The sequence below is a fragment of the Pseudomonas sp. H1_A03 genome (genome assembly GCF_054685145.1).
In genome coordinates this window covers 3,609,821-3,667,491 of the sequence record NZ_CP162829.1, presented here as the reverse complement: position 1 = coordinate 3,667,491, position 57,671 = coordinate 3,609,821, and the positions used below count along the sequence as shown (strand labels likewise).

Sequence of the window (57,671 nt, the reverse complement as noted above, 5' to 3'; positions counted from 1 at the left end):
CGCCACTGGCGATGATTAATTCCTGGCTGCGCCTGACCAGATACGCACTGACCGCGAAGTTGCCACGCCGGCCACGCACTTCATCGCCGGCGTGGGTGAACAGATCAAGGAACGCACCGAGCAATTCATCCTCGAGCATCTTCTCCGCCGCCGGGCTGATCGTGTCGGCGTGTTCCAAAAAGTGACGAAACAGTGGATGGATACGCTGGCGAATGCGCAACAGTAACGCTTCATCCACGCTGAGCGCCGAGACGCTGGTCAAACGCTTGAGCTGCTCGCCGGACAACTCGACCGCCGCCAGTCTGGCAAAGCGCAACGCGTCCACATTCAAGGCGAAGAAATGTGTGCCCTGCGGTGCATGCAGCACAAATTCCTCGCCGTCCCGCAACAGCACCACGCTCTCGGCCCCCACCTGCTGGCCCTGCACCACCGGCGGGCTGCCCAGTGACATGGCCGCGCACAAGCGGCCCTTGGGCGAGCGGCCATGCTGCACCACACGCTTGTCCAGCACTTCCTGGAAGATCTGGAAGCGATCGCCGGACAGCTGGCGCAGCTCACTGGTCAGGCAGCCGCGACCGAGCTGGTCATAGACCTGCTGCCAGCCCTGGATCGAGCCGGCGTGCTGTTGAGAGTCATTGAAGGTGCGGACTTCGGCGAGCATGTTGGTCATTCCTCGGCGGCCTGATGCTTGTTTTTTGGCCTGAAGGGGGCTCAGTCATCCATAACGGTAGCGGGCGTTTGCGCAGGCGCGGGGCCGGCGTGGAAATCCAAAGCCAGTTCCGTGCCAAGCATCTGCAGACGATAAGCGCCCGTTTGTATCTCCAGCGGTGCCAGTAACGCGCCGGACAGCACAACCTGCCCGGCCGCCACGGGATGACCGTCCGCCAACAGGCGCCGCACCAGCCAGCAGAGATTGAACAGCGGGCTGTCCTCGCGTGCCTGGGTATTGCCGCTGCCCAGCAGCGCGCCCGCATGCTCCAGGCGATATTCCACGCAGGCATGCCGCGCCGCATCGAATGGCACCCGCGGCCCGACACAGTAAAGCCCGGCGGCAGCGTTATCGGCCAGGAACGCGCCCAGCCCGAATGTCCAACCCTGCCAGCGGCAATCGGCGATTTCAAAGGCCAGGGCCACCTCGGCAATCGCTGCCAGAATCTGCGCATCACTGTAGTCGCCCGGCACCAGCGTGCGCCCGAACACCAGCGCCAGTTCAACCTCGAGCTTGGGCTGGATCAGCCGCGCCAACGACACCGTGCTGCCCGGCGCGACCACCATGGCCGACGTAAGCGCGCCATATACCGGTTCGTCGAGGCCAAAACGCGCCTGCGCCGCGCGCCCGGCGAAGGCCACCTTCCAGCCGCTCAGGTGCTCGCCGCCTGCCAGGCGCTGCGCCAAACCCTGGCGCAGCAGCGCATAGCCTTGCTGTTTGTCCAGCGCCTCGGGCGACAACGGCGCGATGGCCCGGGCGCTGCGCCCGGCCTCGTGCAGTTGGCCGGTTAACTCGTCAGCGCTGCTCATGACAGTTGCGCCGCCAGCTTGCGCAGCACGCCGTCAAGCCGCTCAGGGGTGGTGATCGCCGCGACGAAACGGTCCGGACGCACTACAACGATGCAGTCGCGCACCTTGGAGAACCATTGGCCGAGGCGGTTATCCACGTCCTCCACACTCAAGGCCGCGTTGGCTGTCAACGGCTGGTTGCGCCCCACGCCGCTGCGCGAGCGATTGACCTGGATGAAACGTGTCTCCCACCGCGCCCAATACTCGGCCATCGGCTCACTGAGGTGGTCGCGCGGGTTCACCCGATAACCCAGTACGGCGTAGCCATTGCCGAGCACCTCATCGAGGCGCCGACGCTGGCCCTGGGCGTCTTCGATATTCGGCTGGATGAACAACTGCCCGACCAGATCATCCTCACCCAACTCGGCCCGTTCATGGTGGACCAGGCCCTTGGTGATGGTGGCCTTGGGTTTGAACTTGAATTCCAGCAAGTGCGAGCGCAGGTTATCCACAGTGTTGACGGCCTGGAACAGCCAGTCGCGCACACCGGCCATCAACGGGTTGGTCAGGCCGAGTACCGCGCCCATGTTGTCGGCCAGGGACACCAGCTCGGTTGCGTGACCACGCCGCTCCTGGTCGTAACTGGCGAGGATCGACGGCGCCGCGCGACCCTGGATGATCGCCGCCAGTTTCCAGGCCACGTTGGCCACGTCGCGCAGGCCGGAGTTGAGGCCCTGCCCGGCCCACGGCGGGGAAATATGCGCGGCGTCGCCCACCAGCGCCACACGCCCTTCGACAAACCGCGCCGCGACCCGCGAGTGGTGGGTATAGGCACGGATACGGATGATATTGAGGTCGTTCACGGCATCGCCGATATGCCCGTGGATCAACTGGCGAATCGTCGCTTCTTCGCACATTTTCGCTTCGTCCTCGCCTTCCATCAGCATGAATTCCCAGCGGCGCTGCTGGTATGGCAGGTAGATGCACACGAAGGGCCGCTGCGGGTCGGCATGCAGCGCGGTAAAGGGCGCATCGAGGGTGTCGTTGGCGGTGTCGACCACCACCCATTTACGCGGATGGGTCAGCCCGAGCAGCTCGACGCCGAGTTGCTTGCGCACCGTGGAGCGCCCGCCATCGGCACCGATCACGTAGTCCGCCCGGAGCTGGTAAAGCTCACCGTGGGCATCGCGCACCTGCAGGGTCACGCCCTCTGCGTCCTGCTCGAGTTCGAACAATTCGTGGCCCTGGCGCAACTCGACGCAGGGGTGCTGGCCGAGGTGTTCGCGCAGGGTGCCTTCAAGCAGCTGCTGCATGAAGATATTGCGCATCGGCCAGCCATAATGCGCGGTGCTCGGCTTGACCTCGGCGAAGCACACGCCGCGCGCATTGTAATAACGCAGCGGTACATCGCAGATCATGTCGCGCACCGCCAGGTCGGCGATGCCGATGCCCTGCAGCACGCGCAGCGCCTCATCGTCCATGCCCACGGCACGGGGATACGGCAGGATGCCGTCGGCCAGTTCGAGGACGACGCAGTCGATGCCGTATATCCCCATAGAGTGCGCGGCGGTGATCCCGTTGGGGCCACCGCCCACGATGACAACCTGGGTCTTCTCCTGCTTCATCGCTATTCACCGCTTTTCTTGTTGTGAGTTGAGTCCGGGCATGCGCATTTCTGTTGGAGCGAGCTTGCTCGCGAAGAACGCATAGGCACTGCATTTATCCAGAACGAACGCGTGATCGTTAACGTTCTTCGCGAGCAAGCTCGCTCCTACATGGGTGTTTTCAGTGCAGGCCGTCCAGGCCCTTGACCTCTTCGGCTTTCAGGCCGCCCAACCGCGCATGCAAACGCCCGCGCGTGGCGAAGGCCCAGATCACGACGATTTCATCCGGCGAAGGGCCGTCGCCGAAGGTCAGGGAGAAACTGTCATAGTGCGAACGCACATACAACGCGTCCTTGTGCGCCAGCGGCACGTCGATGGTCGAACCTGGGCCGCCACGCTTGCCGGTGGACGGCACCCACGACTTGCCACCGCCCAGGGCCACGCGGATGGGATCGGCGGCCGGGTTGGTCAGCAGCGCGTTACCGTGCTCGTACTCGCCTGCGCTGCCCACCAGGATAGCCTTGCCGTAGCTGATGATTTCACGGCTGCCGGCGAGTGCCTGGATGCGCCGGCCGAATTCTTCGCCCAACAGCGGCGACGGCTCGACCAATTGCGCCAGGTCCTGGCTGAAGCGCCCGGCATACGGGTTGTCGATCACCGCGGCCACGGCATACTTGAACAACGGCTCGCCATCGGCCAGTTGACCGGTCTCGTTGGCCAGGGTTTCTTCAACGAAGCTGTACCATTTGCGGATGTGATAGCTGGCGAAATTTGCAGTTTTCATCAGGTAAACCTCGGTTCAAAGCGGGTCAAGAGGGTCAAGCGTGATGTTGCGACTCGGCGCGCCGGCGGCCTTGAAGCGGGCCTTGCCGCACGCATCGTCATGCTCGGTCTCGAGAAAGAATTCCATGCGATTGCAATCGGGGTCGTTGAAATACAGGCCGTTGCCGATTTCGTGATCGGTGATTTTCACCACCTCGACGCCCTTCTCCAGCAACATGCCGTAGAGCTGGCGCAAGGTGGTCATATCACCGTCGATTTCCAATCCGTAGTGCTGCAGGCCCAGGCCGCCCTGGTGGGCGCCGGGTTCTGCACGAATCAAGGCGATATCGTGGTGCTTGGTGCCAAACGCCATCATGACCCAGCTTTCGCCCCGGGCACTTTCGTGCATGCCCAGGATGTCGGCATACCAGCGCGCCGACACATCAGGATCACTCACAAACAGCGATATGTGGGTCCGAAGGATTTTGACTTTCATCACCGGTTACCTCAGTTCTTCTTGACGATGGATTGATGCCCGGCCTTGATCTGCGCCACGGCGGGCGTCCACAGCACATCGGCGATCTCACTGAATTCACGCCAGTGCTTCTGCCAGCCATCACCGCCGTTGTCGGACGTGAACAAGTGCCCGTACTTGGTGCCCGCCACGATCTGGCGCGGGTTGGCCGGGTTGAAGGCAAGCGCCCAGACGCAGGAGTTGGGCTGCTGTGGCAGGGGCAAGACGTTCCAGCTGAGCGCGGCATCGCGGGAAACGAGGATCTTGCTGGTGGTGCCTGGCGTACCGTCGGAAATGCTCAGGTACAGCTCGTTTTGCGTGCCCAGCGGCGCGTTCATGGCGCGCAGGTAGTACAAACCGAAGGCTTCGCGGCCGATGATACCGGTCCAGGTCAGGCCTTCATCCAGGCTGCGGTAGACCGCGTTCACGCACACCACCACGATGACTTTCTCGCCGTGATTGGGCAGGACCACGATGTTGTGGATGTCCGAGTTGTAGTCCCACAACAGGCGGTCATCGACACGGGTCCAGGTGTCACCGCCGTCACGGGAATGGAACAACCCGCCCTCCTCCAGGCCGAACCACAACTGGTTGCGGTCGCTGGGGTCATAGGCGAAGGCCAGCAGGCGTGGGCGACTGACGCCGTCGCAGAACTCGGGGATTTCCACCGGCGCGCGATCCCAGCTCAGGCCGCCGTCCAGGGTACGCCACAACACGGCGCGCGAAGGCGCGCCGGTGCCGACGAAAATCCGTTGCGCGTCCTGCGGGTCGACGGCGACTTTCCACACCGTCTGCCCGTTGAACGGCGAATCGACACGCTGCCAATGGCCACCGGTGTCGTGGCTGACACACAAGCCCACGTCGGTGCCGGCATAGATGCGCTCGGGCGTGTCGGGGTGCACGCTGAGGGAGCGGGTGATCGCATCGAACTCGAGGTCCTGCCCCAGGCCCAGGCGATGCCAGGTCTTGCCGTCGTCGGCGCTGCGGATCACCGCCTGCCCGACGGTGGCCACCAAAAGGGTTCCGTTACTCATCTGTGATCCTCCTCAGATATAGATGCCACGGGTCAAACCGCCGTCGATGCCGATGGACTCACCGGTCACCGCGCCGGCCTTCGGCGAGGCCAGGAAACCGATCAGCCAGCCCATTTCAATCGGTGCCAGGGTGCGGCGAATCGGCGTGGCGTCGATATAGGCTTGCTCGACCTGTTCGGCGGTCTTGCCTTGCTTGACCGCTTCGCGCTCGTACAACTCCTGGATATGCGGGGTATCGACGACGCCGGGGTGAATCAGGTTGACCGTGATGCCCAATGGGCCCAACTGGTCGGACAGGGTCTTGGTCATGTGCGCGATTGCCAGGTTGCGCATGCCCGAAAGCACTTTGCTGCTGCGCCCGGTAAGCCCGCCGATGTTGATGATGCGACCGAAGCCGGCGGCCTTCATGTGCGGCGTCACGGCCTTGGCACAACGGAAATAGCCGATCACCTTGGTGTTGAGGTCCGACAGCAGTTCACCGTCGCCGGCGTGTTCGATGTCATTACGCACCACGCCGGACGGGGCCGCGGCACCGTTGACGAGGATGTCGATACGGCCGAAATGCTTGTACGCAGCATCGACCATCTCCGACACGGCCTTCATGTCATTGGTGTCACAGAACAGCGGCAGCACTTCGTTGCCGGTCTGTGCCGTGATTTCTTCGGCAGCCAGCTGCAGGAACGCCATGCGGCGCGCGCAGATCACAACCTTGCAGCCTTCCTCGGACAGAAAACGCGCGACTTCCTTGCCGATGCCCATGCCGCCGCCGGTGACGATCGCCACGCGGCCTTTCAATTCCAGATCCATTGCCATTTCCTCTTATGATTATTCAGTTCAGGCGAGATCGACAAACACGCTTTTGGTCTCGGTGTAGGCGTCGATCACGTTCTTGCCCATTTCCCGACCCCAGCCGGATTGTTTGTAGCCACCGAACGGTGAAGAGGGATCGACCACGTTCCAGCAGTTGATCCATACCGAGCCGGCCTTGAGCTGTGCAGCCACGCGGTGCGCCGAACGCAAGTCGCGGGTCCACAGGCCAGCGGCGAGGCCATACGGCGAATCGTTGGCGCGCAACACCAGTTCATCGATTTCGGTCCAGCTCATGACGGTCAGTACCGGGCCGAAGATTTCTTCGCGGGCCACGCAGGCGCGTTCGGCACGGTCGAGGAACACGCTCGGTTGAATGAAATGCCCATGCTCCAGGTGCGCGGGACGGCCGCCACCGCAGATCAGTTCGGCGCCCTCTTCCTGGCCCCGCTGCAGGTAGCCCTTGACGGTGTTCAACTGCCGCGCGGACACCAGCGGGCCCATGCTGCTCGCCGGGTCCAGGCCATTGCCGAGCACATGCGCGGCGGCATGACGCTGCAGCTCTTCGAGCACCTGGTCGAGCACACTGGCGTGCACATACAGGCGCGAGCCGGCGGTACACACCTGGCCCTGGTTGTAGAAGATCCCATCGGCGGCGCCCTTGGCGGCACGCACGATGTCGGCGTCGGGCAAGATGATGTTGGGGGACTTGCCGCCCAGTTCCAACGAGACCTTTTTCATGTTGCTGGTGGCCGCCTGGGCGATCAGCCGCCCGACCTGGGTCGAGCCGGTAAAGGCGATCTTGTCCACGTCCGGGTGCTGTGCCAGCGGTGCGCCAGTGTCGGCGCCCAGGCCGGTAATCAGGTTGACCACCCCGGCCGGGAAGCCGGCGGCCTCGATCAGTTGCACCAGGCGGATCGCGATCAGCGGTGTCTGCTCGGCGGGCTTGAGCACCGCCACGCAACCGGTGGCCAGCGCCGGGCCGAGCTTCCACACGCACATGGTCAACGGGAAATTCCACGGCACGATCAGCGCGCAGATACCCACCGGTTCACGCAAGGTGTAGTTGAGCATCGGCGCGCCGCTGGCCGGCGAGACGGGCAGCGTGCTGCCCTCGATCTTGGTTGGCCAGCCGGCGAAGTAGCGAATGATGTTCGCCGCGCTGGCCGCTTCACCGCGCGCGTTGGCAATCGGCTTGCCGTTCTCCAGGGTGATTAACTGCGCCAGTTCCTCGCGGTGCTGGTCCAGCAGATCGGCTAGGCGAAACAGCAACAGGCCGCGCTGTGCCGGCGACTGCAAGGCCCAGGCACCGCTAAAGGCTGCGCGGGCAGCCGCGACGGCTGCATCCACATCGCGCGCATCGCCTTGGGCGACTTCGGTGAGGGTCTGCTCGGTGGCCGGGTTTTGCACGGCAAAGCGCCGACCGCTGGCGGCGTCCTGCCAGGTGCCGCCGATGAACAGGCGACCGGGCTGATCCAGGAACGCCTGGACGGCAGGCAATAATGGGGGCAGGTTCATGGTCGACTCCTTCACAGCGCCATTTCGATCAGGCAAGGACCACGGTCGGCCTTGGCATTGGCCAGCGCCCGTTGCAGTTCGGCATTGGTCTGTACCGTGCAGGCCGGTACCCCGTAGCCTTTGGCCAGGGCCTTCCAGTCAATACGCGGGCTGTCGAGCACGGTCAGGCGCAGGGCTTGTGGGTCCATTTCGGTCATGCCGAAACGACGCAGCTCGTTCTGCAAAATCGCGTAGCGATGGTTGGCGGCAATCAGGATCACCACCGGCAACTGCTCGCGGGCGATGCTCCACAGGGTTTGAATGGTGTACTGGGCGCTGCCGTCCGATTGCAGGCAGAACACGCTATTGCCGCGTTCCGCCAAGGCGGCACCGAACCCCACCGGAATCCCCTGGCCAATCGCGCCACCGGTATTAGTCAATACCCGATGCCGCGCGGCGCGGGCGGAGGCGGTAAAAAAGGGATAGCCGCAGGTGCCGCCCTCAACCGAGACGATGCTGTCGTCGGGCAGTGACGCGGCCAGCACTTGGCCGATGGATTGTGGCGTCAGCTCGGCGTGGCCGGGTGGCAGTTCGATACCCTCCGGGGTCGGCACATAGGCCGGTGCATTCAGGGCATCGGCCAACGCCGTCAGCGCGGCGGAAACATCGTCACCGACTTCGGCCAGCGTCAGCAGACGTTCACGTTCGGCGAGGCGCGACGGGATGCCTTCGTAGCCAAAGTAGCTAATGGGCTCGGGCACGCCAGCACAAATGACCAGGTCGTACTGCTCAAGAATTTCAATCGCCACTTCCGGGAAATACGGCAGGCGATCCAGGTCCGGCAAGCCACCGCCACGGTAACTCAGGCGCGGAAAGGTCTCGGCAAACAGGCGCACGCCGGGCTGTTGCGCCAGGCGCCCCGCTGCTTCCAGTCCCGCGACTGATAAGCCCTCATCGCCGACGATGAACACCAGCCGCTTGCCGTCACGCAATGCCTGCGCCACGGTTTCGATCCGGTCACCGGCAAACCGGCGAACCGGTGCGCGCAACGGGGCGAATACACCGTTGTGCGTCACCGCGTGGGCTTGCAGGTCCATAGGCAGGATCAAACTGGCGATCTGGCCTTTGGCCTGCCATGCCGCACGCACGGCTTCCTGCAAGTCTTCACCGATACCCGCCGCCGTGCGCGAGGTACGCACCCAACCAGAAACGGTGCCGGCTAAGGCCTGGATGTCACTCGCCAAGGGCGGATCGTAGTTGACATGCCAGGAGGCGTGATCGCCGATGACGTTAACGATGGGTGTATTGGCCCGACGCGCGTTATGCAGGTTGGCGATGCCATTGGCAAAGCCCGGGCCCAGGTGCGTCAGGGTCATCGCCGGTTTGCCGGCGATGCGGCCATAGCCGTCCGCGGCGCCGGTACATACCCCTTCGAACAATGACAACACCGGCTTGAGGGCAAGTGCGCTGGCCATGGCCGCCACCAGCGGAATCTCGGTGGTGCCCGGGTTGGCAAAGCAGTACTCGATACCGCTTGCCGCTGCCGCATTCACTATCAGTTGCGCGCCATTCATTGTCAGCCCTCTCGCTTGAGCGTTTTCTTTGTTGAGATTTATCACACAATATATAGTAACAAACAAGTATTTTATGAAGGCAATCTCTTTATTTGAGATTTAAGTGAATTTATAATCTGAAAAGCTTAGTCTGTCGACCTGCAGGGTCGGGCTTGCTCGAGAATGCGGTTTGTCAGTAACTTCCATCACTGGCCCACCGCTTTCACGCGCAAGACCGCTCCCACATTGGATCTGCGCTGTTTTCGCCTATAGTGCTTACCCGCATGCCATCCCTTCTCTAGGAACGAAATGAGCAGCCTGAGTAAATTGCTGAATGTCCTGGACCTGTTCGGTCCGGCGACGTTGAAGATCGACCCGGACACCATCGCCGAGCGCATGGGCCTGTCGCGCGCCACCGCGTATCGCTATGTCAAGGAATTGTGCGACGCCGGCCTGCTGACCCGCGTGGACGCCGGCCACTACGGCCTGGGGCCGCGCGTGATCGAGCTGGACTGGATGATGCGCCAGTACGACCCCATACTTCTGGCGGGGCGCGAGCTGATGCACGAGCTGTCGGCGCAGACCGGCCTGGCGGTGTTCGCCAGCGTCTTCTACGACGGACGCATCATCAACACCTACATTGCCGAACCCACCGACACGTATCACTTCTCCTTCGGGCGCGGGCATCCGCTGCCCTTTTTCGCGGCGCGCAGTCCAAGGTATTGATCGCTTTCCAGAAAGGTCGACGCCTGCAGCGTCTGTTCGAAGAGCATATGGCCAGCGACCCGGAAAGCCCGTACGACTGGGCCAGCTTTGCCAAGGCCACAAAGAAGATTCGCAAGGATGGGTACTGCATGACCCATGATGAACTCAACCTCGGCCTGACCGGCATCGCCGCGCCCATCATCCAGCCGGATATCGACGAGGTGATCGGCAGCCTGTCCGCCGTCGGCAGCACCCAGAACTTCAAGCTGCTGCGCCAGGAAACCGTGATTGAAATGGTCATGGACACCACCCGCCGGATTGCCGAGAACCTGCGCAATCCGCCGGGCGCCGCCGCATCCTGAGGTTCAGGCGCGGCGGCTGCGGTGGGCTAGAACGGCACGGCGATGGTCAACTGGCTGTAAACATTGGTGCCGTTGCCGGCGACCTGGTTGCCGCCCGTGGTGGCGTCCTGCTTGGGCTTGTAGAGGCCGATCAGCGGCGTGACGATCAGGTGCGGGTTGACGGCCCACTCGGCGTATACATCCAGCTCCCGAGCATTGAGGTTCAGCGCATTGCTCTTGCGCACGGTGTCGAAGTCGAAGTACAGCGCACCCAGAGTCAGGTTTTCCAGAGGCGTGGCCTTGAGGGCCACGTGCTGGATGCTGGTGTTGCTGTTGAACGGCCCGGCATAGTTGCCCGCGACTTCGCCCTGCAGCCAGGTACCATAGCCAGTGCTCAAGCCGGTGAACAGCGAATCCCACTGCTGTGAGTAGCGGGTGTAGCGGTAGCTTACCTTTGGCGCCCAGGCGACATCGGCAAAGGTGTAGCCGGCTTCGCCGTACCAGGCTTTTTCGGGGCCGGTATCCTTGTCCTGCCAGGCATATTCGAACGCGAGGCTGACATTCGGCAGGCCTGCGTCGCCTTCGCCGCGTACGCTGTAGACATTCATGCCCTTGCGCTGGCGTTGAAAATCACTGGCCCAGCGTTCGTTCACATCGATGCCGTGCACCCAGGTCAAGCCCAGAGTGCCCGGCTTGGTGGTGTAATCAAGGGTACCGGCGGCCACTTCGGTTTCAGCCTGGGCGCGGTTATCGGACTTGAGCCACAACAGGCTGCCGTGCAGACCATCCTTGCCGCCCAGCCGCAGGAACGCGGTTTGATCGAAGGCGTGCCGCGCGGCCAGGTAATACGCACCGCCACGGTTCATCGTGCCATTGGCCGGCCCCTTGCCCAGGTTCGGACCGTCGTCGTTGATCAGGAAGCCACTGCCGAGCTTGACCACCTGGCGACCGCCGGAAATGTCCACGCCGTCCTTGCCCAGGGCCGGAAACAGGTCGCCGGAGCGCCAGCCCAGGTACGCATCTTCGATTTTGGTGGTGCGTTCGCTGCCCAGGGTATTGCCGGCCGGGTCACCGTCACCCCAGGTCGCGGAACTGACCAGCGCGAAGGCGCCATAGGCGGTGCCATTTCCGGCCAGGGACTGGTCGCCGCTCAAGCCATACTTGATGAAACCTTCGCGCCAGGTCGAACCGCCCGGCGTGCCGTCATAGTTGTTGCGGCTGTTGAACATGCCGAACACGGCGGTCATGTCGGCATTCAGATGCCGACTCTCATCGCTGTACAACTCATAGGCCTGAGCCTGACTGATGGCGCAAAGCGTCAACGTACAGGCCAACGTACCGCTGAGAAATGACGTGGAGGGATACCGCATGATCGAAGCTCCTTGGGTGCGCCTTTTGAGAGGCTGTCTTAGTTGTTGAGGCGTTATTCGGCTGCGCGGTTGTTGACGAACAGCAACTGCTGGCCGGTAAATTCCAGCAACCCTTCCAGGCCAAACTCGACGCCGAAGCCGGACATCTTGCTGCCGCCGAACGGCGTGTTCGGCTGAATGCGCGCGTGGCAGTTGACCCAGGCCACGCCACTCTCCAGACGGCTGGCCAATGCCTGCGCTTGCTCAACGTCCGGGCCCCAGACCGAACCGCCCAGGCCCATGTCGCCGGCATTGGCGCGGCGCAACACATCCTCGACATCCTGATAAGCGATCAGCGGCAATACCGGCCCGAACTGTTCCTCGTCGACCAGACGCTGGCCATCGGTCACATCCGCCACCAGTGTGGGCGGGTAGAAGAAACCAGGACGATCCAGGCGTGCGCCGCCACACAGCACCCGCGCACCGTGTGCCCGCGCATCGGCAATCAGGGCGTCCACCAGGCGCAGTTGATCGAGGTTCTGCACCGGGCCGAAGTTGACGCCGGGCTCCAGGCCATCACCGACCACCTGCCGCTCGGCAATTTTTGTCAGTGCCTCGGCAAACGCCTTGTACTGGGATTCGTGAATGTACAACCGCTTGAGGGCGGCGCAGGTCTGGCCCATGTTGAGGAAGGCGGCCTGGAAGATCTCTTCGACCACCTCCTCCACCGGCGTGCCAGGCAAGACAATCGCCGCGTCGTTGCCACCCAGTTCGAGCGTCAGGCGCTTGAGGTTGGTGGCGGCCCCGCGCATCACGCTCTGGCCGGTGGCGGTGGAGCCCGTGAACACAATCTTCTGGATCCCCGGGTGCGAGGTGATCGCGCTGCCGAAACCCTGCTCGCCGGTCACGGAGTTGATGACGCCGTGGGGCACATGCCGCCCGATGATTTCAACCAGGCGCAACGTACTCAGCGGCGTCAGGCTCGACGGCTTGCTGATCACGCAGTTACCCGCGCGCAGCGCCGGCATGATGTGCCACACGGCAATCATGAACGGCCAGTTCCACGGCGTGATGGAAGCCACCACGCCCAGGGGCTTGCGATGCAGCTCGACGCGCTGGGTCGGGGTCTCTTCCACCAATTCCACGGCAATCTCTTGCCCGGCCGCGTAGCGGGTCCAGGCGGCGGCGCCCATGACTTCGGAAAACGCCAGTTCAAGGGGCTTGCCTTGTTCCTGCACGATCAGCCGAGCCAGGGCGTCGGCGTCCTGCTCGATGTCATCGGCGATCGCATTGAGGCGCTCGCAGCGCAGAGCGTGGGCGCTGTGGCGCCAGGTCTTGAAAGCCGCCTGGGCGGCGGCTACCGCCTCGTCCAGCTGCGACAGCGAACCGGCCGGGCATTGCGCGAATACGGCGCCGGTCGCCGGGTTTATCACGTCGAACTGGCCGCTTTCACCGCCAACCGCAACGCCATTGATGAACATCTTGTAAGGGTGCATATGCAATTTCCTTTAACGCAGACGAGCCTTGCCGGACAGTGGCAAGCGAACAATTCACAGTAGAGAGGTATCGATCCAGACCTTAGAGCTTGTGGCTGCCCAGGGCCATAAACCGCTGCGGCGACACCTTGCGCAGGCGCATGGCGAGGTACAGGCCGCTCAGCAGGGCTGCGGGAATCACTGCGCACAAGCTGTAGGACAAGAGCTGGCTGGCTCCCGTGAGCACATCGAAATGCGCCACCGCCAGCACCAGCACGCCCAGCAACGCCAGGCACGAGAGCACTGGCAGAATGCGCCCGCGCAGCAAGCCGACCTTGTGCTCGGGATGCCGATGGAAATACACGCAGATCGCCACTGAGGTCATCGCCATCAGCAGGATCACGCACAGGGTTGCCAGGTTGGAGAACCAGGCGAACAGTTGCAGAATCGGGTCGGCGTCCATCGCGGCGAAGATCAACACCACCACCGCCGCGATCAGGCTCTGTAAGGCCGACCCCATGTGCGGGCTCTGGTGCACGCGGTGGGTGGTGCCGAGCACGCTGTGCAGCAGGCCGTCACGGCCGATGGCGTAGAAATAGCGCGCCGCGGCGTTGTGGAACGCCAGCAGTCCGGCGTAGATGCTGACCATGAACAGCACGCGGATGACCTGGGTCAGCTGCGGGCCGACAAAGTGATCGGACATGCCGTAGATAAAGGTGGTGGGGTCTTGCAAGGCCAGCAGCATCGGCACGATTTTGTCCGCGCCCACGCCCACCACCATCGACCATACCGACAGCGCGTAGAACCCGCCGATCAGCAGCACCGAGCTGTAGGTGGCAATCGGGATGGTGCGCTGCGGGTCTTTCGCCTCTTCGCCGTAGATGGTCGTGGCCTCGAAGCCGATGAAGGCGGCAAAGCAGAACAGCAGGCCGATGGACGGAGTGCCGCTGAACACATGCTGGCTGGTGAACGAGTCGAGATTGACGCCGCTGTCGCCGCCGGTCTTCAGGATGGCGAAGTCGAGAATCAGGATCGCCAGGTATTCGGCGATCACCACCAACGACAGGACCCGCGCCGAGAGGTCGATCTTGCGATAGCCGAGAAACGCAATGCTGGCCATCGCCATCAGCGAATAGGCCCACCAGGGCAAGACCACGCCCGCCACGCTCTCCATGGTGCCGGCGACCACGCCACCGAACATGCCATACAAGGCGATCTGCAGGATGTTGTAGGCGAACATCGCCAGCACCGCCGCCGAACCGCCGGCCAGGCCACCCAGGCCCCGGGAGGTAAAGGCGTAGAAACCGCCGGCGTTGGTAACGTGACGCGACATGGTGGTGTAACCCACCGAGAACGCCATCAGCACCAGCAAGGCCAGGATCAGCAATGCCGGGGTGCCCGCGCCGTTGCCCAGCATGATGCCGATCGGGAAGCCGCCGGCGATCACACTGAGCGGACTCGCCGCGGAAATAACGAAGAAGATGATGAAGCCGACACCCAGGGCGCCACGCTTGAGCTCCGTGGAGCTGTTGACCGGGAGAGTTACGCTCATGTTCTTGACCTTATTGTATGAGGCAGTCGCTGTGGGGTAGCCCCGATCCAGGCGCTATCGGTGCCGGGTAGCGCTTTTATTGTTGAGGTTGGGCGCTGTATTCGATGCTATGCCCGCCCACGAACACCTCGCTATCCCAAATCGGTAACATCGCGGGCGGCGCCCCAAAACAGGTCAGGGCCCGATTCACTCCCCGCCGATTTGGGATAACGCTACGGGCCTGCAGTCGTGCAAGCTAGCATCACCCACCCTACGCCTGCCTGAGCCTGAAGTTGCCGGCGTCGGCCATTCAATTATCGAGTGCACCCTATGTCCGCCAAGCGCCGCTGGCTGATCCTCGGCATTATTTCCAGCGCATTGCTACTCATCGTCATTGACATGACCGTGTTGTACACCGCCTTACCCACCCTGACCCGCGAGCTTGGCGCGACAGCCTCGCAAAAGCTCTGGATCCTGAATATCTACGCGTTGATTGCCGCCGGCCTGTTGCTGGGCATGGGCACACTCGGGGATCGCCTGGGGCACAAGCGTCTGTTCCTCGGCGGGCTGGTTGTGTTCGGCCTGTTCTCGCTCATCGCGGCCTTCTCGCCCTCGGCCAATGTCTTGATCGGCGCCCGAGGTGGCCTGGCCGTCGGCGCGGCGATGATGATGCCCGCCACCCTGGCGCTGATCCGGCTGACGTTCAGCGACGCACGCGAACAGGCCATGGCCTTTGGTGTGTGGGCGTCGGTGGCCTCCGGCGGCGCGGCGCTCGGTCCGGTCGTGGGCGGCTTGCTGCTGGAGCATTTCTGGTGGGGCTCGGTGTTTCTGATAAACGTGCCGATTGTGCTGGCGGCGCTGCTGCTCGGAACGCTGTTGATCCACGACCATCCGGGCAATGCGCAGCGGCACTGGGACTGGCTGGGGTCGCTGCAGGTGATGATCGGTTTGATAAGCCTGGCCTATGCCGTCAAGGAACTCGGCAAGCGGTCGCCCTCCTTCGCGGCCATGCTGGTGGCGCTGCTGCTGGGTGCGTTGTTCCTGACGCTGTTCATTCGACGTCAGCGCCGGGTCGCACAGCCGATGCTGGAACTGTCACTGTTCGCCATGCCGCTGTTCAGGAATGCGGTGATTGCGGCCGTCGCTTCAGCCGTCGCGTTTATCGGCATGGAACTGGTGTTCAGCCAGCGTCTGCAATTGGTACTGGGGATGTCACCGTTGCAAGCGGCACTGTTTATCCTGCCGCTGCCCCTGGGTTCCTTCGTGGCCGGGCCACTGGCCGGCTACTACCTGTCGCGCCTGGGCAACCGGCGCATGCTGTTCTGGACCTTGCTGTTCTCGGCGGCCGCCATGCTGGCGTACCTGTTGCTGCACAACGCGGCGGTACCGCTGCAAATTGTCAGCCTCGCCCTGCTGGGCATGGCCATGGGCGCGGCGCTGACGGCGGCGTCCAGCACCATCATGCTCAGCGTGTCCACGGACAAGGCCGGCATGGCCGCGTCCATCGAGGAAGTCTCCTTCGAACTGGGCGGTGCCGCCGGCGTGACACTGGCAGGCAGCCTGTTGTCGGCGATATATGCCTGGTCCGCCAGTTTGAGCATGCCAGCCCGGTTGAGCCTCAATCCCCTGACGTTCGAGAGCCTGGACGACGCGCTGCTGGTGTCGGCAACGTTATCGAGCGATGACGCGGCGCTCCTGACAGGGCTGGCCCGTTCGGCGTTCGATACGGGCTTCGTGGCCGTACTCGCGGTACTGGCAGCCCTGCTGTTGATCGCGGCGCTGCGGGTCCGGCCCGGCCGGCAAGCAGCGGTCATGCCGCGAGCGTAGAAAAATGACCGAACCGGGCTCGTTAAAACCCCAAGGCCGGCCGATATATGACATACCCAATAAAAAGCCAGTGGCCCAGGCCAATGACTGGTCAACCGGCACGCTGTTCACTAGCGAGATACTCCGATGCTCGACACGCTCTCCATCCGCTTGAAAATCATCTTGCTGTCCGGCTTGTGCCTTCTGGGCGTGATCGGCCTGATCGTCAGCATGAACCTCTACCAGGGCAACCAGAACAGCCGGTTGATCGGTACGTCCAGCAGCAAGATGCTGACCGACAGCGGCGAGAACCTGCTGCTGGCCAAGGCCGCGGAACAGGCGGGCAATTTGCAGCGCGCCTTTGGCAACAACCTGTTGCTGATAACCGCCCTCTCCGACCAGACGATCCAATTACGGAACATGGCCGCCCAACGCGGCTTGCCGGCCGCGACGTTGCGCGAGGAAGTGAACCAGAGCCTGAAGACAACCTTCGAGCACAACCCGCAGATATTGGGGCTGTGGCTGGTTTTCGAACCGAACGCGCTGGAAGGCCAGGACAGCGAGTTCGTCAATGACGCGGCGCGCGCCTCCAATGAAAAGGGCCGCTTTTCCAGCGCCTGGAACCGCGGTGGCGGCGAATCGTTGAACATCCTTATTCCCGAAGCCGATTTGCACAAGACCGAGCTGAGCATCAGCGGCACCCCCTATAACAGTTGGTACACCTGCCCGCGAGACACAGGACGCACCTGCCTGTTGTCGCCTTACGCCGATACCCAGGCCGGGCAAGTGCAACTGATGACCACGCTGTCGACACCGCTGATTGCCGATGGCAAGGTCATCGGCACCCTCGGTGTGGACCTCGCACTCGGCGCCCTGCAAGCGGCGGCGAGCGATGCCCAGCGGACGCTGTTCAACGGCTCGGGCAGCATGCTGATTGTGTCCGACAGCGGCGTGCTCGCGGCCTACAGCAAGGACGCAGGCCAGGTCGCCAAACCGGTCAACGTCACGTTGGGCGAGCAAGGCAAGACGATACTCGCGGCTGTGGCGCAAAAAAAACCGGCGGTGCTGGCCGAGAATGACTTGATCCGTGCCGTCTACCCCGTCGCGCCCATCCCCGACGCGGCGGCGTGGGGCGTGGTCATCGATTTGCCCAAACAAGTCTTGCTGGCCGACTCGATCGCGCTTCAGGCCTTGCTTGACCAGACCCAAACCCGCGACACGCTGGAGTCGCTGCTGGTGGCCATCGGCGCCGGGTTGCTGGGCCTGCTGCTTATCTGGCTCACCGCCTCCGGCGTGACGCGCCCGATCAACAGTGTCGCGCAGATGCTTAAGGCAATTGCCAGCGGCGACGGCGACCTGACCCAACGCCTGCACTACAGCAAGAAAGATGAACTGGGCGAACTGGTGAACTGGTTCAACCGTTTCCTCGACAAACTGCAACCGACCATCGCGCAGATCAAGCAGAGCATCACCGATGCGCGCGGCACCGCCGACCAATCCTCGGAAATCTCGCGGCAGACCAGTGAAGGCATGCAGGTGCAATTTCGCGAGATCGACCAGTTGGCAACCGCGTCCAACGAAATGAGCGCCACCGCCCATGAAGTCGCCCACAGCGCCTCGAATGCGGCCCAGGCGGCACACGGTGCCGACCAGGCGTCGAGGGACGGCATCAGCCTTATCGAGCGCAGCACCCGCGACATCACCGCCCTGGCCAGCGAGGTCAGTAAGGCGGTGAATGAAGTCGAGGCCCTGGCGGTCAACAGCGAGCAGATCGGTTCGGTGCTGGAAGTGATCCGCAGCATTGCCGAGCAAACCAACCTGTTGGCACTCAACGCGGCGATTGAAGCGGCGCGCGCCGGGGAAAGCGGCCGGGGGTTTGCGGTGGTAGCCGATGAAGTGCGCAACCTGGCCAAGCGCACCCAGGATTCAGTGGAAGAAATCCGCCTGGTGATCGAGCGCATCCAGACCAGTACGCGCGGCGTGGTCGCCACCATGTATTCCAGCCAGACACTGGCCCAGGACAACGCCGGGCAGATCCACCAGGCCGTGCAGGCCCTGAGCAAAATCAGCGAGGCGGTCACGGTAATCAGCGACATGAACATGCAGATCGCCAGCGCGGCGGAAGAACAAAGCGCGGTGGCCGAAGAGGTCAACCGAAACGTCTCGACCATCCGCGGGGTGACCGAGACCCTTACCGAGCAGGCCGCCGAGTCGGCGCAGATCAGCAGTCAGCTCAACGCACGGGCCAATCAACAGATGACACTGATGGACCAGTTCCGCGTATAGCGCACGGCGCCAGGGTGGCGCGTGACGTCTGGGACGGCAACTCGGCGAACAGCGCATGGTACTCGGCCGCGAAATGGCTGAGGTGGTAAAACCCCCATTGGGCCGCTGCGTCGCCAATCGAGAGGCCCGCGGTCTGGGTGGACATCAAGCTGCGGCGCACGCCATTGAGCCGCACGCAACGCAGGTAGTTCAGGGGCGTGGTCTCGGCCACGGCGCGAAAACTGTTCTGCACGGTGCGCCGGCTCACCTGTAGGCGTTCGCACAGTTCGAACACACTGGGCACGTCGAACTGCCCGGCAGCCGCCATACGGTGGCATTTCTCGACGATAAAACTGCGTGTGGAACTGGGCGTGCGCTGCTGCTTGTCGCAGGCCGGGTCGGCCATCAGTTGCACCAGCTCATCGAGCATGGCCTGTTCCAGCGCCTGTTCATGTTGCCGCTCCTGCACGCTGTCGTGAGTCCCATCGGCCATGGCCTGGGCGAACAGCGCGAGCAAGCGCCGACGGGCCTCGGAGAAACGCTGGCTGGACACCCTGATAACCGGCTGGCGCAGCAACAGGCTGACGTCCTTCGCCGATGCCGTTTGCGCCAGTGCCTGCTCGAACAATTCTCGCTCGAAGGTAATCGACAGCAGCTGCATGCCCATCGGCATATGGAACATGAACTCCTCGCCGCCGTGCAGAAAGAACAGGCTGCTGTCGTCCACCTCACGCCCCTGCATGCGCATCGAACCCGGCACGTTGATCGGCACCGCGAAGCACATCTTGCCGCGCGGCGCGACGCCGTGTTGCACGACACGCTGGTTGATCTGTTCGAGGAAAACGTGGCAACCGCCCGTGGTCAGCTGCATCAGCGTACTCTCGGTCGAGCCGGCGGTTAACTGGTTGTAGTCCTGGTTCCACTGCTGCACGTTGGCGGCATGAACGTGCACGTCCTTAAAATGACCGATGCTATTATTTCTCATAATGAGCGACACCTACTAATTATTTATTCTTTTAAGGCGTTTTTATTTCTTTATATTCTCACATAAAGCAATTTATGCAAATTCCAGCGCCATTTAAAGGGCACGCCGAATGACCTGCGCCAGCACGCCCATGTGCCGATTCGGGCTACCTGCCTGGCGCCCGCTACGGAGATGATCAACCCCACATAAAACACCCTTGCAGAGAATCCGTCATGAGTGAAGCCCAGCTTGCAGCCCTCCATTTTGCCGATGCACCGCGAATCACCTCCAGCGCGCTTCCCGGGCCCAAGACGTGCGAGGCCCTGGCACTGTCGGCGCGCACCGAGTCCATGGCACGCGGCGGCGGGCGCATGCCGATCGCCATGGACCGCGCCTTCGGCGCCACCTTCAAGGATCCCGACGGCAACACTTACATCGACCTGTCCGCCGGGGTCGGCGTGAGCAGCGTGGGCCGTTGCCACCCCAAAGTGGTGCAGGCCATTCGCGAACAGTCCGAAGTGCTGATGCATGCCCTGGAAATCAACAGCACCCGCCGCACCGAGCTGGCCGCCAAACTGTCCGAAATCGCCCCTGACGGCCTGCGTGGCGATTGCATTACCTTCTTCACGCAAAGCGGCAGCGACGCATTGGAAGCCGCCATCAAGTTCGCCAAGCGCATCACCGGGCGGCACCAGATCATCGCCTTCCATGGCGGCTACCACGGTGTCTGGAACGCCTCGGGCTCGCTGACAACCGGCACGGCCTACCGCAAGGGCTTTGGCGCACAGATGGGCGGCGTGATTCACGCGCCCTACCCTTACGCCTACCGCTTTCCCTTCGACACCACCCACAAAAGCGCCGAACAGATCGCCGGCGACTACATCGACTATCTGCTCAATACCCCGTACACCGCCGCCGATGACGTGGCGGCCGTGATCGTGGAACCGGTACAGGGCGAAGGCGGCTACGTGCCGCCCTCGCCGGAGTTCCTGCAACGGTTGCGCCAGGCCTGCGACCGCAGCGGCACCTTGCTGATTGTCGATGAAGTGCAATCCGGCGCGGGTCGCACCGGCAAGATGTGGGCGGTCGAACATTCCGGCGTGAAGCCCGACATGCTCACCTTCGGCAAAGGCATCGGCAGCGACCTGCCGATGGCCGGCCTGATTATGCGCTCGGACCTGGCGGCGAAGATTCCCGACGGCTCTATGCCCAATACCTTCGCCGCCAACTCGCTGTCCGCGGCCGTGGCGCTGACCAACATCAGCATCCTCCAGGACCCCGATCTCGACCTGCTCAACCGTGCCCACGCGCTGGGGCTGGAAGCCCAGGAACGTATCCGTGGCTTCAACAGCCCGCTCGTGGGGGAAGTGCGCGGGCGCGGCCTGATGATCGGTATCGAACTGGTCGAAGACTCCGTCAGCAAAGCGCCCCTGGCGGGCGAGAAGATCGGTCAGTTGATGGGCTACCTGCTCAACCACGGCGTCCTGATGATCCCCTGTGGCCGCTACAGCAACGTGATGCGCGTGATGCCTTCGCTGACCATTTCCCGCGAGCTGTTCTTCAAGGCCCTGGATATCTTCGGCGACGCCCTGGCGTCCCTCAAGGCCTGATCCTGCCCTCTTATGGAACACAAAAAATGACTGAGCACTTGAAGCATTTCATCGCTGGCTTGGCCGTCGACAGTTCCGACGGCCGTCGCCTCGACCTGATAAACCCGGTGACCGAACAGGTGTACGCCAGCTCCGCGCGCGGCACGGCCGAGGACGTGGACCGCGCCGTGGCAGCCGCGTACAGCCAGCTCGAGGGCGGCGCCTGGAGCCAGCTCGACGGCGCACAGCGTGGCCGGCTGCTGTCGAAGCTGGCCGACCTGGTAGAGCGCGACAGCGAATTACTCGCCGACCTGGACGCCAACGCCATCGGCCGCTCGCCCATCGAACCACGCCGGATGGACCTGCCCAACGCGATCGCCAATCTGCGCGCCGCGGCCGGCTGGGCCAACCAGCTTGAAGGCCGGACCATTCCCAGCGGCGGCTACTTCGGCACCCGGACCCTGTCGTACACGGTACGCGAGCCGGTGGGCGTGGTGGGTGCCATCGTGCCCTGGAATTCGCCGCTGATGATAACGGTGTGGAAGCTCGCCGCCTTGCTGGCGGCAGGCTGTACGGTGGTCATCAAGCCTTCGGAAGAAACCCCGCAATCGGCGCTGCACCTGGCGGCGCTGGCGCAGGAGGCGGGTTTCCCGGACGGCGTAATCAACGTGGTCACCGGCTACGGCAACGAAGTAGGCCGGGCCCTGTGCGAACACCCGCGCATCGCCAAGATCAGCTTCACCGGCAGCCCCGAGGCCGGACGCGAGATCCAGCGCACCGCCGGCGTGCTGTTCAAGCGCGTGGCCCTGGAGCTGGGTGGCAAGAGCCCGCAGATCGTGTTCGACGACGCGTCCTTCGACGACGCCTTGCGCGGCTGTGCACTCGGCCTGTTCGCCAACCAGGGCCAGGTCTGCGCCGCCGGTTCGCGCATTCTGGTGCAGCGCAGCATCGCCGAGCGTTTCGGTGCGGCGCTGGCCGAGGCTGCTCAGGCGGTGAACGTGGGCGACCCGCGCCAGCCCGGCGTCCAGATGGGCCCGGTGGCCAAGAAAGCCCAGTTCGAGCGCGTCAACCGCTACATCCAGCTCGGCATCGACGAGGGCGCCGTGCTACTCGCCGGCGGGGTATCGAGTCCTGAACGGGGCTGGTTTGTGCGGCCGACGATCTTCGCCCATGCGCGCAATGACATGGCGATTGCCCAGGACGAAATCTTCGGCCCCGTGGGCACGCTGATCGCCTTCGACAGCGAAGAGGAAGCGATCGCCCTGGCCAACGACTCCAGCTACGGCCTGGCGGCCACGGTATGGACGACCGACCTGTCGCGCGCGCACCGCGTCGCGGCGGCGGTGAAGGCCGGCGCCGTGGGCATCAACTGCTGGAGCCCGCTGGACGCCAACCTGCCCTGGGGCGGCCTCAAGACCAGCGGTATCGGCCGTGAAGGCGGGTTCAGCGGCGCGCTGGCCTACACCGAGGAAAAAGTGATTACCGTGCTGCTGCCTGCCTGAGCGTACTTTCCGCACTGACCGCGCCACCCTCGACAAGGGTGGCCCTTCAAACGTGCATAGAACCGTGGAGAGCCTTATATGACCCCATTAGATCAACCGACAATAGATCGGTACCCAACCGCCCTGCGCGTATTGCACTGGGTACGTGCCGTACTGGTCCTGGGCCTGCTCTGGGCAGGGTGGCACATGACCGGCCTGAACGATGAAGTGCCGAGCAAATACGAGCTGTATTACCCCTGGCACAAATCCTTCGGGTTACTGACGTTTCTGCTGGTGCTGACCCAGATCACCCTGCGCTGGCGGGCACCGAGCATTCCGCAACCGCTGGAGACACTGGCACCGTACGAGCGGATCCTTTCCAGACTGACGCAACGTGCAATGTATGCGCTGGTAGTGATCGTGCCCTTGATGGGGTACTCCATGTCGAGCACCTACACGATGAGCGACGGCGTGTTCTTTTTCGGGGTTAATTTGCCGGAGCTGCTGCCCAAGAATGACGATTGGTTCGCCGTGTTCCAATGGCTGCACAAAGTCCTCGCCTACACCCTGCTGGCGCTGATCGTGCTGCATGTGGTGGGTGCGCTCAAGCACCGGTTTTTCGACAAGGACCCGCGCAAAGACGTGCTGCGTCGCATGCTATGAACCAGGAAGGCGTTGGCGCAGGATGCCAACGCCTCGTTAGATATCGCTTGAAACGGAGCCCACCAAGGGTCTGGTGCTTGCGAAAGCAGCTCTGGAACATGAATGAGCTTTAGCACAGCCGGCGTCGATCTGGTGCGTCAGCAGGCCTGCGTCCATGGCTCTGCGCACCACCACACGTACCATGTGATAGGCCTCGCGAAACGACAGATCCGCTTCCTGCACTATCAAGTGTGCCAGCTCGATGTTCGGCGCCGCGCTGCGCAACACCAGGTAGAGGAGTTTCAGGCAGCGCAGGCTTTCTTCCACCACCTACCAGAACCCACGGGCGCCCTCCCGGTCGCCGTCGCCGGTATGGGAGAAATTGCTTCCCTTGATGCTGATGCTCGCCCCCCATCAGCAGACCGACGATATGCCCGCTGCGCCCCTTGAGATACTCCAGCACCGTCGGATTTTTATTCTGGGGCATGATGCGATGTCGCGGCGACGCTGTCAGGAAAGTCGATTGGGCTAAAATCGTGGGTGCTCCAGACGAAATAATCTTGGGCCACGCGACCCCAGAATAAAGCGGCCAAGAACCGCTCAAAAAGAGTGGCTGTCTAAAAAGGGTGCCCTCGGGAACGAGGGCACCTCCACCAAGGAGCAAAAGTGGAAACTATTCCAGGCGCACGGATGAAACGCTCTGCCGGTTTCTAGTGCTAACTGCGTTATTTACGTCATGCTTTTCTTTGATCAAGCTAGATCTCGCAAGAAGTACAGAACGTTTGCCAGGCAAAACTCGGCGATCCGACGGTGAGCTATGGCGTGTGCAGGGATACAACTTTATCTAAACGGCGAGGAACAAAAACAGGTGACATCAGTCACCTGCCAGGTATCAAAATGTCGTAGCAAACACCAACTGGGTGTACACATTTGTATCGTTGTTACCCAACTGCGTCCCCCCCTTCTCTGCACTCTTGTCTGGCTGGTAGATGCCTAACAACGGCAAAACGGTCAGGTGCTGATTAACGCGCCATTCGGCATACAAGTCGATTTCATGACCATCGGTGTTACTCACGTTACGATCGATGGTGTCGTAATTAAAGTACATGGCTCCGAGGGTCAGGCTTTCCAAAGGATTGACCTTGAACGTAACATTCTGGATACGAGCGTTATTGTTGAAGGGGCCGGCATAGTTACTGGCCACTTCACCCTGGAACCATGTGCCGTAGCCACGACCCGTCCCATAAAACAAGGTGTCATAACCCTCTGAAAAGCGGCTGTAGCGATAGCTGGCGCTCGGCTTCCACGGAGCATCAGCAAAGGTCCACCCTGCTTCCAGATACCAAGCGTCCTCATTCGCCGCATTCGGTTTGTTTTGCCTGGCGTATTCACCCGACAAAAACAGGTTTTCCACGCCCGCATTACCCACTGCGCGCACGCTGTAGGTCTTCATGCCTTCACGCTCAAGCTGCAGGGGCGAAGCGTACTGTTCAGCGATTTTCGTGGTATTGATGTACGTCAGGCCAACCGTACCGGCTGCAGCCACGTGTTCCAGCGTACCGACGTACATCTCGGTATTGGCCTGAGAGGGGTTATCGGATTTAAGCCACATCAGATCGCCACGCCAGCCCTCTTTACCGCCAATGCGCAACACGGCTGTCTTATCGAACGCTTTGCGGGCAGCCACGTAGAAAGCACCTCCACGATTGTACTGTCCGTCGCCGAGGCCGCGACCTGCACTGAAGGCATCGCCCTGAATAAGGAAGCCGTCGCCCACTGCAATATTCTGTCGACCGAATGAAAAGTCGATGCCGTCTTTGCCAAGGACTTCAACTAGGTTGCCCGAGCGCCATCCCAAATAAGCATCTTCAATCTTGGTGGTGCGCTCAGATCCATCTGTGTAGCCAGCAGCGTCCCCGTCCCCCCAAGTGGCCGAACTGACCAGTGAGAAGGCACCATAGGCCGTCCCTGCGCCTCGCAATCCCTGATCGCCGCTCACGCCGTACTTGATGTAGCCCTCTCGCCATGAGGACGCCCCCTGTGTTAACCGGCCAGAGGCTGGATAACTTTCACGACTGTGGAAAACGCCAAAAACCGCATCCAGGTTAGCATTGAGATGGGTGTCATCTCGGGAAAAAAGCTCATAAGCGCCCGCGGGAGTTGTTGCATTGAACAGTGCAGCGAGGGTACAAAAGTGAAGCAGGGAATATCGACGCATGGTTGCATTTCCATTTTTTTTATTGGGTTAAGCGATACATTAAATGGGCTATTCCTCACCTGCATTTAAATGCCGCCAGGATTCTGCAGTCGTTGGGGTAGTCAATGGGAGCTACCGATTAATAGTTGCGTAGTTTAAGTTTTAAACATCTGTTGCGTTTTTTTAAATCTTCACCTCCTCGCGATAGCTTGCTTGAATACCTCTCTAGCAGGCCTAACATGAGCATTATTATCTTTACAACAATCGAGTCTGACGTGCTTTGTCTGTAGAGCCTGTGCCACGTATAAGAAGGGCTAAAGATTTAAGTATGCTGACCCAACAGAAAACACCCGCTTCTATAGAGACTGATATTTAAATCTATAACCGACACCCTCAGTAGACCCTGTTCAACCCCGACAAAGTGCCTTCCGATCAAAACGCTTGGCGAGTGTCAGAAGGCACCGCTCTTATAGCCGGCAGAAACAGTGCGGGCACTCCTCGTCTCCGGCACCCGAACTGTTAACTTAAAGTATATAACCTATCCCGGCGAGTGCGTCGTCAGCGTTGATCAAACGAATCAACTTACGCTGAATTTTGAAAGTGTCACTAACGCGCTCAAGCTCGTAGACGATGTCCGCGCTGTAATGTTTGAGCGAGTCCTTACGGAACTCGCGCACGTTTTGCGCGCAACGGACCGTCACTTTTTCATCGCTTTCGAACAGCACACGAAAACGTGACAGGGTGCGCACGGTACGCGGCTGCGGGCTGGTGGAAATCGAATCACCTCCGGTCAGACGCTGGATTCGTAACTGACGCATGTGATGATCGTCATAGGCGTAGTTGAGGGTGTTTTCGAAGTCTTCTTCCTTGGGATTGATCGGGATAATGTAAGTACCCTTTTCGTTCCACAGGCTCAACCAGGTGCCGAATTCGCCATGGTCGAGCATGTCGCCTTCAGCCCAGATAAAAGCGGTGACTTGGTTCAGTAATTGCAGGTTCATTTACTTAGTCTCTGCCGTCATCATCTTTTTCCACTGCTGGTAAGCAGCTCGCATGCCGGTCTCGGCGCTTACGTCGCTGACCAGCCCGTCTTCGGTCGGTATCTCACCCGGCAGGCCACGGTTCAACATGATCCACAGGTCTTCGCCAGCACTGGCGCCTTTCTGCACACGCTCCCAGGCTTCGGAATCGTCCGGAGTACCAAAGCCCATCGGACCCTGGAAGTGCTCATGCAAACGCAGGCGGTAGCGGTTGGCTATAGCAGGGCCGCCGTCCATGGTGATTACCGAGTGATGAATTTCTGTCTCTGTCACCGATATCGGTTGCAGCGCGCGGAAAAACGCCATGGAACAGGCAACGTTGGGGAACAGGTTAAGATTGAAACCCGAGCCACCGACAGCACGAACAATACGGCGCACTTGCTGCTCTTCGATACCGTCTTCGCGCAATTGCGCAGCAAGCTCCTCGAAGCGCTCCGGAATCGGTTTGTCGAGATCGGCTTCAAGATCCACCAGGTCGGGGATCATCACCATTACGCTGTGCCCGTTACCAAGGTCTTCGACGTAACCCGGCCCTTCAACGAAGTCGAACAGTTTGAGGGTTTGCTCATCAACCGATGCCAGGAACGACTTGTGCACCAGCGGGAAGTGGTAAGCGTCTGTGGTATTTTCCAACTGGATTTTCCAGTTGCCCGGAAAGCGGAAACGGTGCTCGCCTGGGACCTTGATCGGGTAACCGGCGCCCTGTTTCATGAACAGGTCGATCCATTTCTTGGCAGGCCCGAGGAAGTCGACCAGTGGTTCGATGTCATCCTTGAGAGTGGCAAACAGCATGCCCGCATATTCTTCAACACGCAGGCTGACCAGAGGCAGCTCGCCCTTATCCAGGCAATCACCGTAGCTTTCAGGGCTCGGCACACCACGCAGTGAACCATCCAGCGCGTAACTCCAGCCGTGATATGGGCAGACAAAGCTGTTGGTCTTGCCCTTCTTGTGTTCGCATACCGTAGCGCCGCGATGGCGGCAGCGGTTGAGGTGCACATGGACCTGTTTCTTGCGGTCGCGCACCACGATCACCGGCTGCTTACCGATGTAGGTGCTTTTGTAGCTGCCCGCCTCCGGGATCTCGCTGACGTGCGCGACCCAGACCCAGGTACTGTAGAAAATCTTTTCCAGTTCCATGTCAAACAGCTTGGCGTCGGTGTACAACGAGGTGTGCACGCGGTCGTGCTTGATCAAGCTTGCGGGTTCCATATCAAGCCCGACAACGTTAATTAAATCACTCACAATTAATTACCTTTCTATCGCAATGTGACGAGAGTTATTTTGAAATAACCTTAAGCCCGCACCCACAACTCATCAACCGCCGACCGCGAGAGATTTATTGTTTTAAAGACAACAAGCGTCAGGCCACCTGGATCAAGCTTAACGGTGGTGTAGGCATGGCCTATATCATTTGATCCCGGACGAGTCGGCTTTCCTGAAGCGTCCCTTGATTATCCCGTAGAGAAACAAGACAACCAGAAGTAATGGAGTGCCATTGACCCAGGCAGATTCACTGCCCGTCAGCATGCCGTAATTGTCGTAGATGAGATAAACGGCAGTACTAAGCCCAGCCAGTGCGATGAGTGGGCTGAGTAACGTTTTAAAATACCGTTTATCGTTGGCTTTTTTGAAGTGAACGACGACCCCCAATGTGACAAATGTCTGAAGCCCTATCAATCCAAGCGTCGACAATGCCACCGTTACGGGAAACAAAAATACAAAGGCGTCATAGCCCAGGGAGGAAGAGACGATAATGGTCAGTGCAACGAGCACGGTCACAAGCAAACTTGCATTGGCTGGAGATTTTTTCGTTTCATGAACATGTGAAAGAACATTCGGCAAGTGCCTGTCTTTGGCCAAAACTTGAACATACCGCGTCGCAGCATTATGCAGTGACAACAAACAGCAAAAGTTGCTGGTGCACAGCATGAGAGAAACAATTGTCGCCATCGTGCTACCCAAACGAGTCGTGAACAAATTAATGACCAACCCGCCCTTCGCTATTGCTGCCTCGTCCTTGATGGAGTCAAACCCAACCTCACCGATGATCAGCCAGATAATGATCAAATAGGCGACGCCTACCAAAACGACCGCCAAACGAGTGGCATGCGGAATGGTTTTTGCTGGCTTCCTGGCTTCCATCGCATAAAGCGCGGCGGACTCAACACCGAGGAATGATGCCAGCGCCACCATGAGCCCAACCCCCAGCCCCGGCAGCATTATTGCGTCTACCGAGATGGCTTGAACCGGGAAGGCGTTAAGACCTTTATCCAAGAATATGGAAATACCCAGTAGAAAAAGCACAAAGAACTCTGCAAGCACCAAAGGCACGAGGATCTTTGCGGCAAAATCAATATTCGCCCGACCCAGGTAACAGATCGCCCCCACGTATAAGACGGTCCATGCTGCCCAGCCGATATCAATACCAAACCCTTGCATGGTCATATTCGTGTAATACCCGGACGCCACGGCAATCGCCGTGGTAATCGCCAGATAAGAGGCTAAGGCAACCCATGCCGCCCCCGCTCCTACGCCCCGTCCAAAGATCACCGTGAGGTACTTGTAAAATGCGCCGGCCCCCGGGATCGCCCGGATTAACTCGCCATACCCTATCGAGAAAAAAATCATCAGAATTCCTGCCAGCAGGAATGCTCCGGCAAGGCCAGCGCCATTACCGTGCTCAAAAGCAATGGGGGCTGCGGTAAGAACGGCCCCTAACGGTCCTGCGGCTGCAATCACCAATAACGCGATTTTATAAGCACTTAGATTACCTTCTAATTGCTGGCCGCCTGCAGGCACATCTGCAGATAGGGGCTCGGATAGCTCTGTCATCCCAATTCTCCACTCTAATTATTTTATGAATAACGGAAATAAATCGATGCAGCAGCGTCCTTGCGGACCAACGCGAGCGCTCCTCAAGCGCAAGCGATACCTGCCCGCTGCCCCTGAAAACCGCAGCCTGGCCATTCTTTATATCGCTCTTCACTCGTTGCCGAGTTCATCAAACTCTTATCTTGCCAAAAGGCGGGCACTCAGAAACTCAAACCAATCACTTGTCTTCGATGACACGATTCATGACGCCTATTCAACGAGGCATCAATGTGCAATGTATATTCCTGGCCTTGGCAAGCGGATTGAATCTGGTTCAAGCGTATCCTTCTAATTGTCGGCGCGATGTAGATTGCGCATCACATGTAGCCGGCTTCATAGGGGTATACGGCCTACCGGTATCCTTGCAGTACTTCGCCGCGAAAACGATGACACCGTAAGCGACATTCGTTGTAAAAATTGCAACGCTGCAACCTTTTGAGTGACATCCCTGATCAGGTCCTTGGTCGCCCGAGAAGGAACTGAGTCACTTTTTGCTTGCACCGCCTGCTGATTGCACCGCCTGACCCGCGTGCTTGCTGCGCTCGATGACGAACGCTGATTTATTCAAAGGAACGCGCCAGCAATGGCACATAGACGTGCGTCGTCACCCTTTGCTCCGATGAGTTGCAGGCTGGTTTTAATGGAGGAACCCGGATAGGGAATTGGCACACTCAATGCCGGGTGCCCGCTCAAGTTGAACGGCCTGAGGAAGCGCGTCAGATCGATCACCGATTCACCCTTGCATACATCAACCAATAGCGGTGGCAGACGAGGCAAACTCGGAAGGACGAGTGTATCGAAGCGTTCCAGCAAATGGTCTACTTGTTCGCTGAATGCCATGCGCACCGCATGCGCAGCTTGTACGGCTACGGCATCAGTGTTGGCCGCACGCAGTAACCTCGCCTCAATATCGGCACCCAGTAAAGCCTGGCCGGTGTAATGACCATAGGCAGCCCACGTTTCAGCATTAATGACGGTCAATGCAGCTTCGAATGCCTGATCAAGAAGCGGCAGCGTGACGACTTCCCAGGCCCAGCCGCGACGATTCATCTCGTCCCGTATGGCTTGCTCAATCGCAGGATCGCAAGAGACATTGACTAAACCTACCCGGAATTTCCCGAGAGGCTTATGCGCCGAGAAAGTTGAGTCCATTGAAGTCATCGCAGCCACGAGCGTCTCGAGATCACGAGCCATGGGTCCTACAACATCAAGAGAACTGGAAGCCGGATACACACCGTGACGACTCAAACGACCGAACGATGGCTTGAGACCCAAGACCCCACAGCAGGCAGCCGGCATGCGCACAGAACCTCCTGTATCAGTACCCAATGCCACATCCACATTTCCCTGAGCAACGATGACCGCTGAGCCACTGGAAGAGCCACCAGGTATCCGATCCGGTGCCTGTGGATTAATTGGCGTTCCAGCCCACTCGTTGATACCGGTCACACCGAAAGCCAGCTCATGCAGCACAGTCTTGCCAATGATTTGCCAACCATCGTCGAGAAGCGCCTTCACAACAGTTGCATGGTTTTGGGCTGGCGGGGCGTGTTCGAAAGCACGACTCCCACACCGTGTTGGCCAACCTGCCACATCCAAAGAATCCTTGATGGCGACCGTCCGACCTGGCCCCCCGATGCAACCTTCAATGACCAGCGGGATCACAGTGACGCCCCCTGGACATTCTCGAGACGAAAGGCATCAACGCGTTCAGTTGAAAAAGAGGAGATGCGCCAGGCGTCTGCCTCCCAGAGAAATTCCACGCTGAGGGCGGCGACAATTGATCCTGATTGGCCAGACTCGTAGCGACTGAGTTGCTGCATTACCCATCGGCCTTTGGCTTGAAAACCATCGACAGATATCTGCTCACCGGAAAGAAAGTGCATATTTGACAGAAAGTGCGGAGCCGGTGGCAGGTAACTCATGAGCATCTCCACTATCGCTTTGCGTCCGCGTACACGACCAAACTTAAGGGCATACCGAGATCCGACCCCCTGCCAAACTGCGTCCTGGCAGAACAATTGGCCCAGCTCGCTTTCACGTGTTTCAGGCCCGGGAACGTCGCACAAAAACATATACCGATTCAGTAAATGGCGAACCGCAGATTCGGCCTCAAGTACCCGAATACGCTCTTCCAGCAGGGAAATGTCAGAAATGGGGGAAATCATGAAAAGGCTCCTGTCGAATCTGCAAAAACAAGACAAGGAAATTACTGACATAGAAATCGGGCCACAATCACAGCAACCAGGGATCATGTTGCTTTTTAGGCAATGATGTTGATCGGAGCTTGACCGGAATAGCCGCTATACCCTGCTAGCGCAAGCGTTGTCATTACCACAACAAGTGTCGCCTCGAATGTCATCGAGTTCAAAAAAACGAACTGTAGGATAAGCGTGGTCTGTTACCTAGTTTAGCTTGAGCGCCAGAACTCATGCCGAATGCTCCAAGGCGGATTTGGAGCAGTTAAGCGCCGAAAAAAGCGCATAACCGTCATGGCTCACCCGATTATTCGAAGGCCCTGCGATTTGGACCGTTCGATTCAGAATGACAACGGCGTTGAAGGTTAGAGCCCAACCGGTCAGATCACGTCCCCGCTGAGAAAGGTTCGTATCAGCGGCAAGAGCAGTATTTCAAAATGAGCATCAACGACTATGCACAACTTACCAAATATTGATTTCATTTACCTCTCCGAACCGGACATGATTCAGGCGGGCGTCACCAATATGGCAGCCTGCGTTGACACGATGGAAGAAATGTTTTCCCTGATGTACCACGGCGACTACCGGATGGCAGGTCCCAATAACAATTCCCACGGATCTGTGGTGGTATTTCCCGAAGACTCACCTTTTCCGGACATGCCCAAACCCACCCCCGATCGACGCTTCATGGCGATGCCTGCGTACCTTGGCGGTCAATTTCGAACAGCCGGGATGAAATGGTACGGATCCAACATCGCGAATAGAGAGAAGGGCCTCCCCCGCTCCATCCTTCTGTTCGTACTCAACGATGCCGATACGGGCGCTCCTCTGGCAATCATGTCAGCGAATCTTCTTTCTGCTTATCGAACAGGCGCCGTGCCTGGCGTAGGCGCCCGCCATCTGGCCAAAAAGAATTCGAAGGTGGTTGGCATCCTGGGTCCAGGTGTGATGGCGAAGACCTCACTTTCGGCATTCGTTGCCGAATGTCCTGAGATTGACACAGTTAAAGTCAAGGGACGCGGCCAAAAAAATATCGATGCGTTTACATCGTGGGTTCGTGAGACTTTTCCGCAGATTGTCAACATTCATGTGGTTGACACCAACGAAGCTGTGGTACGCGACTGTGACATCGTCACATTCTGCAATTCCGGAGCAATTGGTGATGCCTCTGCCTACCCTGTGGTGAAGCGTGAATGGGTAAGCCCTGGTACGTTTCTGTCCATGCCCGCCTTGACGAGTATCGATGAAGGCATGCAGTCACCCGACATCCGCAAGGTTCTGGACAATCCTTCTCTCTACCAGGCATGGCATGAAGAAAATCCCAAGCCAGTGCACAACATCGTGCCAGTAGTGGGCATCCAATTCCTGGATCTGATAGACGAAGGAAAAATGTCACCTGACCAGCTCGAGGATCTGGGCAAGATTGTTGTCGGTGAAGCACCTGGACGCAAAAACGACGATGAAATCATCATCATGTCGGTCGGCGGTATGCCGGTAGAAGACGTTGCGTGGGGCACCGTGATTTATCGCAACGCCTGCGAAAAAGGCATAGGCGTCAAACTTAATCTCTGGGAAACCCCAACGCTAAGTTGATCCCGCACGGCCACCGCGCCTTCTGAGTTTTCATTGAATATCGGACACTCCACATGAAAGAAGTTATCGACGTTATTAAAGTTAAAACCGGATCCAAATTTGAGGAGCTGGGTAGCTATTCGCGCCTCATCGCCGTCGGCGATCTGATTTTCGTATCCAATACCGCCGGCCGCAATCCCGCCACGAAGGAAATGCCCGAAGACCCGGCTGAGCAGACCCTTCAAGTCTTGGCCAATATAGAACATGCCCTTTCGGCCGTTGACGCTTCGCTTGGCGATATCGTTGCCGCGCGCGTGTTCATACCGTTTGCGAAGGACATAGATATCGTAATGGCTACATACGCAGAAAAAATGCGCGGTATTAATCCAACGCTGACGCTGACCAGCCCTCCTCTGGGATCTGAGATATACAAAGTTGAAATTGAAGTCACCGCCTATCGCGGGGTCTCAAAGGCCAATGTCAAAGAAATCACGATTACTCATAACAATACGTGACACTTAGCAGCCTCAGGGCGTAGCGATTCAGTGCACTTTCGATAACGTATACAGTATCAAGGACAAGAAACTTGGCCCCCTCTATCTCTCCCGTTCAGACCTCTGTCGTTCTTCCTGCCGCCACGACAGTGGTGGTGATCGGAGGGGGCATTATCGGACTCACTGCGGCATTGTCGCTGGCAGAACGTGGCATCCCCGTCACAGTACTTGAAAAGGGCCGAATTGCTGGCGAACAATCCTCCCGAAATCTGGGGTGGATCAGGAAAATGGGGCGGGCCAAACTGGACCTCCCTCTTTCAATCGCCGCAGAAAAACTATGGAGCACCATGGCACAACGGCTCAATGCCGATGTTGGCTACAGACAGACCGGTATTTTGTATACCGCCAGCTCAGCCGGGGAAATGGCTTCACATCAAGAATGGTTGAACTCAGTCGCTGATGCCTCGCTCGACTCACGCCTGGTCACGGCGAGAGAAATCGCTGATATTTCTCCAGGGGGCACCGTCGATTGGGCAGGCGGAATTTATACAGCCTCTGATGGCCGAGCAGAACCTACTCTTGCCAGCAGTGCCATCGCACGGGCGGCTATCGCTAAAGGCGTTATCATCGTGGAGAACTGCGCGGTGCGAACGCTATCCATGTCGGCAGGCAGAGTAAGCGGTGTTGTAACCGAGCGGGGGGAAGTGCGTTGCGATAACGTAATCCTTTCCGGCGGCATGTGGTCGAGACGCTTTCTGGCTACCTGCGGTGTTCCCCTCTTGACGTTACCGGTAGTCGCCTCAGTCCTTCGAACGGCTCCTCTGACGATAGAGGGAATGACTGAAGTCGCAGTAGGCACTCCAGATATCTCTTTTCGCAAACACCAGGACGGCGGATACATCATTACGAACCGGGGAGCTTTCATGGTGCCGATCGTACCTGACAGCTTGCTGATCGGGCATCACTACTTTTCCACACTGCGTTCTCAATGGAAAAACATGAATCTTTCCCTGGGACGAGAGTTCATGACAGAACTGGCCCTGTCGCGACGCAGTTCTGACCAAGGTACCTCTGCTTTCGAGCAGAGACGGACAATAGACCCAAACGTCAATCACGGACTGAATCGGGCTGCATTACGCAATCTCACTGAAGCTTGGCCCGCTTTTAAAAAAGCCACCATAGAACTCGAATGGGCTGGCATGATCGATGTAACGCCGGACGGCCTCCCAGTGATATCCCCCGTAGATAAAATTCCGGGTTTGACGCTTGCTTCCGGATTCTCAGGGCATGGTTTTGGCACCTCTCCAGCAGCCGGACAACTGGTCGCTGATCTCGTCACTGGCGACACCCCCATAGTTAATCCCGCACCGTATCACCTCAAGCGCCAGCACAGCTGATCAAGCCAGAAAATCAGGGGTACCTCAGCAATCAAGAGTCCTATAGAAAGCTAACTATGCAACCTAGAACCGCAAATTTCGGCGCAGACAGAAAAACCTTCTTAGATCAAAAAGCTATAAAAATATTGTAGGTCACTGACCAAAAAAACTAGCCCACAGTATTGCTTCCCGGCATTCACTAGCATAGATTCATCAACATAATAAAAAACTTGATGATGCGAACCGTGCGAGGCACCCATGATGAATTCCCAAACTGAGCTTCAAGATCAACGCTTCAAGTATCTGTATTTGAGCTCCAGACTGGGAACCATGCGCGCGGCGGCCGAAGAGCTGGAGCTCGCCGTCTCCTCCATCAGTCGCCAGATTGCGAAACTGGAGTCCGATCTAGGTATTCAGCTCATACAAGAAGGTACTCACAGGATCTGCCTGACCGCCGCAGGTCAGGCTGCAGTTGATTATTATGTTGAGCGTATGGGTCATCACAATCAACTTTTGAAAAAACTCGGCCAACTCAAAGAAGGATATTTAAATAGAACCAGCATTGCGGTGGGCGAAGGACTACTTAGTACTCAGGCCATAGGTGAGCTTTATCAATTTTTCAAAGCTAACCGACAATCGCACACTGAGCTGTTGATTGCGCCCTCTCACGAAGTTGAGCGAATGGTCGCTGAAGACGAAGCAGACATAGGATTGGTGTTTTCCCCTACCAAGACCACCAACATCAATAGGCTCCATTCTTTCGATCAACCCATGAGAGCTATTGTCCACCCCGACCATTCGCTGGCGGGCAGATCGATACTCAGTCTTCAAGACCTGGCTGACGAAGATATTGTTCTACCCCCGCCTGAGTACCGGATCAGAGGAATTATTGATCAGTTGCAAAGTGAAAGCAGCGCTCACTTCCAGCCTTACATTACTTCAAACTCACTGAAGATAATGTTGGACCTCACGCGCAATGGCATAGCCTCGACAATACTCAGTGACTTTCCCGTCATTGATGAGTTATGCAACGGCACATTAAAAGCTATTCCTATCGATTATCACGCATTGAATGTAACACAAGTACAAATTATTTCGCGCCAATCCAGGAAGCTGTCCCCTCTTTCGCGTGATTTGGTGCATTACTTGGCAATGGCGATAAACGCACAGATTCGGCGCATTCGTGACTGCACCAGCAGAAATCCCAATAAGATTTTCTTGGTTCGGAAAAATGCCATAGCTACGGCAGTTGACTAGCCTCTTTTTTCTGAGCGATGTTTTCCATGATTCTCCATATGATGGATTTAGCGTCTTGAACTATTCGCTCATAATTCTGCGCATCCGGCCAATCCACCATGTAAAGCACCATAATGCCATCGATGTGTAACAGCACCTGGGTTGCGACCCGCTTGATGGTCTCACGCGATGCATCAGGGTAAACCCTGGTAAGGATTGTCGAAAATTTTCGCCTATTGACTCTGTACAGTTTACGCTGAAAAAGGCGCGCCTCTACATCCCGGAGTGCCATCCCCCAGAGCTCGACGAAGATAGCTGTAACATCCAGTCGCATGAGATCGCTAAACAAATAATCCAACACAGCACACATCTGTTGTTCGGGACTATTATAGGACTCCATCATGATGAGTTTATAATTTTTCAGATAGTCATTTACGGTATACCTGACCATCTCCAAAAATAGTTGATCTTTGGTCGGAAAAAAATATTGAAGATGACTCAGCGACATATCGACTTTTTTAGCCACGCTTCTCATACTGAATCCAGCATTTCCCGAGTCGAGAAATACCATCCTTGCCTCGACCAAAATAGCCGTACGTTTCTCTTCAGTCTTTTGATTGTTTTTAGCAACCCTCATTGAGAATTTCCTTTTTACCTAAAAATTTTGCAGAAATTATACAACACTCTTAATTCGCCTTAAAGACCATACTTGCTTGTATTCCATACAGGCCAGATATACCTGCCCGGTCAGATGAACTACTGTTTTACCCGATATCGTCATCGTCTCAGCTTAGTGCAGTCATGGTCCACGACCTAGGGCACGATCAGCAAAAACCAATCCGCCCTACACGCAAGTGAGACATTGGACGCACCACCTGGATGATTCGCCTTTGTTGCAGCAAGGGCAACAATAGGTACCTCTGCTGTCATTGTCCAACTCGTGACGGTGCGGGATATTAATTTCCTTTATATTCCGCTAGTACGATAGCGGCCCCTGAAACAATAACAATGGGCATTCGATCATGACATTGGCAAATAACTACGAACACCTCACCTCTGGGGCTAAATCCAGGATCGGCAAACGTACCCAAATCTTCATTAATGGTGAGTTCAGGGACCCGCATTCAGAAAAATACTTTTCTATCGCCGATCCTAGTAACGGTCTTGAATTAGGTCAAATCGCACAGGCAGACCAATTTGACGTCGACCTGGCAGTGGCCGCTGCACGCAAGGCATTTGAAGACAGCGCCTGGTCCAGAATGAGACCCTATCAACGTGAAGCTTTGATGCTGCGGCTCGCTGATTTGATTGCGGAAAATGCTCAGGAGCTTTCTGAACTCGAGACGCTCAGCAGTGGCCGCCTTATTCGAAACACTCGCGCATTCGATGCGGACCTGTCGGTTTATACGCTGCGTTATATGGCCGGGTGGTCCACCAAAATCTCTGGAAAAACCCTGGATCTGTCCGTTCCTTACCTGCCGGATCAAAAATTCTTTGGTTTCACAAAACGATCGCCACTGGGTGTCGTCGCAGCAATTACCCCGTGGAACGTTCCGCTTTGCCAAGCGGTCTGGAAATTGGCACCTGTTCTTGCAACAGGGTGCACTGTTGTTCTCAAGCCCGCTGAGCAAACCCCGTTCACTACTTTGCGCCTGGCGGAGCTGTGTAATGAAGCTGGCATTCCACCTGGAGTTGTCAATGTCATTACCGGCCTAGGTCATGAAGTAGGTGCGGCGCTTGTTGAGCACCCTGGCGTGGACAAGATAAGTTTTACAGGCTCGACTGAGACAGGGAAACGAATCGCCGCAATAGCAGCGCCCCTGATGAAAAAATACACGCTTGAACTCGGCGGTAAGTCACCGGTCGTCATCGCCGAAGATGCCGATCTGAACATCGCTATTCCCGGCGCTGCCTGGGCTATTTTCGGCAATCATGGTCAAAACTGCTGCGCAGGTTCTCGGCTGTACGTCCACGAACGCCACTACGCCGAAGTCACTGCTGGAGTCGCTGAAATCGCACGGACCATCAAAATTGGCCCGGGTCTGGATTTAAGTTCGCAGATGGGTCCACTCGTTCATCACGCCCACCGCGACAAGGTGATGAGCATGATCCACCAGGGCCTTGAGTCCGGTGCAGAATTACTGTGTGGGGGCGAAACGATCAACAGCCCTGGCGCTTATATTCAGCCTACCATTTTGACCGACCTTACAAACAACAGCATCACATCCCAAAAGGAGATTTTTGGGCCGGTGCTAACAGCCTTTTCCTTCAAGGACGACCGTGAGGTTATCCAGCGCGCCAATGCGACCTCATTTGGTTTGGGGGCCAGTATCTGGACCAAAAACGTTGATCGGATCACGAGCTTCTTCGGCGGCGTGAAAGCAGGCACTATCTGGATCAATAACCACAATGTGCTGGATCTCAGTCTCCCCTTCGGCGGCATGAAGGATTCAGGCGCAGGTCATGAATTGGGTGAAGAAGGCTTACTCGCCCATACGTCACTCAAGGCCGGTGTTATGCGTGTTTTTGATCAGGCTGAATGAAGATTGGCGACCTTTTTTAAACCATCAATATGAATTGTCTTCCCGCGTGCGTACAGGTATTACCCGATGAATGAACTCCTAAACGTAGTCGTGCTTAAACGAGTGCTGCAAGGTGATGATGTGGTCGTCATCGAGCTGGCGCGGGCAGACCGCGGCAATTTACCGACCTTTGAGGCCGGTGCCCATATTGATGTGCACCTACCCTCAAATGTGATCCGCCAATATTCGTTGTGCGGCGATCCCGCTGACGCAGGCATTTATCGCCTTGGGGTATTGAGAGATCCTCAATCCAGGGGCGGGTCCATTGCAGTCCATCAGGAATTACTTGAAGGCGTAAAGGTAAACATAAGCCTGCCTCGTAACCATTTCCCGCTGGACTTGAATGCCGAACGTTCAATCCTGCTCGGAGGGGGTATTGGCATCACACCGATGCTGGCCATGGCCTATGCGCTTGAAGCCAGGGGCAAGGCGTTTGAAATGCATTATTGCGCACGCTCACGTAGCCGAAGTGCGTTTCTTGAAGAGTTGGAGCTCTCCGGATTTTCCCAAGCTGTCCAGCTGCACTTCGACGATGAACCTGAAAGCCAACTGGACCTCAAACGCGTATTAGGAGGCAGCCAGGACACGGCTCACATCTATACATGTGGACCGGGAGGTTTTATGAAGTGGGTTATCAATAATGCTCTCGAACTCGGCTACCCTGATGCACACATTCACCGCGAATACTTTCAGGCCGACATTGATACCAATGGGTCTGGTTTTGAGGTTGTGGCGGCGCGCAGCGGTAAAACCGTCAATGTCATGACCGGGCAGACCATTTATCAAGCACTGGCTGAAGTAGGTATTGATATCGAAATATCCTGCGAGCAGGGTGTTTGTGGCACATGCCTCTGTGATGTTTTAGAGGGTGAACCAGACCATCGCGATGTGTATCTCACTGCTGATGAAAAAGCGGCGAACGATACGATATTGGTATGCTGTTCACGATCAAAATCTCCACGATTGGTGCTGGACATATAACGTCAAAAGCGGTGCATCGCCGGCGTCATTTGCCTTGGCCGTCCTCAGCAATGTAATGACACACAGGCTATGGTGCAGGGATTGTCATGCGTTGCCGCTCAAGCAAACCCATTGAGCCCACCGGGATTTTTTTTGCCGTATCGGCGGTTCAAATCCCCCTGTCTTACACATGACTACTGCTCTGCGCCGGTTAGTGTTGGCGCTAGCCATTCGGCAGTTTCAATCCAGCGCTGCCTGACAACGTGCAGCTGAGAATTTTATGCTTAAGAATAACCTTCAGGGTTTATGGAAATATCGAGTGCCGTTGTTGGGCATATTCAGTATCGCGACTGCTCTTGTGCTGGCTTTTGCCTGGGCAGGAGGATTCTTAGGCACCGGCGTTACCACAAAAGAGTTTCTGGGTGACTCCCTAGATAATTTTCCACCAGGCTATCGACGGGCCCACGGTAAGGGTATGTGTTTCAGTGGGACTTTTCATGCGAGCGGCGAGGCCGTCCCTCTGTCGACCTCACGTATTTTTCTACCGGCCAACATCCCCGCCGTCGGGCGTTTTTCAATCGGCACCGTGGACCCGCATGCGGCGGACAATTCGACGGCGACCGTCAGCATGGCACTCATGCTGGTAGGCGACGACAAGTCACAGTGGCGAATGAAGCTCAACAACGAACCCTACTTCGCGACTCGGGATGCCGAGGGTTTCCTGGCGCAGGTCGAGGCCTTTGAACCGGTGGCTGCCACTGGACAACCAGCCCCGGACAAGGTGGCCGCGTTTTTTCAAAAATATCCAGAGGCTCGCAAGTCTGTAGAGCGAGAGGCGAACGCGACTTGGCCGGCCAGTTTTGCAGGAACCGAATATAATTCCATCAACGCCTTCGTACTCATTGCAGCGGATGGAAAACGTCAACCTGTGCGCTGGTCCATGCGCCCTCATGCGGCGGTAGAGATGTTGAGCAAAGAGGCTCATGCGCAAGCCAGTCATGACTTCCTGTTTAATGAAATAACTCAGCGTGTGGGTGTAGCACCCTTGTACTGGGATCTGGTATTCCAACTGGCCGAGGCGGGAGATCCGGTGAACGACCCTTCTCAACCATGGCCGAGCAACCGCAAGGAGGTAATCGCTGGGACGTTAGAGGTCAACCAGGTGGTAGAGCAAACTCATGGGGCATGTCGTGACATTAACTTTGACCCGACGCTTGTACCTTCAGGAATAGCGCTTTCAGACGATCCGGTGCTTGCAGCCCGTGCGGGTATTTACTCCCAGTCCTATAACGCCCGATTACGAGAAGTCGGTTTTGGTAAAGCCACTGACGCGGTTGGCAAAAAGGAAATCAAATAATGCATACCCAGCAGAAGCACACCGGTGTGCAAAGTTTCAACTTCGCGGCACGGCTTCTCCATTGGCTCATGGCTGTCCTTATCCTGGCTATGCTATTTATAGGTGTAGGCATGATGGCTTCTCTGAGCCTGCGTCCCTGGCTCATTGATCTTCATAGGCCTCTGGGAATCGCCATTCTTCTTTTGGCTACCCTGCGTCTAGGCAATCGGTTTTTAAGCACCACGCCGCCATTGCCTGCCAGCGTACCGTACTGGCAGGCAATGGCGGCGCATGTTTCGCATCTATTGCTCTACTTGCTGATGCTCTGCCTGCCACTGCTCGGTTGGGCGACGCTCTCTGCCGGAAATTGGCCTGTCACCATGTTCGCGGGCTGGAACCTTCCACCCATTGCTCCTGTCAGCTCCGCGCTTTACGCTTGGTTTCGGGCCGCACATGGGTTATTCGCCTGGGCTCTGTTTCTGCTTGTGTTAGGACATCTTTGCGCAGCGCTGATACATGCTTGGATATACCGCGACGGCGTCTTTTCCAGCATCACGCGTAAGGCTCGTGGTAAATAAATGACGCACATCAACATGGCCACGATCGATCTGAATCTTCTCAGGACTTTTGTGGCTATTTGGGAACACCGCAGCCTGACAATCGCGGCCGAACGCCTACACCTCAGCCAGCCCGCCGTCAGTCACGCACTGCGTCGACTACGCGATGTGTTTGACGATCCGCTGTTCGTACGAACAGCAACGTCGATGGAGCCGACTGACGCAGCTATTCGCCTGCACGGACCCATTGAACATGCGCTGATTATTATTCAAAGCGCATTAATGATGTTTTCGAACTTTGAACCGAAAACAGCGGATCGTACTTTTCGCATCTCCATGTCGGATATGTCGCAACTTTATGTGCTACCGACGGTGATGGAAGTGCTAGCGCGCGAGGCGCCGAAAGTACGCCTGGATGTGCGTCAAATGCCTATAGAGCAACTGGCTATGGCATTGCGCAAAGGTGATGTAGATATCGCGATAGGCTATCTGGTAGAACTTGGTGAAGAGTGCATCCACGAAAACTTGCTAGACGACGAATTCATTTGTCTGTTGCGCGACGGCCATCCTTTTCAGGAAGATGAATTGAGCGTTCAGGACATACTCGCCCTGCGCTATGTTGACGTTTCGAGCAATATTACCGGCCATGGCGTAACCGCCGATGCAGCATTCGGAAAGGCCGGCATTGCGCGCGAAATCGCTCTGAAAGTGCCTAACTTCACGATTGCCCCGAAAATCGTTGCCAACACTGATCTGGCATTGATTCTGCCGCGTGCCATTGCCATGCAGCTAAACCACGACCAGCGCTATCGGCTGCTGAGTCTGCCCATCGAATTGCCAGCCATCTCGGTGGGACTTTATTGCCATAGCCGTTTCCTATCGGATGCCGGGATAACCTGGCTGCGCGGGTTAATCATTAGTCTGTTTGCCTCCGGCAGCCATACTGGAGTTCATATCAAATGAGGCGTGCGAGCATTCTTTATAAACCCTGTAACCCACGAATGGGGAACTGCAACTATTCAGGATGCCGACGTCTGTACGTTGACGGCTGCAGCCCGCCCCAGACGGTGAAAGTTTCTCCCAAAGTAAATCAGACTCTCCCCCTCTTCACGGACCTGAATTTGGTTAATTTCGACAAATAATACCGAATGCGATCCGACTTCCTTGATATCTACTATGTTTCCTTCGAGGCTTGCTAGGGCGTCGTTCAACACCGGTAAGCCCGAGGAGCCTGTCCGCCAATCCTGGCCGGCAAAACGTTCAGCAGGCGGCAGGTCGGTCATGCCAGCAAACTGTCGCGCAACACCCTCCAGATCACCGGTCAGTATATTTACGCACAACGCCCTGTTGCCCAGCAACGCTTCATGAATTGAACTGTTACGGTTGATGCAAACCAATAATGTTGGGGGCGTATCAGTGACCGAACAGACCGCACTCGCAGTTAATCCGAAGCGACCATGGGGGCCATCGGTAGTAATGATATTCACCGCCGCAGACAACAATGACAGCGCTTGCCGAAAATGTTGTTTTGATTGATCGCTAACCATAACCTTCACCTTTTAATTATTGACTTGGTGAATCCATGTTGAGAGGGATTGTTCATTCGGTCAAATTCGCTTTACTCATACGTACTATTGACAGCAGGAATAGCCATCGCCCTTAAACGCCCTCCCCTTTAGAGGCGCATGGCACGACAGTTAATTCCCACGGATTATTTAGCTTATTCATATTCCGAATTTGATTTTTTCTTATCATCCCACGCATTCTGAACGTGTATGCAATCACCCTAGCCAGAGAACAATAAACATGAACAGCAAAAACAATTTCGATGATCGTGACACACGTGAAGGCGCTCCAATCAGCATCAAGGCGATTTCCCTGGATGATGTGATTGCGGAGATTGCCGAGCGTCGCAGCGAGTTTAACCAACGCTCCCATGTCCCTTTAGACATGATTGAAAAAATGAAAGCAGTGGGTATCTTCCGCGCCAGTACTCCCAAATGTTTCGGTGGCGATGCGCTGCCTCCAGCCGAGTTCCTGCGCATCGTAGAGCGGGTTTCCGAAGCCGACGGTTCGGTCGGTTGGGTGACCGCGTTCGGCTCAGCCAACATCTACCTGGCGGCACTCCCCCCGGCAACCCAAGCATTGATTTATGCCAACGGGCCAGACCAGGTCTATGCTGGCGGCCTTTACCCTCTACAACCTGCCAAAGAGACTGAAAATGGCTGGGAAGTCAGCGGGCACTGGCGGTTTGCTAGTGGGTGCAAAGGTGCCAACTGGATTGGTGTAGGCATCGGTGGCACATCGGCCAACGGTGGAGGACCGACGGCAGGCAAACCGCTGACCGCTGTGTTCCCGGCAAGCGAAGTGCAGATCGTCGACAACTGGAATGTTGTCGGGATGCAAGGCACGGGGAGCCATGACCTCAAATTGCACCAAAAGAACGTCCAACGCGAGTGGACTTTCGTGCGGGGCAGTGCCTCCACAATTGACGAGCCCCTCTATCATTACCCGTCTGTTTCCTACCAGGCGCAAGTTCACGCCGCCGTTAACCTCGGGCTGGCACGCGCAGCACTGGACTTGGTGATCGCAATGTCGGGCAGCACCAAGACTGTCACCGGTGCCCCGCGTTTGGGTGATCGCGCTTATTACCGCAGCGAACTGGGTAAGGCAGAGGCGATGCTGCGAAGCGCCCAGGCGTTTTTCTACGAATCCGCCGAAGCTGTATGGGCCTCGCTCATCGCCGGTAATCCGGTGACCCTGCAGCAGACTAACTTATTACGTCTCAGCGCCACCCATGCCGCTCATACCGGAGCGGACGTAGTCATGAAGGCTTATCGACTGGCGGGGACTGCAGCCATCTTCAATGACAATCGTCTGCAATGGATCGTACGCGACTCCATGGTAGTGACACAGCATGCTTTCCTCGGCGAAGCGACTTACGACGGCGCTGGCGCGGTGTTCGCGGGCATCGAACCGACCATCCCCTATCCTTGAGCACCACTATGCACAGCAGCTTCTGTCACGCTGCTGCAGCCTCTAGAGCTGATTCTGTAAGAGAAATATGCAACCTTGTTAGCGAGTCTCTACCAACTGAACGAAAATCGCGTCCAGGCCGTCTGGGTTGAAGATTGTCGCAATCGGGCTGCATCGGGCCGACATCAGTCGATGTATGTAAGTTGGTGAGTGGGCAATATCAGTTTTAATATGCGGCACACAGCTGTTTTCGCTCAAGTGTGTCATCAAGCGACCGATAAAAACTTATGCGCTGGGCCATCCGCCGCTGCTTGCGGGGAGCACATTCCACGCTCTGGGAAAACCATGACAATAAGAACAATGAACATTGCTCCGCGCGCATTTCTGGGGTTCTCCCTGATAGGCGCGCTCATGCTGATTCTCGGCCTCTTCGCCCTTTCTCAGATGAGCAAGATCCGAGCAGCTGGCGACGACATCGCGATAAATGGCGTCCCTAGCTTTCAGACCCTGAATGCTCTAACGGTGACGGGCGTCCGCATGCGGGTTTTATCGCATCGGCTGTTAACTGATCGCGAACCAAATATTCAGAACAGGACCATCGAATTACTTGCGGAACAAAACCAACAACTTAACCAGTCGCAGGCAGCATACGCCAAACTGATTTCATCCCCTGTAGAGCAATCCGACTACAACGACTATATGCGGCTGATGGGTGAATATCGCAAGATTGAAACGCGCCTTGTTACCCTCAGTCGGGCTGGCGATCTGCAGGAGCTAACGCGCGTGCTGAACGCCGAGTCTGCGGCTAACGCTGAGCAGATAAACGTGGCGTTGGGTAAGCTTACTGACTTCAATAACGCCCAGCTGGCTATCATCAATCAATCCGCTGCTGACCAGTACAGCTCTGCGTTCAACTGGGTTGTCGGCCTCCTCATTATTGCCTCGCTGCTGACCATGCTGTTTGCCTGGCTGCTGACCAAGAGCATCACCCAACCTATAGCGTTGGCACTTGAAGCGGCTGAAACCATAGCCGAAGGTAATCTGACCCGACCGATAAAGGTTGATGGCACTGACGAAGCGGGCAGGTTGCTGCTCGCCATGCAAAAAATGCAGGAGAAACTGCGCGATACCTTGATGCGTATTTCCGGATCCGCAACACAACTGGCTTCCGCTGCCGAGGAGCTGAACGTAGTTACCGATGAAAGCGCCCGCGGCCTTGCGCAGCAGGACAACGAAATAGAACAAGCCGCGACTGCAGTCAACGAAATGACCAGCGCCGTCGAAGAAGTGGCGCGTAACGCAGTGAGCACTTCAGAGGCGTCAAAAAACGCGACGGCGTCAGCAGGCGATGGCCGGGATCTAGTTCACGAAACCGTCAACGCTATCGAACGCATGAGCGGGGATGTGCAAAGCACCGCCGATCTGATTGGTAATCTTGCGGAGGAGTCCCGCGACATCGGCAAGGTTCTGGACGTGATTCGTGGCTTGGCGGATCAGACCAACCTGCTGGCGCTGAACGCAGCTATTGAAGCGGCCCGGGCCGGTGAAGCCGGTCGCGGTTTTGCGGTTGTCGCCGATGAAGTACGCGCTTTGGCCCATCGCACCCAACAGTCCACAAGCGAAATTGAACGTATGGTTGGCAGCATTCAAGGCGGCACCCAAAAAGCGGTCAGTTCAATGCGTAACAGCACTGACCGTGCTGAATCTACCCTGAGCATCGCGAAAGGCGCAGGCTTGGCGCTGGAAACCATCAACACCGCAGTGATCGAGATCAACGAGCGTAACCTGGTCATCGCCGCCGCTGCGGAAGAACAGGCTGCAGTCGCCCGTGAAGTGGACCGCAACTTGGTCAACATCCGAGACCTGTCGACGCAATCTTCCAACGGCGCCGCCCAGACCAGCGCCGCCAGCGGCGAGTTGACCCGCCTGGCGGTTGACCTGAACAGCATGGTGTCGAGGTTTCGCTTGTAATAGGTATCGGAGGCCATCTGTTGGAGCGAGGCTTGCCCGCGCGTACGATGAAGAGGTCTGCCTGATACACCAAGGCGCCTAGTTCGCAGGCAAGTCTGGCTCTCATAGAGTTCAATTTGAACCCTGATCCCGCCCACAAAGTTACGGCCATTGGCGCTAAGCGTCCCGTTGGCGTGTGGGCCAACCGTGGCGCTGGATAACGGCGCCAGGTGGTCCTCTGTGTTGCCTCAAAATTGCCCCGACTACAACGAGATGGCCACCCTCTCCGCCCCATCGCTGGTGCGGAAGGTGACGGCGTCTGTCGATACATCCAGCGCGCCAGGCTCGAACGCAGCGTGATCGATTTGGCCAACCCGTTGCTGCGCACTGAGTCGCTTACCTCGATCGCTTAAAAATGATGTTTCACAGATTCCGCTCATTTCAGCCGCTTCTTGAAAAAACACTTTGAACTGAAGCCTAAAACACTTTCGTGCGCATGCATTGCGCGGAGCGCTGGCAGGTGCTGCCTGGCCACTAAGAAAATAACCGCTTGACCTTGCCTCTCGGTTCTCGTTAACTTCACGCCACTTTCCTACCTTCCGGTAGGAAGTCAATCATGAGTTTGTTATGGAAAAGAGTCATTTCGGCAATCCTTCACTGAAGTTTGCCATTGCCTTGGGGGCCATCGCCGCACTGGGGCCCTCAGCCGTCGATATGTATTTGCCAAGCCTGCCCGAAATGGCGGTTGATTATTCGACCAGTGTTGCCAGCATTCAGCTGACGCTCACGGTCTTTTTATTGGCAATGGGGCTTGGACAATTGCTGTTCGGGCCGGTAGTCGACGCCTTGGGCCGTCGACGTCCACTGATAGCAGGCTTGTTGCTGTTCAGTTTGAGTGCGCTGGCTGCAGGAGCGGCACCAACCCTTGAGTGGCTACTCGTGGCACGATTTGCCCAAGGGATAGGCAGTGCTTTGACGTTGGTGGTCATCATGAGCATGGTGCGTGACGTCACTCAGGGCGTTCAGGCAGCAAAACTTTTTGGCCTGCTGCTGACCATTCAAGGTGTTGCTCCCATCATCGCCCCGGGGTTGGGTGGTTACATTGAGGCGCATTTCGGATGGCGGGCCGTCATGCTGGTACTGGCTGTTCTCGGTGCGCTGGTGGCGGTGAATTCGATGGCTGTTTTGCCTGAAACACTACCAATGCAAAAGCGCGAGCCATTGAATATGAGCCTTGCGATACGCACGTATGCGCGCCTCGCAAAAGACGGTCGTTTTCTAAGGCCAGCTTTAGCGCTGTCAGCCGTGTTCTTCTTTCTCTTTGCCTATGTGGGCGGCGCTACATTTGTTTATCAGAAGGAATACGGACTGCCTGCTGCCCAGTTCGGTACGCTGTTTGGCGCAACCGGCATCGCGATTCTCATAGGGGCCGTCGTGGCTACCAGACTGGTGGGCAAGTACGGTTTGGCCCGCATGGCAACGGCTGGAGCTTTTTGCATCTTTGCAGGTTCTGTCATGGCCTACGGCGCAGCAGTATCTGGTTCTAGTTTGTACTGGCTGGCTGCCGGTGTCGCGGTAGCACTGCTTGGATTGGGGATTGCAGAAACCTCACTGATGACGCTGGTGATGTCTTCGCAAACCACTGCCCTGGGTTCAACGGCTGCATTGCTCGGCGCGTTTCAGCTTGGCATCTCGGCCTTCGCCACACCGTTGACCGGTTGGGCGAGCAGCTATGGCGCCATTGCCTGGTGCGCATTCCTGATAGTCTGCGCCGTTATGGTGGGTGCGCTGACCTGGGTCAGTGTGCGCGAAGGCAGGGCCGAGCACATCACCGCGTTAAATCACTGAATTAAAAGGTCATCCCGATGAAAGTGCTGAGCCCTTCCGCAAGCAGAATCTGTGATATCGCTCTGGTGCATTTCGCTGAGCGGGGATACGACGCCTCGTCGCTCAATGAAATCGCTGTCGTGGCAGGTATGCGCAAGCCCTCGTTATACGCGCACTTCAAGAGCAAGGATGATCTGTTCAACGCCGTGCTGAATCTGGCGCTGGCGACGGAGAGGCACTATATCGAAGAGATGTTTGCAAGCGTCCCGGCGAATGATGACGAGCCCGGCAAGCTGTACACGGACAATCTTTCAAACCGCTACGAGTCTTCCGCTGCCCTGCGTTTCCTGCTGCGAACGGCATTCTTTCCGCCTTCGGAGTTAAAGGCATCGGTGACAAGTGGCTTTGAAGCCTATCTGGACCGTCTTCATGAACGCTTTGGCGCAAGCCTTGAGAACAGGTATCCAGCCCTGTCGGCGAACGAGATTTCAATGTTTCAGGATGCTTATATAGCGGTTGTCGACAGCCTTCATGTCGAGTTGATTTACTGTAGTGAAGGCACCTACTGTCGGCGTCTTACCGCTTTGTGGCGCATTCTTGGTGATTCGCTGTCTCTGGCTGTGGGGAAGGTGGCGCATGGATAAATCAACCATTCAAATTTTGCAAAAACATCTAAACGCTATCATCCGCCTTGCTCCCTTGCCCGCCTCCCGTGCTGCCTTTTTAATGAGAAACACACTCAGACAAGCATACTCTTTGCAGTACGGCCATCGCCTCTACGCATCAATGAAATAGCTCTGGCAAGATGGCGTATCAACGCGTGGCTCACTGGGGAAAGCTTGCGGGATGGGCGAACGATGATTCGCATTTCGGTACTGCTCATTGCCTCACATGCTAACGGGATCGCCTTGAACAACCCTGATGTCAGCTCGGAAACCAAGGGCAGTTCTGGCAGCACGGTACTGGCTATCCCTGCGCGGACCAGGTCCAGGATGACCTGTAGTGAGTTGGCGGTAACCACCGGCTCAATCGTAAACGGCTCATCCTTGCAAGCTTGAGTAACCAGCTCCCTAACGCGGTATTTGGGGCCAGGCAAAACCAACGGTGTATTGGCAAGATCTGTTAACGTCAGCACATGCTTTTTTGCCAACGGACTTTCCCTGGACACAATCGCACGGAGCGGCTGCTCGAACGCATACAAACTGCGGAGGGTGGCTGTGCTTGCTGGCGAAAAAGCAAGGCCAATGTGCGCTTCGTCATCTTGGATCATCCGCTGTACCTCAAAAGACGGCGCGATGATGATTTCGATATGAGCATCGGGGTATTGCTTGAAAAAGTTTTGCAGTTCCACGATTGCCTGGGAGCCCAGCAATCCTTCTCCGATGGCAATGATAGTCGTACCTAGAAAACGCCCTCGCAACTCGCTGAGCTGATCCAGCAACGCTTCATGCTGGCTAGCCCTGGCACGGTAATAATCAATCGCAACCTGCCCAGCCTCAGTCAGGCGAATCCGATGAGTGCCCTGCTCTACCAGATCAATGTCTAGTTCCGCCTCTAACTTGGCAATCTGTCGACTGATCGACGAGGGGGCAATGCCTAGCTCGTCAGCCGCTGCACGCATCGATCCGAGTTGATGGCTGAAGAAGAGATATTTGAGTTGTTGGTCCTGGAAGTCCAGTAGGACATTGGATCTCATTACTGTCACCGCTCATCAGGCTACTTTCTGTCCGACTAAGACGCATTTTGAATCCCGGACACGTCTCATCGCTTAGGTGGTTCACGTTTCTCTGCGCCAACCCTCCTGACCATCGAGACGCAGCACGGCCGTTTTGTCGAAGTTCTTGCATGCTCCCAACCAAGTAGGTACTGCCACCCCGTTTATACTCGCTATCGGCCAAACCGTTATCGAAGTTCGTGCCGTCGCCGCAAATTAGAAAACCATCGCCGACCGTAACCCTCTGGCGGCCGAAGGACACGTCTGGGCCGTCTTTACCCAGTGCCTCGAACCGTTCGCCAGAGCGCCAGCCAGGCCCTGATCACCACTGATTCCGTACTTGATATAACCTTCGCGCCTGGTAGACGAACCCTTAGACTTACTGCCGGAGTTCGAGTAGTTCTGCTGGCTGTTAAAGACACCGCACGTGGCTTCGAGGTTAGCGCTGAGGTGAGTATCTTCATCTGAGTAAAGTTCGTAGGCGCTGGTTTGTATGCTGCCAGCGATCAACGCTGCAAGAGTGGAAATACCGATGGCCAAGTTAATCGATTGAGCGTAGCGGGTAGGCGCTTACCAATGAACGCCTACCTTGCGCCCAGTTTTATTAGTCCATATCAGGCTCAAAAATACCCCGTTTCATATAAAATTTAACCCAGATAACGCTACAGATGGTGATGAACGAAAGCATGCCGCCAGTAATGGCATAAACAGAACTCGTCAACGCCGGCGAGGGGGAATTATTGATGGCCACATACAGTATGGCAACAATTGCAAAGATTTGCGGTAAAGGGAAGAACGGAGAGCGGTATGGACGTGGGTGATCCGGCATCCGCTTACGCAAGACAATCACATTCAGATGCGCAATCAAGTAGGCGATAAGGTAACTGGTGCTGGCCGCGATAACAAATAGGATGATCGAGTCAATATCAAGCGATAAGTAAGGAATAACTATCGAAATGCTCAGCACTACGGTGGCTACCCAAGGCACATTATAACGATTAACTTTTTTGAAAATGGGTAGCAACTGATTTTGTTCAGCCATCCCATGCATCATTCTTGGAACGGCTGCCAGTACAGTATTAACAGAACTGGAAGTCGCAGTAAGTGCAACAACGGCTGTAATCACCAAGCCGGTAGAGCTACCAAATACAGCCATGATAAAGTCAACATATGGCATTTTAGCACTAACCAAGGTTTCCGAGTCCATATAAAAGGTTATACCATAGCCAAACCCGACGAATAAGAAAAATATTACGAACAAGGAAAGATGCATGGAGCGAGGAACATTTTTATGTGGACCTTTTACCTCGCCTATCAGCGAGCAAATGTACTCTATGCCGACAAAACACCACATCGAGAGTGCAATGAATCCGATAAAACCGAAGTTAGTCACGCTAGCAAAACTCCAGTCAACCGGAGTACCCGCCAACTCTGGGTGTGGTTGTGCTGTTCCCGTGATAGCAACACATGACACCAGTGCAATTGCGCTCACCATGACTACAACAAGCAGGTTTTGTACTCGTGCGAATACGTCTGCCCCCATTAAATTAGTAATGGTAAGGCCGACCAGAATAAGTAGAGATATTGACTTAGTTGGCACGAAGCCAGGCAGCAGTTTGGACACAATAATATCAATCATAAACATCTCAACCGGCACCGCCAGCACGGATACAACAATGTAACCGGCAAAAACGGCAACAATAGCTGGGACATGACCTAGTGCTTTTTGGGTATAGGTAGCCAGTGTTCCTTTTTGAGGAAACATCAGAGAAAGCTCGGCAAAACTCATCGCATTACATTGTGAAATTGCCAACGCTGCCACCATGGCAGCCAGAAATGTCATGGCACCAAAACCAACGCCCTGTGCCGTCGATATCATTGCGCCTTGAGCAACAACCAAGCCGATACAAATTGACATCATCGTGAGTAATCCGAACTTTTTGGATAGTTGCGGGTTCGCACCAGCAGCCGTGAGATTGGAACTGGATATCTTCGTAGATTCGCTCATGTGTAGTGTCCATTTATTATTTAAGGGCCAATACTCGATTACTTCAGAGGCGATCAAACCGGTATGGAGCTGGGTCAACGAGTGGGGTCATATGGGTTACGAGGTCTGCTGCCAGTTGCCCAGCAGCGGGGCCGGTACCAAAACCATGACCTGAGAAGCCAGTGGCAATCGTCAGCCCAGGAATGGACTTAATATGGTCAATGACAGGGTTTGAGTCTGGGGTTATATCAATCTGCCCCGCCCAAGCTTCGCAAATGCTTGCGTTTTCAAAAATCGGCCAGGCCTTGCGAAGGTTGCTCAAGGCTTCCTGGATAAGGCTTTCGTTGACAGACGGGTCGAGTGTTCGAACGCGCTCAAACGGTGAGGTTTGGTCTGCACGCCAGCGGCGCTTTAGGGCAAGGTCCTGGAGGAAAGGTTTGCCTAAAGAAACGCGTAAAAAGGAACCTTGCCCACGAAGCAGACTGAGGTACCGGTGGCCAATTAATAAGTGATCCAAGGTTAGATTAGCGTCCAAGGCCGCGCGCTGGGTGATGATGTAACCACCCTCTATGTGTTTTCGAAATGAAAAATCAGGGCCTCCAACGGCAATATCAGTGGGACCCTCCATTGGGGTAGTGCGAAGCACGGAGCATGTGAGAGGAAGAGTTGGGTAACTAACTCCAACATTACCTAGAAAACGGCGAGACCAGGCGCCACCGGCTAATAGCACCTGATCACAGCGAATCTCACCGTGCTCGGTAACGACACCGCTAACTTTCCCACCCGTCGTTGATAGTGTTCTAACGGCACAGTGCTGAATTAAGACTGCCCCTTTTTCGATGGCTGCCTGTGCAAGCGCAGAGGTGGCCAGATGGGGCTCTGCTTTGCCGTCTGAAGGTGTGTAGAGAGCACCCGCCCACTCACCTTTGCCTCTAGGTACACGCTCATTAATCTCGCGTGCGCTAAGCATTTGGGAGTCTAAGGATAAAGACTCCACCGACTTCAACCAGCGTTCATGTAACGCTAAGTGCTCTTGATTTGCTGCAAGAAACATAATACCGGATTGCTGATAACCCACTTCGCGGCCAATGCGCTCAGGCATACCTGCCCATAGGCGATCTGCCGCCAGAGCTAATGGCACATCAGCTGCGTGCCGATTAGTCTTGCGCACCCATCCAAGATTTCGCGAGGATTGCTCGCCTGCAATATGCCCTTTTTCCAGGAGGACAACTGGAATATTTCGCTCGGCTAAGGTCAATGCCGCTGTCACACCAATAATGCCACCTCCGATAATGACGACAGTGGTGGATTTTGGTAATTGATCAGTAGTCCTCACTGACTCGAGAGTTTTCGTCATGACAATTTCCTGAGGTGCCCGCGAGAGTATCTGAAATGCTCAACCGTCGTTACTCTAGTTCTACGTTAACTTTATTTAGATTTGACGCACCACGGTACGCTGTAACCTCCACCTCTACTTTGTATACGGTTGAGCCTAATGGTGGGCAAGTGATCGTCGTGGCCGGATTGATGCCTTTGAATTTCTGCGCGATGAATCCCATCACAGCATTTACATGCTCGGGTGATTGGACAAAGACACGAGACATCACGACGTCAGCCAGAAAAGAGCCCAGTGAAGCCAGGATCTTTTCAATAATCCGAAACACTTGCACAGCCTGCTCAACGGCATCCTCAGGAATTTCCTTAGTATCTGGATTACGCCCCGCAGTGAGAGATACATAAATCCAGTTATCTACCGCCACCGCTCGAGAGTAGCTGCCTAGCACTTCAAATTTTGAGCCGGCATTTACTTTTATAATATCTTTCATCATGAGAAACGCCTATGACATTAAATAATAAATTATATTTAACGAAGTACTGGCTCATCCCATAGATTAAGTTTTACCCCAATGCCTTTTTGAACTGCATTGCGGTAAATCACTGTCGCCCAAGCTACGTCCTCAACCGGCATACCGCCAACAGACAAAATGATGATTTCCTCATCGTTTTGGCGCGCGGGTGTTATGCCTGCACAGATGTCACCCAAGTCCTCCAGCGCATCGCGGGAAAGTTTTCCCTTCCCCGACCAGATCCATAAATCGCATACCCACTAACGGGATCAGGTTATGGGCCGGCTTGGGTAGTTCTTCATACCACGCATCGTAAAGCCCTGTGTTATCAAGTACTTTGCGTACATCTGCTTGCTCCATGCCGTCGTCCAAACGGCAAAAGGCAGGCATCGCAAGGAAAGCACCCGGCTTAACCCACTCGCGCTTGACCAAGGGATACGTCGATGGATCGCCGACATCACCGGAGTTACAGTAAGTAATGATGTCAGCACCGCGGACTACGTCTTCAACTGTATCGACCACATTGACATTTCTGATTTGAGGAAATACTTCGTTAACCCACTTAACGAACCTATTTAAGTTGTTTTCTCCACGGCCTTTGATATTGATTGTGTCAATTTCTGGGCACGTCGACATAAATGCAGTGACCGATGTTTTGCCCATGACGCCCGGGCCTAACAAGCCAATAACTTTTGAATTTTTCCGCGCAAGGTGACGAGCACCTACGCCAGGAACCGCCCCAGTTCGATAAGCCGACAACAGATTGGCTGACATATAAGCCAGTGGCGCGCCGGTATCGACATCGTTTAAAATGAACGTCAAAATTGAACGTGGTAAACCTTTTTCGCGATTCGCAACGTTAGAGCCGTACCATTTCACACCACAGGCCTGGAAGTCCCCGCCAAGGTAGGCGGGCATAGCCATTAAGCGACGATCAGGTGTAGGCTTCGGCATGTTGGGAAAGGGAGAATCTGCGGGAAATGTAATTTGTGAGCCATGAGAGTCATTATTAGCACCTGCCATGCGATAATCACCTTGCTGAAGCAGAATAAACATTTGCTCCATGGTGTTCACGCACTCAGCCATGTCCATCACTCCGGCTTTGATCATGTCCTGCTCGGAGAGATAAATGAAATCGATCTTGGCATTATGTTTTGACATAGTTTTTATCCGCAATATTATTATGTTGTAATTGGCATTAATTGAAAATCTGTTCGGATTTTCTTCCAGGCTTACGTCTAAGGGATGTGGGTCACATCTCCCGCACTTTATCGACGTGTCATTCACCCACTCAAAGACGCAAATTCCATTTCCAGTTTCGTAGTGCACCTGGTCATGCCAAGCGAGTAGCTATTCATATAAGGCTGACAGCTGCCTTCGCACTAGGCGGCCATTTTGTCGCTCAAGGAAATCTAAATCTTCCCCATCACTACCCACCCCTTCAGGATCAAGAAAAATTCTTAAACGGACTTGCTTTGAATTTTCCGGCGCAGGGCGATGAAAAATGACCCTGGCGTATTTAACGTCTCAAACAATCCTAAAGTTATTATTTGCCGGGATATTGAATTTTTGCGACATCAAATCGGTCATGCCCAGGCTTCAGCCTGCGTAGGATTGCCTGCTTGATCATCCGATCCCCTTCGACCATCAGCCGGGAGTTGCGCCGCAATCGAGAGCCCGTGACGGCTACTCGGCCCGCGTGGCCCAACACACCGTCAGGAAGAACTGGATCCGATCGCACTGCAACTGACCAATGGGCCCACGTAAGCGCTTTGACTTCAGATGCCAAGCGAAGTTATGGGCAAGGTGATGCAGGACGCCATGGCGATGCGGTATGACGTTCAACCCTCAATTCAATAACCGTATTGCACTCAGCTCCCGCAACTGCCACGTATAAAGTCGATTCAAGAAATCAGTCGCGTTTCTTGCCTATAACATTACATTCAAGATAATCAAAAAAACCATGCACTGCACCTGCAACTTCTTTAAATTTTAATTCCATTAAAGGTATCCCGCCTCCCTTTATTTCTGCGCGGGACACGAAACAGGAATTACAATAAGCATCAACTACTACCTGAGCCCGAGAGTATGTTACAGGATCCTCTGTAGCTGCCAGAACCAACACCGGCGCCTTGACAAGGCCAACTCTATTTTCCATATCATATCTTGCAACTGCAAGATGCCCCTCTAAAGGAGTTACCCCAGGAGCAAGCGCATCTCGAATAAATCGATTTAACACATCAGTGTGCCCTGCTGGGTATAAATTCAAACGTTTTCGCCAAAGTTCCATGAGGTGTGAGCCATCCTCTCTCGTTTCAGCTACATCTACGTCCAGCGCCTCCATTGCTTCTCGAAACTCTGCATCAACAATATCACCAGCAGAAAGAACCACAGCGGTCACACGCTCTGGAGCGATAGCCGCCACCTCTGAAGCAACAAACATACCTGTGTGATGCCCAAGTATAGAAAACCTCTCTATATTTAACGCATTAACCAGTGCCAAAACACCTTGGGCATAGTGTTCAACCGTCTGTGGAGCAGCAAATTTTGCAGACTGCCCAAAACCGTACATATCCATAGCTATTGTACGCCAGCGAGTTGCCAACAGCGGTTGGACTTCAGCGAACTCATCCAGTGAGCGCGGTGTTTGATGCAATAAAATCATCACATCACCTGCACCCGACTCCGCGTAATGAAGTTGGCCCAGGTTCGTATCAATATAATTAAATACGCGCTGATCAGTGACGCCCTGAACAGAACAAGAACTTGAAATCGTCATATCGTTAACCGTTTTTATATTGAGACAACCATAAATCCGAGTCGGATTTCCCAAGAAAAGCTTCGTCAATTTCAAAATTTTCACGAACGTCTTCTGCATGTAGCGTAACAACTATGTTACGTCTGAAAACCAGTTGTAATCGATGCATTACTGAATAGCGCCAATGCCACTTACACGATATATATCTTGAACAAGGCGCACTGAACTGGTGCGTGAACACCCACAATGGATCCTCGACCCCAGTATGGCTTTGTTACAGAACACCCCACTTGTAGAGCCTTTGTTGGTGCTGCGATGTGCCACCATCTGCCAGATAACCTTACCGCCATCATTTTCTGGAAGCTTTTCCAAACCAGTAGGCCTGACGGCCGCCTCCGCCCTTTACGACAGTGCGGCTCGCATCAAGCCAATCAAGCCCTTCCAGGGAGGCACTTGATCGAGCCCGATCAAGAACAACTCGTTACGGATCTGTTTGCGCCTGCCGGAGTGCTCGGCATCAACGAAGGTAACCTGCCTCACAGGAAGGCTCCGCTTTCAGGATCCTGATTGCTTGCCAAGATCAGGAATTTTTAGAGCCCCCTTAGTGATCAAGCTTAGGCGCTGTAGCGATTTTTCGGCTGGAACAAACCTATAACTCTGATATTTTTAAGTATTGAATTTTCACGACATTTGCAAAATTTATTATCAACCAACATGGCACGATACCTGCTTGGACTCAGGTGATCATTTTAATAAGCAGGTGCAGGTTATGTC

Annotated in this window: 46 protein-coding genes and 8 pseudogenes (2 of these 54 running past the window's edge); 24 read left to right on the top strand and 30 right to left on the bottom strand. The window is 56.5% G+C overall.

The genetic code is table 11. From position 1 onward, the window contains the following. The 9 genes from AB4O35_RS16995 to AB4O35_RS16955 all read right to left on the bottom strand — a co-directional run. Positions 1 to 661 carry the 5' portion of a helix-turn-helix domain-containing protein gene (locus tag AB4O35_RS16995; RefSeq protein WP_065882047.1) on the bottom strand. 281 nt of this gene lie to the left of the window's left edge, so only the first 661 of its 942 coding nucleotides appear in the window; its start codon is at positions 659 to 661; its stop codon lies beyond the left edge, outside the window. A 50-nt stretch (positions 662 to 711) separates the two neighbouring features. Next, complete coding sequence (locus AB4O35_RS16990) at positions 712 to 1,518, bottom strand: 2-keto-4-pentenoate hydratase (RefSeq protein ID WP_056858425.1); 807 nt, start codon at positions 1,516 to 1,518, stop codon at positions 712 to 714. Further along, positions 1,515 to 3,122, bottom strand: coding sequence for a bifunctional 3-(3-hydroxy-phenyl)propionate/3-hydroxycinnamic acid hydroxylase (locus tag AB4O35_RS16985; RefSeq protein WP_065873511.1), 1,608 nt, complete (start codon positions 3,120 to 3,122; stop codon positions 1,515 to 1,517). The genes AB4O35_RS16990 and AB4O35_RS16985 overlap by 4 nt, the downstream gene beginning before the upstream one ends. Before the next feature lie 160 nt (positions 3,123 to 3,282). Further along, positions 3,283 to 3,885, bottom strand: a complete 603-nt coding sequence (locus tag AB4O35_RS16980) for an amino acid synthesis family protein (protein ID WP_056858423.1) — start codon at positions 3,883 to 3,885, stop codon at positions 3,283 to 3,285. A 15-nt stretch (positions 3,886 to 3,900) separates the two neighbouring features. Next, positions 3,901 to 4,359 (bottom strand): VOC family protein, encoded by a 459-nt coding sequence (locus AB4O35_RS16975; protein WP_056858422.1) that lies wholly within the window; start codon positions 4,357 to 4,359, stop codon positions 3,901 to 3,903. Between the two features lie 11 nt (positions 4,360 to 4,370). Continuing rightward, positions 4,371 to 5,411 (bottom strand): VPS10 domain-containing protein, encoded by a 1,041-nt coding sequence (locus AB4O35_RS16970; RefSeq protein ID WP_056858421.1) that lies wholly within the window; start codon positions 5,409 to 5,411, stop codon positions 4,371 to 4,373. A 12-nt stretch (positions 5,412 to 5,423) separates the two neighbouring features. Next, positions 5,424 to 6,218 (bottom strand): SDR family NAD(P)-dependent oxidoreductase, encoded by a 795-nt coding sequence (locus tag AB4O35_RS16965; RefSeq protein WP_065873512.1) that lies wholly within the window; start codon positions 6,216 to 6,218, stop codon positions 5,424 to 5,426. A 27-nt stretch (positions 6,219 to 6,245) separates the two neighbouring features. After that, positions 6,246 to 7,736: an aldehyde dehydrogenase family protein gene (locus AB4O35_RS16960; RefSeq protein WP_065873513.1), complete on the bottom strand. Its 1,491-nt coding sequence runs from the start codon at positions 7,734 to 7,736 to the stop codon at positions 6,246 to 6,248. Between the two features lie 11 nt (positions 7,737 to 7,747). After that, on the bottom strand, positions 7,748 to 9,289 hold the full coding sequence (locus AB4O35_RS16955) for an acetolactate synthase large subunit (RefSeq protein ID WP_065873514.1): 1,542 nt from the start codon (positions 9,287 to 9,289) through the stop codon (positions 7,748 to 7,750). Positions 9,290 to 9,577: 288 nt separating this feature from the next. Here AB4O35_RS16955 and AB4O35_RS16950 point away from each other — a divergent pair. Then, positions 9,578 to 10,335: pseudogene (locus tag AB4O35_RS16950) on the top strand (IclR family transcriptional regulator). Positions 10,336 to 10,361: 26 nt separating this feature from the next. Here AB4O35_RS16950 and AB4O35_RS16945 read toward each other — a convergent pair. The 3 genes from AB4O35_RS16945 to AB4O35_RS16935 form a co-directional block, all read right to left on the bottom strand. Further along, positions 10,362 to 11,684, bottom strand: a complete 1,323-nt coding sequence (locus AB4O35_RS16945) for an alginate export family protein (protein WP_175403054.1) — start codon at positions 11,682 to 11,684, stop codon at positions 10,362 to 10,364. Between the two features lie 53 nt (positions 11,685 to 11,737). Continuing rightward, positions 11,738 to 13,159 (bottom strand): aldehyde dehydrogenase family protein, encoded by a 1,422-nt coding sequence (locus tag AB4O35_RS16940; protein WP_065873516.1) that lies wholly within the window; start codon positions 13,157 to 13,159, stop codon positions 11,738 to 11,740. An 82-nt stretch (positions 13,160 to 13,241) separates the two neighbouring features. Further along, a complete protein-coding gene (locus tag AB4O35_RS16935; protein WP_065873517.1) occupies positions 13,242 to 14,690 on the bottom strand; it encodes an APC family permease in 1,449 nt (482 codons plus the stop codon). Between the two features lie 309 nt (positions 14,691 to 14,999). Here AB4O35_RS16935 and AB4O35_RS16930 point away from each other — a divergent pair, with 309 nt between their 5' ends. The 3 genes and pseudogenes from AB4O35_RS16930 (at position 15,000) to AB4O35_RS16920 (ending at position 18,761) form a co-directional block, all read left to right on the top strand. After that, positions 15,000 to 16,496: an MFS transporter gene (locus AB4O35_RS16930; protein ID WP_056858414.1), complete on the top strand. Its 1,497-nt coding sequence runs from the start codon at positions 15,000 to 15,002 to the stop codon at positions 16,494 to 16,496. A 126-nt stretch (positions 16,497 to 16,622) separates the two neighbouring features. Next, positions 16,623 to 17,903, top strand: a pseudogene (locus tag AB4O35_RS16925) (methyl-accepting chemotaxis protein); the annotation flags it as partial. Between the two features lie 102 nt (positions 17,904 to 18,005). After that, positions 18,006 to 18,761 carry a methyl-accepting chemotaxis protein gene (locus tag AB4O35_RS16920; protein ID WP_371905584.1) on the top strand — a complete coding sequence of 252 codons (756 nt, stop codon included), beginning with the start codon at positions 18,006 to 18,008 and terminating at the stop codon, positions 18,759 to 18,761. On the opposite strand, the gene AB4O35_RS16915 is transcribed toward AB4O35_RS16920, so the two are convergent. Continuing rightward, positions 18,709 to 19,725, bottom strand: a complete 1,017-nt coding sequence (locus tag AB4O35_RS16915) for a helix-turn-helix domain-containing protein (protein ID WP_065873519.1) — start codon at positions 19,723 to 19,725, stop codon at positions 18,709 to 18,711. The genes AB4O35_RS16920 and AB4O35_RS16915 overlap by 53 nt on opposite strands. Before the next feature lie 212 nt (positions 19,726 to 19,937). Between AB4O35_RS16915 and AB4O35_RS16910 the strand changes: the two genes are divergently transcribed. The 3 genes from AB4O35_RS16910 to AB4O35_RS16900 all read left to right on the top strand — a co-directional run bounded on the left by AB4O35_RS16910 (position 19,938) and on the right by AB4O35_RS16900 (position 23,437). Then, positions 19,938 to 21,314 (top strand): aspartate aminotransferase family protein, encoded by a 1,377-nt coding sequence (locus AB4O35_RS16910; RefSeq protein WP_056858411.1) that lies wholly within the window; start codon positions 19,938 to 19,940, stop codon positions 21,312 to 21,314. 26 nt (positions 21,315 to 21,340) lie between these two features. Next, entirely contained in the window at positions 21,341 to 22,795 is a 1,455-nt protein-coding gene (locus AB4O35_RS16905) for an aldehyde dehydrogenase family protein (protein WP_056858410.1), read from the top strand. A 78-nt stretch (positions 22,796 to 22,873) separates the two neighbouring features. Next, positions 22,874 to 23,437 (top strand): cytochrome b, encoded by a 564-nt coding sequence (locus tag AB4O35_RS16900; RefSeq protein ID WP_065873520.1) that lies wholly within the window; start codon positions 22,874 to 22,876, stop codon positions 23,435 to 23,437. A gap of 36 nt (positions 23,438 to 23,473) precedes the next feature. Here the strand turns inward: AB4O35_RS16900 and AB4O35_RS16895 are convergent, their stop codons facing one another. From AB4O35_RS16895 to AB4O35_RS16865, 7 genes are all read right to left on the bottom strand, one after another. Next, the gene (locus tag AB4O35_RS16895) at positions 23,474 to 23,743 is read right to left on the bottom strand and encodes a hypothetical protein (RefSeq protein ID WP_236447445.1); all 270 of its coding nucleotides are present in this window, start codon (positions 23,741 to 23,743) and stop codon (positions 23,474 to 23,476) included. 565 nt (positions 23,744 to 24,308) lie between these two features. Continuing rightward, positions 24,309 to 25,634 (bottom strand): alginate export family protein, encoded by a 1,326-nt coding sequence (locus AB4O35_RS16890; RefSeq protein ID WP_065873521.1) that lies wholly within the window; start codon positions 25,632 to 25,634, stop codon positions 24,309 to 24,311. 503 nt (positions 25,635 to 26,137) lie between these two features. Beyond that, positions 26,138 to 26,614, bottom strand: coding sequence for an aromatic-ring-hydroxylating dioxygenase subunit beta (locus AB4O35_RS16885; RefSeq protein WP_065873522.1), 477 nt, complete (start codon positions 26,612 to 26,614; stop codon positions 26,138 to 26,140). Continuing rightward, positions 26,615 to 27,898, bottom strand: a complete 1,284-nt coding sequence (locus AB4O35_RS16880; RefSeq protein WP_065873523.1) for an aromatic ring-hydroxylating oxygenase subunit alpha — start codon at positions 27,896 to 27,898, stop codon at positions 26,615 to 26,617. It abuts the gene before it with no gap. A 165-nt stretch (positions 27,899 to 28,063) separates the two neighbouring features. Continuing rightward, positions 28,064 to 29,488: an APC family permease gene (locus tag AB4O35_RS16875; protein WP_065873524.1), complete on the bottom strand. Its 1,425-nt coding sequence runs from the start codon at positions 29,486 to 29,488 to the stop codon at positions 28,064 to 28,066. 603 nt (positions 29,489 to 30,091) lie between these two features. Next, entirely contained in the window at positions 30,092 to 31,192 is a 1,101-nt protein-coding gene (locus AB4O35_RS16870) for an amidase (RefSeq protein ID WP_056858404.1), read from the bottom strand. After that, positions 31,189 to 31,695, bottom strand: coding sequence for a nuclear transport factor 2 family protein (locus AB4O35_RS16865; protein ID WP_056858403.1), 507 nt, complete (start codon positions 31,693 to 31,695; stop codon positions 31,189 to 31,191). Before AB4O35_RS16865 ends, AB4O35_RS16870 begins: the two co-directional genes overlap by 4 nt. Positions 31,696 to 32,178: 483 nt before the next feature. On the opposite strand from AB4O35_RS16865, the gene AB4O35_RS16860 reads away from it, so the two are divergent. The 4 genes from AB4O35_RS16860 to AB4O35_RS16845 all read left to right on the top strand — a co-directional run bounded on the left by AB4O35_RS16860 (position 32,179) and on the right by AB4O35_RS16845 (position 36,424). Then, positions 32,179 to 33,318, top strand: a complete 1,140-nt coding sequence (locus AB4O35_RS16860; protein WP_003173918.1) for a tyramine oxidase subunit B — start codon at positions 32,179 to 32,181, stop codon at positions 33,316 to 33,318. Positions 33,319 to 33,371: 53 nt separating this feature from the next. Beyond that, positions 33,372 to 33,812: a Rid family hydrolase gene (locus tag AB4O35_RS16855; protein ID WP_003232737.1), complete on the top strand. Its 441-nt coding sequence runs from the start codon at positions 33,372 to 33,374 to the stop codon at positions 33,810 to 33,812. A gap of 71 nt (positions 33,813 to 33,883) precedes the next feature. Then, entirely contained in the window at positions 33,884 to 35,188 is a 1,305-nt protein-coding gene (locus AB4O35_RS16850) for an NAD(P)/FAD-dependent oxidoreductase (RefSeq protein WP_065873525.1), read from the top strand. A 237-nt stretch (positions 35,189 to 35,425) separates the two neighbouring features. Next, on the top strand, positions 35,426 to 36,424 hold the full coding sequence (locus tag AB4O35_RS16845) for a LysR family transcriptional regulator (protein WP_236708818.1): 999 nt from the start codon (positions 35,426 to 35,428) through the stop codon (positions 36,422 to 36,424). Here AB4O35_RS16845 and AB4O35_RS16840 read toward each other — a convergent pair. Beyond that, positions 36,408 to 37,040: a TetR/AcrR family transcriptional regulator gene (locus tag AB4O35_RS16840; protein WP_015372130.1), complete on the bottom strand. Its 633-nt coding sequence runs from the start codon at positions 37,038 to 37,040 to the stop codon at positions 36,408 to 36,410. The two genes, AB4O35_RS16845 and AB4O35_RS16840, sit on opposite strands and share 17 nt — an antisense overlap. A gap of 385 nt (positions 37,041 to 37,425) precedes the next feature. On the opposite strand from AB4O35_RS16840, the gene AB4O35_RS16835 reads away from it, so the two are divergent. The 5 genes from AB4O35_RS16835 (at position 37,426) to AB4O35_RS16815 (ending at position 42,801) form a co-directional block, all read left to right on the top strand. Beyond that, positions 37,426 to 38,946, top strand: a complete 1,521-nt coding sequence (locus AB4O35_RS16835) for an aldehyde dehydrogenase family protein (RefSeq protein WP_065873526.1) — start codon at positions 37,426 to 37,428, stop codon at positions 38,944 to 38,946. Between the two features lie 66 nt (positions 38,947 to 39,012). Further along, positions 39,013 to 39,966, top strand: coding sequence for a PDR/VanB family oxidoreductase (locus AB4O35_RS16830; RefSeq protein WP_015372132.1), 954 nt, complete (start codon positions 39,013 to 39,015; stop codon positions 39,964 to 39,966). Between the two features lie 259 nt (positions 39,967 to 40,225). Continuing rightward, positions 40,226 to 41,302, top strand: a complete 1,077-nt coding sequence (locus AB4O35_RS16825) for a catalase family peroxidase (protein ID WP_056858399.1) — start codon at positions 40,226 to 40,228, stop codon at positions 41,300 to 41,302. Continuing rightward, positions 41,302 to 41,859 carry a cytochrome b gene (locus tag AB4O35_RS16820; RefSeq protein WP_065873527.1) on the top strand — a complete coding sequence of 186 codons (558 nt, stop codon included), beginning with the start codon at positions 41,302 to 41,304 and terminating at the stop codon, positions 41,857 to 41,859. The genes AB4O35_RS16825 and AB4O35_RS16820 overlap by 1 nt, the downstream gene beginning before the upstream one ends. Continuing rightward, complete coding sequence (locus tag AB4O35_RS16815) at positions 41,860 to 42,801, top strand: LysR family transcriptional regulator (RefSeq protein ID WP_056858397.1); 942 nt, start codon at positions 41,860 to 41,862, stop codon at positions 42,799 to 42,801. It begins immediately after the preceding gene. Positions 42,802 to 42,857: 56 nt separating this feature from the next. Here AB4O35_RS16815 and AB4O35_RS16810 read toward each other — a convergent pair whose 3' ends face one another. After that, on the bottom strand, positions 42,858 to 43,385 hold the full coding sequence (locus AB4O35_RS16810; protein ID WP_003232755.1) for a flavin reductase: 528 nt from the start codon (positions 43,383 to 43,385) through the stop codon (positions 42,858 to 42,860). Between the two features lie 259 nt (positions 43,386 to 43,644). Between AB4O35_RS16810 and AB4O35_RS16805 the strand changes: the two genes are divergently transcribed. The 5 genes and pseudogenes from AB4O35_RS16805 to AB4O35_RS16785 all read left to right on the top strand — a co-directional run bounded on the left by AB4O35_RS16805 (position 43,645) and on the right by AB4O35_RS16785 (position 49,235). Then, on the top strand, positions 43,645 to 44,835 hold the full coding sequence (locus tag AB4O35_RS16805) for an acyl-CoA dehydrogenase family protein (RefSeq protein ID WP_056858396.1): 1,191 nt from the start codon (positions 43,645 to 43,647) through the stop codon (positions 44,833 to 44,835). 324 nt (positions 44,836 to 45,159) lie between these two features. Next, a complete protein-coding gene (locus AB4O35_RS16800; RefSeq protein WP_056858395.1) occupies positions 45,160 to 46,785 on the top strand; it encodes a methyl-accepting chemotaxis protein in 1,626 nt (541 codons plus the stop codon). A 284-nt stretch (positions 46,786 to 47,069) separates the two neighbouring features. Next, positions 47,070 to 47,318 (top strand): annotated as a pseudogene (locus AB4O35_RS16795) (hypothetical protein); the annotation flags it as partial. Positions 47,319 to 47,391: 73 nt separating this feature from the next. Continuing rightward, the gene (locus tag AB4O35_RS16790; RefSeq protein ID WP_056858394.1) at positions 47,392 to 48,612 is read left to right on the top strand and encodes a multidrug effflux MFS transporter; all 1,221 of its coding nucleotides are present in this window, start codon (positions 47,392 to 47,394) and stop codon (positions 48,610 to 48,612) included. A gap of 17 nt (positions 48,613 to 48,629) precedes the next feature. Then, on the top strand, positions 48,630 to 49,235 hold the full coding sequence (locus AB4O35_RS16785) for a TetR/AcrR family transcriptional regulator (protein ID WP_056858393.1): 606 nt from the start codon (positions 48,630 to 48,632) through the stop codon (positions 49,233 to 49,235). Between the two features lie 95 nt (positions 49,236 to 49,330). Here AB4O35_RS16785 and AB4O35_RS16780 read toward each other — a convergent pair whose 3' ends face one another. The 6 genes and pseudogenes from AB4O35_RS16780 to AB4O35_RS16755 form a co-directional block, all read right to left on the bottom strand. Next, positions 49,331 to 50,287, bottom strand: coding sequence for a LysR family transcriptional regulator (locus tag AB4O35_RS16780; protein ID WP_083207176.1), 957 nt, complete (start codon positions 50,285 to 50,287; stop codon positions 49,331 to 49,333). Between the two features lie 93 nt (positions 50,288 to 50,380). Next, a pseudogene (locus AB4O35_RS16775) lies at positions 50,381 to 50,851 on the bottom strand (hypothetical protein); the annotation flags it as partial. A 58-nt stretch (positions 50,852 to 50,909) separates the two neighbouring features. Next, complete coding sequence (locus AB4O35_RS16770; RefSeq protein ID WP_460149125.1) at positions 50,910 to 52,313, bottom strand: APC family permease; 1,404 nt, start codon at positions 52,311 to 52,313, stop codon at positions 50,910 to 50,912. 43 nt (positions 52,314 to 52,356) lie between these two features. Then, positions 52,357 to 53,649 carry an NAD(P)/FAD-dependent oxidoreductase gene (locus AB4O35_RS16765; protein ID WP_056858391.1) on the bottom strand — a complete coding sequence of 431 codons (1,293 nt, stop codon included), beginning with the start codon at positions 53,647 to 53,649 and terminating at the stop codon, positions 52,357 to 52,359. A 49-nt stretch (positions 53,650 to 53,698) separates the two neighbouring features. Then, complete coding sequence (locus AB4O35_RS16760) at positions 53,699 to 54,118, bottom strand: Rid family hydrolase (RefSeq protein ID WP_056858537.1); 420 nt, start codon at positions 54,116 to 54,118, stop codon at positions 53,699 to 53,701. A 38-nt stretch (positions 54,119 to 54,156) separates the two neighbouring features. Then, positions 54,157 to 55,300: pseudogene (locus AB4O35_RS16755) on the bottom strand (tyramine oxidase subunit B). A gap of 384 nt (positions 55,301 to 55,684) precedes the next feature. On the opposite strand from AB4O35_RS16755, the pseudogene AB4O35_RS16750 reads away from it, so the two are divergent. Further along, positions 55,685 to 55,859: pseudogene (locus AB4O35_RS16750) on the top strand (helix-turn-helix domain-containing protein); the annotation flags it as partial. After that, a pseudogene (locus tag AB4O35_RS16745) lies at positions 55,850 to 55,999 on the top strand (IS30 family transposase); the annotation flags it as partial. The pseudogenes AB4O35_RS16750 and AB4O35_RS16745, both read left to right, overlap by 10 nt. 52 nt (positions 56,000 to 56,051) lie before the next feature. Here the strand turns inward: AB4O35_RS16745 and AB4O35_RS16740 are convergent. Together AB4O35_RS16740 and AB4O35_RS16735 are read right to left on the bottom strand one after the other, a co-directional pair. After that, positions 56,052 to 57,002, bottom strand: coding sequence for an alpha/beta fold hydrolase (locus tag AB4O35_RS16740; RefSeq protein ID WP_162238845.1), 951 nt, complete (start codon positions 57,000 to 57,002; stop codon positions 56,052 to 56,054). 292 nt (positions 57,003 to 57,294) lie between these two features. Further along, positions 57,295 to 57,437, bottom strand: a pseudogene (locus AB4O35_RS16735) (IS5/IS1182 family transposase); the annotation flags it as partial. Between the two features lie 229 nt (positions 57,438 to 57,666). Between AB4O35_RS16735 and AB4O35_RS16730 the strand changes: the two are divergent. After that, positions 57,667 to 57,671, top strand: the beginning of a protein-coding gene (locus tag AB4O35_RS16730) for a helix-turn-helix domain-containing protein (protein WP_056858389.1). It continues 829 nt past the right edge of the window; only the first 5 of its 834 coding nucleotides appear in the window; it begins with the start codon at positions 57,667 to 57,669; the stop codon falls past the right edge of the window.

Coding starts and splice junctions, on each gene's coding strand:
- AB4O35_RS16990 (WP_056858425.1), bottom strand. CDS start 1,518: ATGAGCAGCGCTGACGAGTTAACCGGCCAACTGCACGAGGCCGGGCGC.
- AB4O35_RS16985 (WP_065873511.1), bottom strand. CDS start 3,122: ATGAAGCAGGAGAAGACCCAGGTTGTCATCGTGGGCGGTGGCCCCAAC.
- AB4O35_RS16980 (WP_056858423.1), bottom strand. CDS start 3,885: ATGAAAACTGCAAATTTCGCCAGCTATCACATCCGCAAATGGTACAGC.
- AB4O35_RS16975 (WP_056858422.1), bottom strand. CDS start 4,359: ATGAAAGTCAAAATCCTTCGGACCCACATATCGCTGTTTGTGAGTGAT.
- AB4O35_RS16970 (WP_056858421.1), bottom strand. CDS start 5,411: ATGAGTAACGGAACCCTTTTGGTGGCCACCGTCGGGCAGGCGGTGATC.
- AB4O35_RS16965 (WP_065873512.1), bottom strand. CDS start 6,218: ATGGATCTGGAATTGAAAGGCCGCGTGGCGATCGTCACCGGCGGCGGC.
- AB4O35_RS16960 (WP_065873513.1), bottom strand. CDS start 7,736: ATGAACCTGCCCCCATTATTGCCTGCCGTCCAGGCGTTCCTGGATCAG.
- AB4O35_RS16955 (WP_065873514.1), bottom strand. CDS start 9,289: ATGAATGGCGCGCAACTGATAGTGAATGCGGCAGCGGCAAGCGGTATC.
- AB4O35_RS16945 (WP_175403054.1), bottom strand. CDS start 11,684: ATGCGGTATCCCTCCACGTCATTTCTCAGCGGTACGTTGGCCTGTACG.
- AB4O35_RS16940 (WP_065873516.1), bottom strand. CDS start 13,159: ATGCACCCTTACAAGATGTTCATCAATGGCGTTGCGGTTGGCGGTGAA.
- AB4O35_RS16935 (WP_065873517.1), bottom strand. CDS start 14,690: ATGAGCGTAACTCTCCCGGTCAACAGCTCCACGGAGCTCAAGCGTGGC.
- AB4O35_RS16930 (WP_056858414.1), top strand. CDS start 15,000: ATGTCCGCCAAGCGCCGCTGGCTGATCCTCGGCATTATTTCCAGCGCA.
- AB4O35_RS16920 (WP_371905584.1), top strand. CDS start 18,006: ATGCAGGTGCAATTTCGCGAGATCGACCAGTTGGCAACCGCGTCCAAC.
- AB4O35_RS16915 (WP_065873519.1), bottom strand. CDS start 19,725: ATGAGAAATAATAGCATCGGTCATTTTAAGGACGTGCACGTTCATGCC.
- AB4O35_RS16910 (WP_056858411.1), top strand. CDS start 19,938: ATGAGTGAAGCCCAGCTTGCAGCCCTCCATTTTGCCGATGCACCGCGA.
- AB4O35_RS16905 (WP_056858410.1), top strand. CDS start 21,341: ATGACTGAGCACTTGAAGCATTTCATCGCTGGCTTGGCCGTCGACAGT.
- AB4O35_RS16900 (WP_065873520.1), top strand. CDS start 22,874: ATGACCCCATTAGATCAACCGACAATAGATCGGTACCCAACCGCCCTG.
- AB4O35_RS16890 (WP_065873521.1), bottom strand. CDS start 25,634: ATGCGTCGATATTCCCTGCTTCACTTTTGTACCCTCGCTGCACTGTTC.
- AB4O35_RS16885 (WP_065873522.1), bottom strand. CDS start 26,614: ATGAACCTGCAATTACTGAACCAAGTCACCGCTTTTATCTGGGCTGAA.
- AB4O35_RS16875 (WP_065873524.1), bottom strand. CDS start 29,488: ATGACAGAGCTATCCGAGCCCCTATCTGCAGATGTGCCTGCAGGCGGC.
- AB4O35_RS16865 (WP_056858403.1), bottom strand. CDS start 31,695: ATGATTTCCCCCATTTCTGACATTTCCCTGCTGGAAGAGCGTATTCGG.
- AB4O35_RS16860 (WP_003173918.1), top strand. CDS start 32,179: ATGCACAACTTACCAAATATTGATTTCATTTACCTCTCCGAACCGGAC.
- AB4O35_RS16855 (WP_003232737.1), top strand. CDS start 33,372: ATGAAAGAAGTTATCGACGTTATTAAAGTTAAAACCGGATCCAAATTT.
- AB4O35_RS16845 (WP_236708818.1), top strand. CDS start 35,426: ATGATGAATTCCCAAACTGAGCTTCAAGATCAACGCTTCAAGTATCTG.
- AB4O35_RS16840 (WP_015372130.1), bottom strand. CDS start 37,040: ATGAGGGTTGCTAAAAACAATCAAAAGACTGAAGAGAAACGTACGGCT.
- AB4O35_RS16835 (WP_065873526.1), top strand. CDS start 37,426: ATGACATTGGCAAATAACTACGAACACCTCACCTCTGGGGCTAAATCC.
- AB4O35_RS16830 (WP_015372132.1), top strand. CDS start 39,013: ATGAATGAACTCCTAAACGTAGTCGTGCTTAAACGAGTGCTGCAAGGT.
- AB4O35_RS16825 (WP_056858399.1), top strand. CDS start 40,226: ATGCTTAAGAATAACCTTCAGGGTTTATGGAAATATCGAGTGCCGTTG.
- AB4O35_RS16820 (WP_065873527.1), top strand. CDS start 41,302: ATGCATACCCAGCAGAAGCACACCGGTGTGCAAAGTTTCAACTTCGCG.
- AB4O35_RS16815 (WP_056858397.1), top strand. CDS start 41,860: ATGACGCACATCAACATGGCCACGATCGATCTGAATCTTCTCAGGACT.
- AB4O35_RS16810 (WP_003232755.1), bottom strand. CDS start 43,385: ATGGTTAGCGATCAATCAAAACAACATTTTCGGCAAGCGCTGTCATTG.
- AB4O35_RS16805 (WP_056858396.1), top strand. CDS start 43,645: ATGAACAGCAAAAACAATTTCGATGATCGTGACACACGTGAAGGCGCT.
- AB4O35_RS16800 (WP_056858395.1), top strand. CDS start 45,160: ATGACAATAAGAACAATGAACATTGCTCCGCGCGCATTTCTGGGGTTC.
- AB4O35_RS16790 (WP_056858394.1), top strand. CDS start 47,392: ATGGAAAAGAGTCATTTCGGCAATCCTTCACTGAAGTTTGCCATTGCC.
- AB4O35_RS16785 (WP_056858393.1), top strand. CDS start 48,630: ATGAAAGTGCTGAGCCCTTCCGCAAGCAGAATCTGTGATATCGCTCTG.
- AB4O35_RS16780 (WP_083207176.1), bottom strand. CDS start 50,287: ATGAGATCCAATGTCCTACTGGACTTCCAGGACCAACAACTCAAATAT.
- AB4O35_RS16770 (WP_460149125.1), bottom strand. CDS start 52,313: ATGAGCGAATCTACGAAGATATCCAGTTCCAATCTCACGGCTGCTGGT.
- AB4O35_RS16765 (WP_056858391.1), bottom strand. CDS start 53,649: ATGACGAAAACTCTCGAGTCAGTGAGGACTACTGATCAATTACCAAAA.
- AB4O35_RS16760 (WP_056858537.1), bottom strand. CDS start 54,118: ATGAAAGATATTATAAAAGTAAATGCCGGCTCAAAATTTGAAGTGCTA.